A 57168-nucleotide genomic window follows, 5' to 3' on the forward strand; every position below is an offset into this window, starting at 1 on the left:
CTGCGCGTACAGCGCCTCGAGCGCCGGTGCCGCAGCGGACTGCAGCAGCGCCGGGTTCCAGGTCGGGCTGGAGCCGACGAACTGGCCCTCGAAGCCCTGCGCGGCGGTGCCGCCGACGATCGCGGCCATCTCGGCCGGACCGGTGGAGACGACGACGAGGTCGGGCTCCTCGCGCAGGATCGACGCGACCGTCTCGGCCTGCTGGTCCTGGCCCGGGGGCGCCTTGATCTCGACATACTCCAGGCCGTTGGCCTCGGCAGCGGCCTCGACGCCGGCCGCGGCGTCTCCGCCGTAGTCGTTGTCGTAGCCGACGGCGACGACCTTGTCGCCGACGCCGCGGTTCTCCACGGCCCAGTCGACGCCGTTCATGGCCTCGAAGCAGTAGTTGGCGCCGGCCTCGAGGATCTGGTCCTCGAACTCCCACGCCGAGTTCCACGACGCCGGGACGCCGATGACGTCGTCGGCCTTCATGTCCTCGAGGATCGCGAGGGTCTGCGACGACCCGAGCGTCTGGCCGAGGGCCAGGATGTCGTTGCGCATCTCCTGGTAGCGGCGGTTGTGCAGCTCGGGGTTGTACTCGGCGTCGGCGACGTTGTCCTCGATGTCGATGTCGTAGCCGCCGACGCCGCCGTTCTCGTTGACGCGCTGCCAGAAGGCCTTCTGCGCGTCGGTGATCGGGACGGCGAGCGGCGCGAACGGACCGCGCGTGAGGTCGGAGATCGCGCCCAGGTAGATGCAGCCGTTGTCCTCGTTGACGGCGTTGGGGCAGGGGTCGTCGCTGATGCCGGCAGCGGCTCCGTCGCCGCCACCGTCGCCGCCGCGGCAGCCGGTCAGCACGAGGGCCACGACGGCGGCACCCACGCCGGCTCGCAGCACGTGTCGGTTGATGGTCATGATGTTCCTCTCGGGTCCAGGCACGGGGTCGTGCCATGGGGGGATGGACGAAGGGACGTCCGGGGCAGCGGGGTCAATAGGAGAACGGCCACCCCTTCCAGTAGTTGCGTATCCGCATCCAGATGCCGAACAGGCCGCGCGGCTCGAAGATGAGGAAGCCGATGATGAGGGCGCCGTAGAGCACGCCCTCGAGCTGGAAGACCGTCAGCAGCCCGCCGCCCTGGGCGGACTCGCTGATGCCGGGCAGGACGTGCGCGATCTCGGCCGCGATGTTGGGCAGCGCGGTGATGAACAACGCGCCCATGATGGCGCCGGAGATGGTGGCGACGCCGCCGATGAGGATCATGGCGAGGTACTGGACGCTGAGCAGCAACCCGAACGCCGCCGGCTCGAAGACGCCGATGACGGCGTAGTAGAGCGCCCCGGTGACGCCGGCGAAGAAGGAGCTCATCGCGAACGCCATGACCTTGTACTTCGTCAGGTCGACGCCGATGACGGCGGCGGCGACGTCGCGGTCGCGGATGGCGGAGAAGGCCCGGCCGACGCCGGAGCGGGCGATGTTGCGTCCGATGATCGCGAAGATGATGAGGAAGACCAGGGCGAGGAAGAACTGCTTCTGGTTGCGGCTGAGCTCGACGCCGAGCCAGACGCCGCTGGTCGCGAAGTCGATGCCGAACAGCTCCAGCGCGGGGCCTCGGCGGCCGACGCCGGAGCCGCCGGTCCAGTCGCGGGCGTTGCGGAAGACGTGGTCGCCGAGGAAGACCAGGCCGAGGGTGACGATGGCCAGGTAGAGACCGCGCAGGCGTACCGCGACGGGCCCGACGATCAGGCCGGCGATCGCGGCGACGACGCCCGCGGCGGGCAGCCAGATCCACATCGGCAGCCCGTATCCGACGACGGGGCCGTCGGGGTTGCCGCCGAGGATCGCTCCGGTGTAGGCGCCGACGCCGATGAAGAACGCGTGCCCGAGGGAGACCTGCCCGGCGTAGCCGGTGACGAGGTTGAGCCCGATGGCGCCGACGGCCGCGATCATGCCGAGCGTGAGCACGAGCAGGATGTCGTCGGCGGCGGCGAAGGGGACCATCGCGGCGGCGAGGACCAGCGTGCCGACGGCGATCTTCTTGGCGTTGGTGTTGAGCAGCGCCATGTCCTGGGAGTAGGCGGTGCGGGCGAGGGGCCGGCGGCGCAGGGTCGCGGTCATGCGGTCACGTCCTCGTGAGCGGTGGGGAGGGGGCGGGGTCCGGTGGTGCTCATACGCGCTCCACCTCCCGTGTCCCGAAGATTCCGTACGGTCTGACCAGCAGCACCAGGAACATCAGCGCGTAGGGGACGACGAGGGAGAAGTTCGTGCCGAGCCACGGCGCGTACGACGGCTGGTAGACCGCGAAGATCGACTCGGTGATGCCGACGAGCAGACCGCCGACGACGGCGCCGGGGATGCTGTCGAGGCCGCCGATGATGATGGCGGGCAGCGCCTTGAGGGCGATGGTCCAGGTGTTCTGGTCCATGCCGGCCGCGCCGGAGGCGACGAACGTCCCGGCGATGGCGGCGAGCCCGCCGGCGATGGCCCAGGCGAGGGCGAAGATCGCGCCCACGCGGATGCCCTGGGCGAGGGCCGTCTCTTGGTCGATGGCGGTGGCCCGCATGGCCAGGCCGGCCCGCGAGTAGCGGAAGAACAGCGTCAGCGCGACGACGGTGACCACGGTGACGGCGATCAGCCCGAGGCGCTGCTGGGAGATGGAGACCCCGAACGCGGAGTAGCGGTCGCCGCCGTTGGGGTAGGCGACGATGCGCGACTGGGAGCCGATGTAGCGGTTGGCGAGGACGCGCAGCACGATGTCGACACCGATGGTGATGATCGCGAGGGTGAAGACCGGCTTGCCGATCATGGGCCGCAGCGCGACCCTCTCGACGAGCATGCCGACGACGGCACCGGCGACGATCGCGAAGGCGAGGCCGATCCAGAACGGCAGGCCGAACTCGCGCGTGAAGTGGTAGGTGAACAGTCCACCGACGGTCATCAACGCCGGCTGGGCGAAGCTGATCACCTTGGTGGCCTTGTAGATCATCACGTAGCCGAGGGCGAGCAGGGCGTAGATGGAGCCCTGGCCGAAGCCGTTGACGAGGGCTTGGACGAAGTCGGTCATCAGCGGGTTCCCGATCCCTGGGCGGCGGTGGGGGCGTACATCTGCTCGATGACGTCCTCGAACTGGGCGGTGACGGCCGAGCGGCGGACCTTCTGGGTCGCGGTCAGCTCGCCTTCGTCGTGGTCGAGCTCCTTGGGCAGCAGGGCGAAGTTCTTGATCGTCTCGACGGCGGCGAACTTGGTGTTCGTCTCTTCGACGACCTTCTGCACGAGCTCGCGCACCTCGGGCTTCTCGGCGAGGTCGCGGTAGGTCGTGAAGGCAAGCTTGCGCTTCTGGGCCCAGTTGCCGACGGTGTCGAGCTCGATGCCGATGAGGGCGGTGAGGAACTTGCGCCGGTCGCCGATGACGAGCGCCTCCTTGATGTACGGGGAGGCCTTGAGGCTGTTCTCGATCTCGCTGGGGGAGATGTTCTTGCCGCCGGCGGTGATGATGATGTCCTTGAGCCGGTCGGTGATGCGCACGTGCGTGCCGTCGACCCACTCGCCGACGTCGCCGGTGTGCAGCCAGCCGTCGGCGTCGATGGTCGAGGCGGTGGCCTCGGGGTTGCGCCAGTAGCCGGCGAAGGTGCCGGGGTGGCGGGTGAGGATCTCGCCGGTCTCCTCGTCGATGCGCAGCTCGATGCCGGGCTGCGGCTCCCCGACGGTGCCGACGCGCACCCGTCCGCTCATGTTGGCGGTGGCGATGGCGCTGTTCTCGGTCATGCCGTAGACCTCGTGCATCCGCAGGCCCAGTCCCATGAAGAACTCCAGCACCTCCGGCGCGATGGGCGCGGCGCCCGACGCGGCGTAGCGCACCCGCGAGAGTCCCATCCGCTCGCGCAGCGCGCGGTACAGGAAGACCCACCCGATGCCGTAGGCGACGCGGGTGCCGAGGGTGTGGTTGCCCTGGTTGGCCACCAGGGTCTTGCCGATCCAGGCGGCGACCTTCATCCAGAGCCCGAAGTTGGCCCGCTTGAGGCGGGACGCGCCGCTCATGCGGATGTGGACGCCGGCGACGATCTTCTCCCAGATGCGGGGGACGCCGAACAGCATCGTCGGCTGGATCTCGCGCAGCGCCTGCTGGACGGTGTCGATGGACTCGGCGAAGTTCACCTGCACGCCGCTGGCGGCGTTGAACCAGACGGTGAAGAGCCGTTCGGCGACGTGGCACAGCGGCAGGTAGCTGACGGCGAGGTCGTCGTCGCTGGGCTTGGGCGAGGCGAACGCCTCGTTGTTCTGCAGGAAGTCGACGACGTACTCGATGTTGCCCATCGAGAGCATCGCGCCCTTGGGCGGTCCGGTGGTGCCGGAGGTGTAGACGAGCGTGGCGAGGTCGTCGGGCTGGACGGACTCGAGCCGCTCGGTGACGGCGTCGGGGTTCTGCTCGCGGTGGCGGCGCCCGAGGTCGGTGAAGTCGTCCCACGACATGAGGCGGGGGTCGTCGTAGCGTCCGGTGATGCCGCGGGGGTCGATGTAGACGACGCGGGTCAGGTCGGGGAGGTCGTCGATGATCTCGAGGGCCTTGTCGACCTGCTCCTGGTCCTCGGCGATCAGCAGGCTGGAGCCGGAGTCCTTGAGGACGTGCAGCACCTCGGGGGCCGGGTTCGTGGGGTAGAGCCCGACGGTCGCGGCGCGGACGGCGGTGATGCCGATGTCGCAGAAGAGCCACTCGCGGCGGTTCTCGCTGTGGACGGCGACGCGGTCGCCGACCTCGATGCCGAGGGCGAGCAGACCGTGGGCGACGACGAGGGAGGCGTCCCAGTAGTCGGCCCAGGTGACCTCCTCCCACAGGCCGAGGTTCTTCTCGCGCATGGCGACGGTGGTGGGGGTGGTGCGGGCGCGTTCGCGGATGCGCAGCGGCAGGCTGCCGGCCGCGATGGGGCGGTCGTTCATGCGGAAATCTCCTCGTCACCGACGCCGAGGTAGGCGCGGATGACCTCGGGGTGGTCCTGCACCTCGGCGGGCAGGCCGGTGGTCAGGGGCTTGCCGAAGTCCATCGCCATGACGCGGTCGGCGAGGTCCATGACCAGGCCCATGTCGTGCTCGACGAGGATCATGGCGATGCCGAGCTCGCTGCGGACGTCGAGGATGAACCGGGCCATGTCCTCGGTCTCCTCGCCGTTCATGCCGGCGACGGGTTCGTCGAGCAGCAGCAGCTCGGGGTCCATGGCGAGGGCGCGGCCGAGCTCGATGCGCTTCTGGATGCCGTAGGGAAGCATGCCGACGGGCAGCATCCGGTAGGCCTCGATCTCGAGGAAGTCGATGATCTCCTCGACGCGGCGCCGGTTGCGGATCTCGGCCTTGGAGGCGCGTCCGAGGCGGGCGATCGCCGACGGCCACCCGTAGCCGAGGTGTCCGTGGCGTCCCAGCATGAGGTTGTCGACGACGTCGAGGTTCTCGAACAGCTCGATGTTCTGGAAGGTGCGCGCCATGCCGAGTCCGGCGATCTTGTGCGGGCGCATGCCGACGATGTCCTGGCCGTTGAACGTCACGCGCCCCTTCTGGGGGCGGTAGACGCCGGAGAGGACGTTGAAGATGGACGTCTTGCCGGCGCCGTTGGGGCCGATGACGGCGAACAGCTCACCGGCCTGGACCTCGAAGTCGACGCCCTGCAGGGCCTTGACCCCGGCGAAGCCGAGCTCGACGCCCTCGAGCGTCACGACGGTCTCGCTCATCGTGCTCCTCCTGAGGTTGGAGACGGGGTGGGGTGGGTGGTGCAGGGACGACATCTCACGCCCGCGTGCCGGTGGACCCGGTCACGTCCGTGGGGCGAAGAGTTCATGTGTCCGAGCTCGGCCGCTCCGCGCCCGATCACGACAGCCACCGCTTGCGTCGCTTGTAGTGCTTGACGTCGCGGTAGGACGTGGCGAGCTCGCCGCGGCCGAGGTAGAAGTCGCGGATGTCGTCGTCGTCGAGGAGCTCGGCGGCGGGCTTGTCCATGACGATCTTGCCGTGCTCCATGACGTAGCCGTGCGTGGCGATGGACAGGGCCATGGTGGCGTTCTGCTCGACGAGCAGGACGGTGGTCCCGCGCTGGTTGATCTCGACGATGATGTCCTTGATCTGCTGGACGATGCGCGGCGCGAGGCCGAGGCTGGGCTCGTCGAGGAGCAGGTAGTCGGGCTTGGCGACGAGGGCCCGGCCCATGGCGAGCATCTGCTGCTCGCCGCCGGAGAGGTAGCCGGCGGTCTTCTTGCGACGTTCGGCGAGGACGGGGAAGAGGTCGTAGACCTCCTCGATCGCCTCCCCGAGTCCGCCGGAGCGCGTGTGGCCGCCGACGCGCAGGTTCTCCTCGACGGTGAACTCGCCGAAGACGCGACGACCCTCGAGTACCTGGCCGAGGCCGGCGGCGACGATCTTGGGCGCGTCGAGCGTGTGCAGGGGCTTGTCGTCGAGAGTGACCTGGCCCTTGGTGATGGCGCCGTCGTGGACGTCCAGCAGTCCCGAGACGGCGCGCAGGAGCGTCGTCTTGCCGGCGCCGTTGGCGCCGAGGAGGGCCACGATGGAGCCCTTGGGAACCTGCAGGCTGACGCCCCGCAGCACGAGGATGACGTCGTTGTAGACGACCTCCACGTTCTTGACCGACAGCACGATGGTCCTCTCCGCCGATGAATGGGTTGCGACGGACCGTAGTGCATGATCTGGGTCACAAGCAATTGTCACCCCCAGTGCAGATACCGTGCCGACGTCATGGCATGGACGTGCCATGATGCTGCGGCGAGGAGGTCGTTCGATGCGTGGACCGACACCGGATCCGCCGGACCTGCGGCGTGCCCGGAGCGACGGTCGTGCCGAGCGTCGGCTGCGGACCCAGCGGGCTATCGTCGACGCCCACACCGAGCTCCTGCGCGCCGGCGAGATGCGGCCGACGGCGGCGCGGGTGGCGGAGCGGGCGGGTGTGTCGGTGCGGACGCTGTGGGCGGCCTTCGGCGACATGGAGGGGCTGCTGCGCGCGACGACCGAGTTCTGGTTGGCGGCCGACGACGAGCTGCGGGCCCACATCGACCCGACGCTCCCGCTGGTGGAGCGGATCGAGCGGTTCTGCGAGGAGCGGGCCCGCCGGTTGGAGAACATCTCCCCGGCGGCGCGGGCGGCGGCGCTCATGGAGGTCGACTCCGAGGCGCTGCGCGAGAGCCGACGCGGACACGTCGGTCGCGTCCTCCACGAGGTGGAGCGGACCTTCGGGCCGGAGCTCGACGCGTGCCCGGACCGCGAGGCCGCGTTCGACGCGCTCGTCGCGGCGACGAGCTGGAGCTCGTGGTCGATGCTGCGCGACGACCTCGGGCGCGACGCGTCGGCGTCGCGGGCCGCGATGGTGTGCGCTGTGGCCTCGATCCTGACGGCTAGGGTGGGTGGGTGATCGACGCCCGCCTGTTGAGAGATGATCCGGAGTTCCTGCGAGAGGCCCAGCGGCGACGGGGCGAGTCCACGGACGTCGTCGACGCGTTGATCGAGGCCGACCAGCGTCGTCGGTCCGCGATCGCCGCGTTCGAGCAGGCTCGCTCGCAGCAGAAGGAGCTCGGCAAGCAGATTCCGAGGGCCCAGGGCGAGGAGAAGCAGGAGCTGCTCGCGCGGACCAAGGAGCTCAGCGCGCAGGTCAAGGCCGCCGAGGCCGAGCAGGGCGAGGCGGGCGAGCGCTTCACCGAGCTGCTGAAGGCCCTGCCCAACCCGGCGTCGCCGCAGGCCCCGCCCGGTGGGGAGGACGACTTCGTCGTGCTCGAGACCGTCGGCACGCCGCGGGACTTCGCCGCGGAGGGCTTCGCGCCGCAGGACCACCTCGACATCGGCCGACGTCTCGGCGCGTTCGACATCGAGCGGGGCGTGAAGGTCAGCGGCTCGCGCTTCTACTTCCTGACCGGCGTGGGTGCGCAGCTGGAGCTCGCGCTGACGCAGCTGGCGATGAGCCGCGCCGCCGAGTGGGGCTTCACGCCGATGATCACCCCGGCCCTGGTGCGTCCGCAGGCCATGGAGGGCACCGGCTTCCTCGGCCAGGCGGCCGACGACGTCTACCACCTCGAGCGCGACGACCTCTACCTCGTCGGCACGTCGGAGGTCGCGCTGGCGGCGTTCCACTCCGACGAGATCCTCGAGGGTGACGTCCCCAAGCGCTACGCGGCGTTCAGCCCGTGCTTCCGGCGCGAGGCCGGCTCGCACGGCAAGGACACCCGCGGCATCTTCCGCGTCCACTGGTTCGACAAGGTCGAGATGTTCGTCTACACGACGCTCGAGGAGTCCGAGGCCGAGCACGAGCGCCTGCTGGGCTGGGAGAAGCAGTGGCTCGACGACCTCGAGGTCCCGTACCGCGTCATCGACGTCGCGGCCGGCGACCTCGGTCTGTCGGCGGTGCGCAAGTTCGACTGCGAGGCGTGGATCCCGTCGCAGGAGCGCTACCGGGAGGTCTCGTCGGCCTCGAACTGCACGCAGTTCCAGGCGCGGCGACTCGACTCCCGGCTGCGTACCGGGGACGGCACCGTTGCGGCCGCCACCCTCAACGGCACGCTGTGCGCCATGACGCGCACGATCATCGCGCTGCTGGAGAACGGGCAGCAGGCCGACGGATCGGTGCGGCTGCCCGCGGTGCTGCACCCGTTCCTCGGCGAGGTCCTGGAGCCGGTCGCGTGACCTCTTCCAGCTGGCGGCCGCGGCTGGCGGCGCTCGACGTCGACGGCACGCTGGTCGACTGGGACAACCGGATGACCGACGCGGTGCGTGAGACGGTGCGTGAGCTGGCCGACTCCGGCGTGGAGATCGTGATCTCCACGGGGCGGGCGATCCCCGGCGTCATGGACGCGGCGGCGAAGCTCGGCATCGAGTCGGGCATCGCGGTGGCGAGCAACGGCGCGGTGGTGCACACGTACTCGCCGGTCGACGTCGTCCACACGGTCACCTTCGACGCGTCGGAGGCGGTGCGGCGCGTGCTGGAGCACGTGCCGGAGGCGCTCGTGGCGGTGGAGGAGATCGGGGTCGGCTACCGGGTGAACGCCCCGTTCCCGGACTGGGAGATCGATGGCACCGTGACGATCGAGGACGTCGACGCGCTGGTGGCCGAGCCGGTCACCCGCGTCATCATCCGCGCGGTCGATCACGACCCCGAGGAGTTCGGCGACCTCGTGCACGGTCTCGGCCTGGCGGAGGTCAACTACAACATCGGCTACACCGCGTGGCTCGACATCGCGCCGCAGGGCGTGTCCAAGGCGTCGGGCCTGGAGGTCGTGTGCGGGCGGCTCGGCATCGAGCGGGCCGACGTCCTCGCGGTCGGCGACGGCATGAACGACTACGACATGCTGCAGTGGGCCGGGCGCGGCGTCGCGATGGGTCAGGGCTCGCAGGAGCTGAAGGCCGTCGCCGACGACGTCACGGGCACCGTCGACGACGACGGTCTCGTCACCGAGCTGCGCCGCTGGCTCTGAGGGCTCAGGCGACCTGACCGGCCTCGAGCGCGTCGAACGCGTCGAGGACCTCCTCGACCGACGGGATGCGCCGCTGCACGGGCTCGGCGAGCTGTGCCTCGTCGGCGGCCTCGCGGGCGCGGCGCAGGTGGCGCTTGACGGTGGAGGTGGAGCAGCCGAGCCGCTCGGCGAGCTGCTGGCAGGTGTCGTTCGGGTGTGCCTGGCGGGCCGCGACGACGGCCTCGTGGCTCACGGGCCCTCCGCCGAGCCGCGCGCTGCCGAACGGCGCGAGCGTCGACTGGGTGACCTCGATGCCGAGGCTCTCGCGGATGGCCGCGCGGTCCGCCTCGGTGGTGCAGGCCACGAAGCCGGAGACGTCGACCTCGACGACCGCGCGGTACAGGCAGTCGACGAGCATCGGGCAGCCGGCGCAGCTGCGGCGCGCCACGGCGATGAGCTCGCGGGCAGGGGCGAGGGCGGTGCTGGAGTCGGCCGCGACGGCGGCGACCTCCTCGAACAGCTCAGGCTGGTGGGCACACGGCGGCACGGCCGCCTCCATCGCGATCGTCATGGGCTCCCTTCCCGGTCCGGTCACGCGTGCGATCAGACTAGAGGTACATGCCCCCGCTCGACGGTGGTTCGCTCGAAGTAGTCGAATCGTCACCTTCTGCGTGGGCGCCGCTGGGGAGGGCGAGCCGCATGTTCTGGAACTGCGCCTGGGCCTGCACCTGCTGGGCGTAGAGCGCGGCCTGGATGCCGTGGAACAGACCCTCGAGCCAGCCGACGAGCTGGGCCTGGGCGATGCGCAGCTCGGCGTCGGTGGGCGAGGCGGCGTCGAACGGCAGGGAGAGGCGGCGCAGCTCCTCGACGAGCTCGGGCGCGAGACCGTCCTCGAGCTCGGTGATCGACTGCTCGTGGATCTCGCGCAGGCGGGCGCGGCTGGCGTCGTCGAGCGGCGCCGACTTCACCTCCTCGAGGAGCTGGCGGATCATGCCGCCGATGCGCATGACCTTGGCGGGCTGCTCGACGAGGTCGGACAGCGGGCTGCGGCCGCCGGGGCCGCCCGGACCGCCCGTGGACGGCATGGGGACGGGGTGGCCGTCGGGGCCGATGACGCCGGGGCCGGTGGCGGCCGGGTCGGGCCGGGACTCGGAGGTGCTCATGACGCCACCCTACGAGCCGGGCCGTGGGGTGCAGGGCAGACCTCAGACGGTCAGCAGGACCTTGCCGGTGTGGCTGGACTCCTCGAGGATGCGGTGCGCGTCGCGGACGTCGTCGAGGCCGAGCCGGGCGTGCACGACGGGCCGGACGCGACCGTCGGCGACCATCGGCCACACGTGCCGGGTGGCGGCGGCGACGATCTCGGCCTTCTCCTCGACGGGTCGGGCTCGCAGCGACGTCGCGGTGACGCTCGCCCGCTTGGCGAGCAGCGCGCCGAGGTTCAGCTCGCCCTTGATCCCGCCCTGCAGGCCGATGACGACGAGGCGGCCGCCGGTGGCGAGGGCGGCGACGTTGCGCTGGAGGTACTTCGCGCCGACGATGTCGAGGACGACGTCGGGACGCATCGCGTGCTCCTTCAGCACGTCCACGAAGTCCTCGTCGCGGTAGCGGATCGCGACGTCGGCGCCGAGGTCGCGGCAGAAGGCCGCCTTGTCCTCGCTGCCGACCGTCACGGCGACGCGCGCGCCGAGCGCCTTCGCGACCTGGATGGCGGTGGTGCCGATGCCGCTGGCACCGCCGTGGACGAGCAGCGTCTCGCCCTCGGTCAGGCCCGCGGTCATGACGACGTTCGACCACACGGTCGCGACGGTCTCGATGAGCCCGGCGGCGTCGACGAGGTCGACGCCCTCGGGCGCCGGTGCCACCTGCCCGGCGGGCACGACGACCTGCTCGGCGTAGCCGCCGCCACTGAGCAGGCAGACGACCTCGTCGCCGACGGCCACGGACGTGACGTCCTCGCCGAGCGCCGCCACCCGTCCGGAGCACTCCAGCCCGAGGACGTCGGTGGCGCCGGGCGGCGGGTCGTAGTGGCCCTGGCGCTGCAGCAGGTCGGCCCGGTTGACCCCGGCGGCGACGACGTCGACGAGGACCTCCCCGGGGCCGGGCTCGGGACTCGGGCGGTCGACGACCTCGAGGGCGTCGGCGTCTCCGGGCGTCGGGACGATCACGGCTCGCATGGCCTCGAGGCTAGTCGGCGCCGGTGGTCCGTGCAGCCAGGCCCTTCGGGCCGGCGCGGGGGCCGCCGAGGGTCAGCAGCGCGAGGCCGGCGCCGAGGACGACGAGCCCGACGACGGCGGCCGCGTCGAGGCGTTCGCCGAGCAGTCCCACGCCGAGCGCGGTGGCGCCGAGCGGCTCGGCGAGCGTGAGGGTGGCGACGACGGCGGCTGGCAGCCGGGCGAGACCCCAGCCGAACAGCAGGTAGGCGACGGTGGTGGTGACGACCCCGAGCCAGACGACGAGGGCGAGCGCGCGGGCGTCGAGGATCCAGCCGGCACCCGCGACGAGCAGGGCGGGGACGGCGACGGCCGCCGCGACGCCGAACATCGCGCCCATCGTGGCCGCCGACGACCACGACCGGTCGAGCAGCTCCTTGCCGGCGACGGTGTACAGCGCGTAGGACAGTCCCGCCCCGACCGACCACGCCAGTCCCCACGCGAGGGTGAGGCCCCCGGCCACGCCGGCGACGAGCGCGACGCCGACGACGGCGAGCGCGGTGGCCACGAACCAGCGGGCGTCGGGCCGGCGCCGGCGCACCACCGCGTCGAGCACGCCGGTGGCCACGGGCGCCGAGCCGAGGGCGACGACGGTGCCGACCGCGACGCCCGCCGATGCGGTGCCGGCGAAGAAGGAGACCTGGTAGCCGAGGACGCCGGCGGCGCCCACCGCCACCCACACGGGCGTCGGCACGGCCGCCGCGGGCGCGGTCGCGTCGGCTGCACCCCTCGTCGACGTGCGGCGGTGTGCCGCGACTCCTGCCCACGCGGCGAGCAGCGCCCCGCCGAGCAGGATGCGGGCGAGTCCGACTTCCGCGGGCGACGCGTCGACGTCGGCGATCTCCTGCGCGGTGCCGGTCGTAGCGAAGCACAGGGCGGCCAGGAGGACGGCCAGGGCGGGCAGGCGCGTGCGCACGGGTGGGCGGCGGGTCAGTCGGACGTCGGCGCGGACGGGTCCCACGGCGTGTACCCGCGGGAGTCGTTCATCCGCTCGCGGACCTCGGCGAGCAGCTCGCGACGACGTCGGCCCACGGCGGTCAGCGACAGGCGGCGCTCGCCGTCGTCGGTCTGCAGGACCAGCTGGCCGTCGGCGGTGCGGACGCCGGTGACGTCGGCCCACAGGACCTTGAGGCGGCGGCTGCGCAGCCCGTGATCGTCGAGGCGCGCGACGACGGGTGGGCGCACCGCCATCAGGGCGGCGAAGACGAGCAGCACGACGGTCATGGTGCCGAGCACGCGCGAGGCCAGCACGAACGCGAGGAGGGCGGTCACGCTGGAGACGATCAGGACGACGCCGGACAGGACGGCGACGTGCGCGCGGTCGACGCGGTAGGTGCTCACGCAGAGGGGGCGGGATTCGAACCCGCGGCTGACATCACTGCCAGCGACCGCTTTCAAGGCGGTTCCGATCGGCCACTCCGGCACCCCTCCTCGGCGTCGACCGGGGGCCGGCGCCAGGTGCCATCCTCTCACCTTCGTCGGCGCTGCTACTTCAGCGGGGCGAGGCGCCCGGGCTCCTCGCGGTGCTCCGGGACGAGCGCCCGGGAGCGGCGTGCGCGCTGGCGGATCACCTGGCGGCGCAGGACGAGGCCGAGGCCCAGGCCGAGCACGACGGAGTACAGCGTCGACAGGGCGATGTAGGAGGGGAAGGCGCCCGGGGAGACGAGCGACGTCGTCATGACGCCGGTGCCGAGCACGGCGAACACCAGCACCCACCAGCCCTCGCGTCGCTGCGAGCGCAGGGAGACCCCGATGACGAGGGCGGGGAACCCGATGAACACCTCGACCGGTCGCGGCACCCCGCCGAAGGTCTGCCGCAGCCAGATGACGAGGTTGGTGACGCCGTCGACGATGATCTGTGAGCCGTGGGTGCGCACGAAGCTGGAGTAGGCGAGCAGCAGCACGACGAGCACGGCGACACCGATGAGGATGAGCACGTTCTGGCGGCCGAGCCCGTGCAGGCCGGCGCCGAGGTTCCACACGATGGAGATGGCGAGCGCGAGTGCGGCGGTGAGGACGACGAGGTTGAACCGCTGGTAGCTGACCGGCGCGTTCCACGCGGCGACGGCGACGGTCCCGCTGATCGCGATCGTGATCGCGATCGCGTACTCCTTGAAGATCGCGGCGACGGACTCGGCCGGGGTGGTGATGACGACGGCCCACACGGCGGCGAGCACGGCGGTGGTGACGGCGGCCGCCGAGACGAGCAGGGCCGCCTCGGTGGCGACGGCTCCGGCGGCGAGGAGGGTGGCTGCGACCGTCCAGATGCGCATGTGGCCGCCGGCGCGGTGGGTCAGGCCGATGCTGTAGGTGACGAGGAGGGCGGCGGCCGACGGCCGCAGCAGCCAGTCGGGGGCGTCGACGGCGACGACGGCGGTCGCGGCGCCGATGGTCGCGACGATGCCGATCGTGATGACCGCGAGCATCGCGGCGCGCGCGGCGCGCGGCGACTCGAGCCGGGGCCGGCGGACGGCCTGCTCGTAGTCGGCGGGGACGCTCGTGTCGAGGCGTCGCCGTCCGGGAGCGGTGGAGCTCATGCGTCGCGTCCTCCCGCGGCGTCGCCCATCCGGCGGTTCTGCAGCGACGGGTTGACGTCGCGGGCGCGCGTCAGGTCGTCGGCATCCAGTCGGGTCGTCACCAGGTCATCCTCTCCGGCTCCCCCCTCGGCCACGATAGAGCCGAGGGCGTCGACGACCAAGGAATGACCGGTGTAGCGGTCGCCACCCTGGGCCGCGGCGGCGACGGGGACGACGTTCTCGATGGCGCGCGCGGCGAGCAGCGTGCGCCAGTGGTGGAGCTTGCCGTCGCCGGCGACCCAGGCGGCGGGCGCGAGCAGCAGCTCGGCCCCACGGTCCACGAGGGCGCGGGCCAGCTCGGGGAAGCGCAGGTCGTAGCAGGTCATGAGGCCGACGGTCGTCGTCGCGCCGCCGCCGTGGGGGACGTCGACGGTGACGGGCTCGATGCTGCCGGCACGCAGCCGGTCGGACTCGCGGTAGCCGAAGGAGTCGTACAGGTGGATCTTGCGGTAGGTGGCACGCAGGTCGCCGCCCGGGCCCAGCACGACGAGCGTGTTCAGGGGCAGGTCGTCGGTGGTCTCGAACATCCCGGCGACGATCGTGGCGCGCAGCCGTCGTGCCTGCTCCGCGAGCAGCTGGACGAACGGGCCGTCGAGCGGCTCGGCGTGCGAGGCGAGGTCGTGCTCGGGCGACCCGAAGTCGTGCATCGACGCCTCCGGCAGCACGACGAGGTCGTGCGCGCCGGGCTCCAACGCCTCCAGCCGCTCGGTGACGAGCTCCCGGTTGGCCGCGGAGTCGACCGAAGCGGCGAGCTGGACGAGGGCGACACGCATCCGGCCATTGTGTCAGCCGGCGGCTGAGATTCCCCTGGGCCGTGGGGTGAGAACCCTCGCACGGGCTCAGGTGGTCCTCCCGGACACCTACGAGAAGGCCGGCCCCTGATCTGCGGCGACCCGGGGGACGTGCTCGGCAGGGCTGGATGGAACGGTGCGGCCGGTGGGCAGGATCCATCGAAGGACGTCATGTCCCTTCATGGAGTGATGGCGTCGGCATAGTGCCCACATGTTCGATCCGTTGGTCGCCCCGGTGGGCCACGGTTCTCGGTGGTCGAGATCGCATCTCTCCGCTGGCACCCGACACCCTGGGGCTCGGCAGACCCCGTCCCTGAATCTGATCGCCTTCGCCAGTGTCTCGGGGGCGAATCTGCCGACGTAGTCGTGAGCCAGGACGTCGCTCGTCATGGGATCGGTGATGAGGCGGTGCCAGAAGGTGTCGTCTGGGTCGAGGTCGGCCAAGATCCACGACGCCGGCACCGACCACTCGCCGTCGGAGGATTCAGCGTGGCCGTCGACGAGTCCGGTGAGGACGTCGGCCTCGATCGTGACCGCCACGTCGCCGGTGATGGTGGGGTGGTCGGTGGTCTCGCCGTGGGTGAGCCAGGAGACGTACAGGTCGGCGGTGCGCTGCGGGAGAGTCCGGTCGTCGTCTTCGCCCAAAGGAACGCGCGCTGCCCGGTCGAGGCGCTTCATGACGGCAGAGGCTTGGTGGGAGGGGAGGTAGGTCGAGAGCCAGGACATGCCGTCCTCGAGGTGGTGCAGCGAGACGTGCCGCTGCTCGCGGGCCTTCTCGGCCCGGTCGAGGGCCTCTTCGGGCTCGACGCGGGTGACGAACCGCTTGATCCAGGCCCGCAGCTCGGCGGTGGTGTGGGTGGTCGCGTAGGCGAGGGCTTTCTCGTCGAGCAGAGCCCACGACGACTCCCGCTCCAGCCGGTCCAATCCCGTGGAGATCTCGCGAACGCGGGCGGCATCGATGAGCCCCTCGGTGAACGCGGCCCAGCAGGTGGGCGCGTGGGCGACCATCCGGTCGGCGGTCGCAAGGCGGGACCAGACCTGGTTCTCCGAGAGGCCCATCGCCTGCCCGATCGTCATCGGGATCGCCGAGCGCTCCACGAGCTGTCGCATCGAGCCGTCGAGCCGACTGATGCGGGCCTCCTCGGCGTCGCGGAACGCGAGCATCGCGGAGTACTGGGCCGCCTCGGCCCGCGCCACGGCACGAGTCGCGGAGGTCATGGCCTCCTCGGAGGTAGCGGTCTCGATGTCCATGAATCAAACATACGCTCGACCGCCGACAGTCCATTTTCGCGGTGTGGCCAGTAAAAAGGGACATCCGATGGGCGTCGAGCTCTGGCCCTACCGGGGCGGCGTCCTGGATCGAGCGCTCGCTGGTGGCACCCGGGCGGAGCGAGCTCCGCCCGGGTTGTCCGAGTCTTCGCCAGCTGACTCTCTACCCGGGCGGCTTCTTGGCCCGCGCGATCGCGGGCCGAATGTGGCGGAGCGAGCTCCGCCCGGGTCGAGGCAGCTTTCACCAGCTGACTCTCTACCCGGGCGGCTTCCTCGCTTGCGTGATCGCGGGCCGAACGTGGCGGAGCGAGCTCCGCCCGGGTCGAGGCAGCTTTCACCAGCTGACTCTCTACCCGGGCGGCTCTCTCTTGCTTCTCCTGCAGAGGGCGGAGATGGAGGGATTTGAACCCTCGAGAGGTTTGAACCTCAACCCGCTTAGCAGGCGGGCGCACTAGGCCACTATGCGACATCTCCTTGCCACCGCCGCAGCGGCAACCGGTTCAGGATAGCGATCGACCCCGGCCCGCGTCGAAGCGGGCACGTCGCCGCACCACCCACACCGCGAGCGCCGCACCGATCGCCGCACCGACCGTGTTCGCGACGACGTCGCTGACCGTCCCGAACCGCTCCGGACGCAGCACCGTCTGCAACGTCTCGATCACCACCGACGTCCCGAACGCCACCACCACCTGCCCCAGGCGCGCACCGAACAACGTCACCGCGAACCACCCCAGCGGTGCGAACCCGGCGACGTTCGCGCCCACCTCGACGATCGCGTAGCTCGTGGGCGCCGAGATGCCGAGCGCCGCGGCAACCGTGCGGACGGGCCACCAGGCGGCGACGTCGAGACCGGAGTCGACGGTCGTCGGCCAGCCGACGATCAGCAGAAGCACCACCACGTAGCCCGCGGCGAGCAGGCGCTGGGCGGACGGCGGCATCGTTCGAGCCTGGACATTCCGGGCCACTCGGGACGCACGAACGGGCCAGAAGCGGACCGATCCCACGGCAGGATCGCGGCAGATGCGCCACGATGTGGGCCATGCGCGTCGACCATCTGCGGGCCGCCCACATGAGACCGCCGGGCTTCCCGGCCCTGCCTGCGCACGTGTTCGTGTGCCACACCGACGACGGGCTGGTCCTGGTCGACACGGGGTTCGGCACGGCCGACGTGCGCGAGCCGGACCGGCGGCTTGGGCCGATGCGGCGCCTGCTGCGGCCGGTCCTCGACGAGGGGTACACGGTGGTGCGCCAGCTGGAGGCCCGCGGGCTCGACCCGGCCGACGTGCGGCACATCGTGCTGACCCACCTCGACCTCGACCACGCGGGTGGTCTGAGCGACTTCCCCGACGCGGTCGTTCACACCACGGCGGACGAGCACGCGGCGGCGGTGACCGACCCGGACTTCCTGGACAAGCAGCGGTACCGGCCGGTGCAGTGGGAGCACGGGCCGAGGTTCCAGACGCACGCCGGACGGGGCGACGAGTGGCGGTTCGGGCTGACGGCCCACGAGGTGGTGCCGGGCATCGCACTCATCCCAATGCCGGGTCACTCGCGCGGGCACGCGGCAGTGGGGGTCGACGGTGACGGGACGACGATCGTCCACGCCGGCGACGCGGTCTTCGACGCCAGCCACGTCAGCGACACCGCCCCGGACGGGCAGCATCTGCGGCCGCTGCGACCGGTCCGGGTGTTCGAGCAGGTGGTGGGCCGCGACCGCCGCCGCATCGTCGCGAACCATCGCGAGCTGCGCCGCCTGGCGACGTTGCCCGACGTCCTGGTGGTGCCTGCGCACGACGCCCGGGTGACGGGCGCGCTCGTCGGCTGAGCAGGGTCGCGCGGAGTAGGCACCATCGATCCCACATCCGAGCCGCGAGAGCCGACGACACCCATCTTGTTGTGGGCGCCGGCAGCGAACAGCGTCAGGGAATAGATGGTGTTCCTACAGCGTTGCCGACTGCAACCACTTGATGGGCGCTCCCTGACTCGAGTCTCGCGCCCCGAGCCCAGCAGTCGATCGGAAGGACGCCTCGGTGACGTCGTCGCGCGCCCGGCAACGGATGACGTTCGCCGTCCTGACCCTCGCCGTCACGTCGTTCACGCTCCTGCAGTCGCTCATCATCCCGGTCCTGCCCCTCGTGCAGGAGCACTACGGCGTCAACCAGAACACCGTCACCTGGGTGGTCACCGCCTACCTGCTGTCGGCCTCCATCTGCACCCCGCTGCTCGGACGCTTCGGTGACGCGCTCGGCAAGAAGCGCATGCTCGTGCTCGTCCTCATCGCCCTCGCCGCCGGCTCCCTCATGGCCGCCCTCGCGCCCACCATCGGCTGGCTCATCGTCGCCCGCGTCATCCAGGGCATGGGCGGCGGCGTCCTGCCCCTGTCGTTCGGGATCATCCGCGACGAGTTCGAGGACCCCCGCCGAGGCAACGCGCTCAGCATCATCGCGTCGCTGGCCGCCGTCGGATTCGGTGTCGGCATCGTCGCCGGCGGCGCCATCGTCGACCTCCTCGGCTACGAGTGGCTCTTCTGGCTGCCCATGATCGTCACCGCCATCGCCGCCGCCGGTGCCGTGCTCGGCGTCCCCGAATCACCCGTCCGCACCCCCGGACGCATCCCCGCCCTGCCCGCCGTGCTCCTCGCCGGCTGGCTCACCAGCCTCCTGCTGCCCATCAGCCAAGGCACCGTGTGGGGATGGTCGTCGCCATGGGTCATCGGCCTGCTCGTCGCCGCCGTCGTCCTGTTCGCCACCTGGATCCGCGTCGAGCTGCGCGTCCCCGTTCCCCTCATCGACATGCGCATGATGCGACGCCGCGGCGTCTGGACCACCAACCTCGTCGCCGCCGGCGTCGGCTTCGGCATGTTCGCCGCCTTCGCCTTCCTGCCCCAGCTCCTGCAGACCCCCGCCAGCGCCGGCTACGGATTCGACGCCACCATCAGCGAGTCCGGCCGCCTCCTCGCACCCTCGGCCATCGCCTCCTTCCTCGTCGGGTTCGCCACCGCCGCCCTCATGCGACGCTTCGGCGCCCGCCTCGTCATCGTCACCGGCGCCCTGCTCAACGCCGCCGCCTTCGCCTCCATCGCCCTGTTCCACGACGCCACCTGGCAGCTCTACGCCGCCATCACCGTCCAGGGCGTCGGCGGCGGGCTCGTCTTCGCCAGCCTCGCCAACGTCGTCATCGCCTCCGTCCCCGCCCACCAGACCGGCGTCGCCAGCGGAATGAACGCCAACCTGCGCACCATCGGCGGATCCATCGGCTCCGCCGTCATGGCCGGCATCGTCACCGCCCAGCTCGGACCCACCGGCCTGCCCGTCGAACGCGGCTACACCATCGGGTTCCTCGTCCTCGCCCTCGCGATGTTCCTCGCCGCCATCGCCGCCACCCGCATTCCCGAGATCCGCCCCGACCGGCTCCTCGACGCGTCGCCCGACGACGAGCACGCCGACGTCGACAGCGCGGTGGACGGTGCAGTCGACGGGGCGGTCGACGCCGGGCTGGCCACTACTCCCGCCGGTCGCTGAGCTCCCTACGGCCAGCCGGGCCCGCGACCGCGGACCAGGCGCCGCCGTCTGCCGAACGGGGAGGGCTGCGTCCCTACATCGCAGGGGGACGTCTCCTGCTGCGGTGTGGTTGTGCACAGACTCTTGTCAATCGCATACACATTCGGTAATCTCGGGCCATGGAAATCGGGGTGGTCGTCGCGCAGCTGGACGAAGCACGCGCCGTGCTGGCCCAGCACCCCACCGACGCCGACGCTCTTCGTCAGCTGCAGCGCACCATCGACGTCCTCGAGACCGCCAAGGCCGAGATGGCGCACGCCATGGCCACCGCCGAGACGTTCAAGGACGACGGCTCCTCCTCCATGAAGACGTGGCTGCGCACGGAGCTGCGGCTCGACTCCGTCGACGCCCACCGCCTCCTCGCCGCCGGCCGCACCCTGCGCCAGGTGCCCGAGACCGTTCGCGACGCCGCCCGCACCGGCACGATCCGCCCCGGGCACGTCGCCTGGTTCGGCTACGCCCTCACCCACGTCGGACCCGACGTTGTCGGCGAACCCGTCATCACCCGGCTCCTCGCCGACACCGCCCGCGCCGCCGAACCCGCCCAGCTCAAGGCCGTCGTGCGCGAGCTGCGCGACCAGATCTTCCCCGAGGCGCTCGACGAGGCCTGGATCCGCGGCATGGACAAGCAAGACCTCCAGCTGTCGCCCGTCGGCGACCACGGCTGGGCCGTCACCGGCTTCCTGCCCATCGGACTCGGCGCCCAGCTGCACGCCGTCCTGCGCTCCCTCTCCGCACCCCGCGACGCCGACGACACCCGCACCGCCTCCCAGCGACGCCTCGACGGGCTCGAGACCCTCCTCACCGGTGTGCTCGAGCACGGCCTCCCCCAGGACCGCGGCGTCCGGCCCCACCTCGACGTCCTCGTCGACCACGACGAGCTCCGCAAGGTCGCCACCGACGACGCCTCCCTCACCGCCCCCGCCCAGCTCGCCGGCTTCGGGAGCGTCGGCCGACAGTTCCTCTCCGAGCTGCTCTGCGGCGCCGACCTCACCCCCATCCTCACCGGCGGCAAGGACGGAGTCCTCGACGTCGGCCGCACCCACCGCCTCGCCACACCACGCCAACGCCGCGCCGTCACCGCCCGGCAAGGCGGACAGTGCGCCGCCCCCGGATGCACCAACCCCGTCGTTCACCTCCACCACGTCGTCTGGTTCTCCCACGGCGGGCCGAGCGACCTCTCCAACTACATCGGCCTGTGCCCCGGGTGCCACCGCCTCGTCCACGCCGACCGGCTCCACATCGACCCCCGCACCCACGCCTTCACCCGGCCCTACCGGGCACCCCTGCGCAGCAACCCGTCCAGCTCCTGGCTCAGCAGACGACGAGCCCGCGACCGGCTCCGCCGCGCCCTGCCCCACCTCGTCAGACCACCGCGCTCGCCCGTGCCCGCCTGGCTCGAGGCGCTGCCCGCAGGGTGAACAGCGTCGGACGCTCGGAGCGACCTCGATACGAGAAGACCTGCTCCTGCGTATCGACACCCGGCCGCCCGCACCGTCGCCCGACCGTCAGCGCACGCACTAGCGTCAGAGCATGAGCGAGACCCCCGGATACCGGCACATCGTGCTGTTCCGCGTCCATGACGACGTCCCGGGCGCGACCGTCGACCACGCCCTCGACGTCCTCACCCGGCTGTGCACCCTGCCCGGTGCCACCCACGCCGACGTCACCCTCTCCGAGGACCGCCGCAAGGGCCGCGTCATCGTGCAGAACGTGCGCTTCGCCGACCGCGACGCGCTCGAGACCTTCCGCGCCCACCCGCGCCATGGTGAGGCCGGCGCCCTCATGCGCACCATCGCCGACTGGTGGGTCGGGGACTACCCCGAGCCGTCCGGTACCGTCACCGCACCCGACCTGACAAAGTGACTCTTTTCACTCAGCACATGAAAAATTCTTCAAGTCCGGTACGGTCGGTCCACCACTGCAGGTAACGAGAGGATTCCATCCCCATGGCAGATGTCGCCGCCGCGCTGGATGCAGCAGGGCTGACCAACACCCACGTCCGCGAGTACGTCGAGCACTGGGCCGCCATCACCGGCGCCTCGCGGGTCGAGGTCATCAACGCCTCCGACGACGACCGTCTCGTCCAGGAGTCCCTCGACGCCGGTGAGCTCCTGCCGGTCGGCAAGGGCCGTTACTACTCCCGCTCCTACTTCAAGGACACCGCCCGCGCCGAGGAGCGGACCATCGTCGCCACGAGCAACGAGTCCGACAAGGGCATCTACAACAACTGGCGGCCCGCCGAGGAGATGAAGCCGAAGCTCGTCGAGCTCATGACCGGCGCCTCCGAGGGCAAGACGATGTACGTCATCCCCTACCTCATGGCACCGAAGGGCTCCCCCCTCGAGAAGTTCGCCGCCGGCGTCGAGCTCACCGACAACCGCAACGTCGTCCTCCAGATGATCCGCATGGCCCGCGTGGGCGTCGACTTCGTCAACGACCTCGGCGACTCCTTCGTCAAGGCCGTCCACGTCACCGGCGACCTCGAGAACCTCGGCCAGGGCACCCCCGACGACAAGCGCTACTTCGTCACCGTCGCCGACGAGCGCACCATCCTCCACTTCGGTTCCTCCTACGGCGGCAACGCGCTCCTGGGCAAGATCGCCCACGGCCTGCGCCAGGGCTCCTACGACGGCTGGAAGAACGGCTTCCTCGTCGAGCAGTTCATGCTCCTCGGCATCGTCGACAAGCAGACCGGCAAGAAGTGGAACATCTGCGGCGGGTTCCCGTCCGCGTCCGGCAAGACCAACCTCGCCATGACGCTCGCCCCCGACGCCCTCGGCGACCGGTACCACGTCGAGTTCTACGGCGACGACATCGCGTGGCTGTGGGTCGGCGACGACGGCAAGCTCTACGGCATGAACCCCGAGTACGGGGTCTTCGGCGTCGCGAAGGACACCAACGAGAAGACCAACCCCACCGCCGTCGACGCCATCGTCGAGGGCACCGGCGCCATCTTCACGAACGTCGCCTACAACGAGAAGACCCAGCAGGTCTGGTGGGAGGGCCACACCGACCCCAAGCCCACCGACCTCGACGGCTGGACCGACTGGAAGGGCGAGTCGATCGCCGAGCGGTCCGAGGAGGACAAGGACGCCCCCTGGGCCCACCCCAACTCCCGGTTCACCACGACGCTCGAGCACGTCCCCAACGTCGCCGACGACTTCGAGGACCCGGCCGGCGTCGAGATCCACGGCATCATCTTCGGCGGCCGCACCCGCGACCGCGAGCCGCTGATCCGCGCCATCACCGACGTCGCCGAGGGCGTCTACGACGGCCTCACCCTGGGCGCGGAGGCCACCGCGGCCGCCGACGGCCTCGAGGGCGTCCTGCGCTACGACCCCATGTCGATGCGTCCGTTCATGTCCTACCCCGAGGCCGACTACGCCGCCCACTGGCTCGAGGTCATCGGCCGCGCCGACAAGAAGCCGATCTTCGCGCACGTCAACTGGTTCCAGCGTGGCGACGACGGCCGCTTCCTGTGGCCCGGCTACCGCGAGAACCTGCGTCCACTCGTGTGGCTCATGCAGCTGCTCGAGGGCGAGGTCAAGGGCGTCGAGACGCCCGTCGGCACCCTGCCGCTGCGCGAGGAGCTGCTCCTCGACGGACTGGACGAGCAGGCCCTCGCCGACCTCGACACCGTGCTCACCCTCGACGGCGAGCGCTGGCGTCAGGAGATGAGCTTCCGCGAGGGTCACCTGCGCGAGTTCGCCGGCCTGCCCGAGGAGATCTGGGAGGCGCACCGCCGCGTCGCGGCGGACGTCGAGAGCCTCTGAGCGTGGCCTCGGTCCAGGTACCGCAGTACCAGGCCAAGGCCGAGCTGTTCCGCACGCTCGGGCACCCGGTCCGCATCCGGGTGCTCGAGCTGCTGCAGGCCGGTCCGTGCGTCGTGCGTGACCTGCTCGCCGAGATCGACATCGAGGCCTCCAACCTGTCGCAGCAGCTCGCCGTGCTGCGACGCGTCGGCCTGGTCACCTCCAGCCGGCACGACGGCGTCGTCGAGTACACCCTGGCCACCACCGAGGTGGCCGACCTCCTCGACGCCGGCGACCACATGATGCGCACCCTCCCGCGGCCCGGTCGCGAGGACCGCGCCGCCGGCTGACGGTCACCACCACTCGCGCCGTCGACACCGCACGAACGACGAGGGGCACCAGGATCACCTGGTGCCCCTCGTCGCGTCGCGGGCGCTCAGCCCGCTCGGTCCGTCAGCGACGGAACCGGATCGCGTACCGCGTCTCGCCCTCCACGATCGACGGCAGCTGCAGCGTCGACTTCGTGTTCACCAGGCGGCCGGTGTTGCGACCCCGGTGCGCCAGGACGCTGACGACCTGGTCCTGACGCTGGATGCCCCGCATCAGCTTCAGCTGGGCGTCGAGGGTGCGCGGCGCCGACGGGTAGATGCGGAACGGGTCCTCGTCGTCCTCGTCGTCGTGCATCTCGTCGAAGTCCTCGTACTCGTCGTGGTCGCGCCAGCCGTACGCCCCGCCCTCGAGGTAGAGACGGCCCGAGCCGGCGGCGTACTTCGACGTCGTGAACGAGACGATGCGCGTCGTCGTCTTGACCTTCGCGTGACGATTCAACGGCGTCAGCGTCAGGCGCAGGCGCAGACGGCTGCCGGCCTTCACGTCGAGAGGACGCGACGGCTTGACGACCGACCACGTGCCCTTGACCTGACGCTCGACCTTGCCGAGCTTGTAGGCGCGGTAGGAGGCGTCGAGCGTGTTCGTCACGGAGATCGAGGTGATCGTGATGTCCTCGAACTCGTTCTCCAGCAGCTCGTACACGTCGGAGGCGACGTCGCTGACGACCTCCTCGGCGAGCCAGGCGCGGCTGGAGTAGCGCTGTGAGCGGGCGAAGCTCTGCCCCTTGCCGTTGGCGCGCTTGAAGCCGATCTTCCAGCCGATCTCGGAGTCGCCGCCCACGTCGAAGGCGTTGAACGCCGTGTCGACGTCGGAGTACGTCTGCAGCGCGGTGATGAACGGCAGGACGTCGGTCTCGGTGATCGTCGTGGAGCCGGGGATCGTGCGGCCGCGGAACGTCGTGCTCGTCCTCAGGTCGACCGAGACGGGCAGGTCGCCGAGGCGACCGAAGATCCCCTCGAGGCGGTCCTCCACGAGGCGACCGACCGGCGCGCCGACGTTCGACAGCTTGTAGCTGCCGAAGGTGCCGGCGGAGATGCTCACCGCGGCGGCACCGTGCAGGCTCTGGTCGCTCTCGCCGTCCCACACGTCGGGGTGGCCGAACGCGAACACGTCGGTCCCGCCGTCGGCCTGACAGACGGCCGTGACGGAACCGACCGACGCCGTCGTGATGTCGCCGAAGGACCACGTGACGCCGACGCTTCCACCGGCGACGATCGGGTAGGTCCGCGCGTCCTTCGACGTCGCGGAGCCGTTGACGAACGTGCCGCTCGTGCCGGCACGCGACGCGATGCGGCGCACGGACGGCAGCTGACCGGCGACGACGCCGGAGACCTGCCGGACCGTGCCGATGCGCTTGAGGCTCGCCGACGGCGCGACGCGCACGTCCTGGCGGGCCAGCGCGGTGCGCGCCGGGGCGAGGGAGACCTGCTCCGGCGTGACCGTCGTGGGCTTGACGCCGTAGACGTACTCGGCGGGCGTGACGCCGGCGAGCGTCTCGTTGCCGTCGTTGAAGCCGTAGGAGACCGACCCGACGAGCTCGCCGTTCTCGGCGTAGACCGGCGAGCCGGAGATGCCCGACCAGATGCCGGCGTCCGGCGTGCCGTCGGCCTTCGTGATGCGCGAGCCCTCGAGACGGAAGACCAGCATGTCGCGGCCGCGGCCGATGCCACCGACGATCGTGTCGACGTAGGTGCCGGAGAAGGGGTCGAGCGTGGTGCCGCGCGTGTTGGTCACCCCGGTGACCTCCTGACCCTCCTGCAGCTCGGTGTGCGGGAAGGGGTCGGGGCACTGCGACGCGGCCGGCGCATCGACCGGCTCGGCCGCGGCCTGGGACGTGGTGGCGGCCAGCAGACCACCGCTCAGGGCCGCAGCGGCCCCGAGAGCGGTGAACGCCCGCAGGCGTCCGGTACGCGACGAGATCATGAGTGTGGGTTCCCTCCCCGATGGGGCGTCGCACGCTGCTGCACGACGCTGGAGTCGCCTCACTGTAGGGAGCGTGGTACGCGACCGGTGCCGTTTTCGACAAACTCGTGGTCCGGCGCTGCGGCACCGCCGCCACACGCCCGAAACACGGGCCGGGCAGACTGGACCCATGGCCTCGCGACAGCGCACCCCCGAGCAGATCCTCGCCTCCGACCGCCGCGACCGCGACGCGTCGCTGTTCGGCCAGGGCGTCGCCTCCGACGAGCAGCACACCGCCCTGCGCGGGTCCGTGCGGCTGCTGGGTCGACTGCTCGGCGAGGCGCTCGAGCGGCACGAGGGCGCCGCGCTGCTCGAGCTCGTCGAGACCGTGCGTCGTCTCGCCCGCCAGGACTCCGGCGGCGACGAGCTCACCACCGTGCTCGACGACGTCGACCCCGAGACGGCGGTCGTGCTGGCCCGTGCCTTCACCGCCTACTTCCAGCTGGCCAACATCGCCGAGCAGCTGCACCGCTGGCGCGAGCTCACGACCGGGGTCGACGGCCCGCTCGCCCAGACCATCGGCCGCGTCGCCGAGGCGCTCGAGGCCGGTGACCTCGACCCCGAGACGCTCACCTCGGTGCTGTCGCGCCTGGAGTACCGCCCGGTCTTCACCGCCCATCCCACCGAGTCCAGCCGGCGCAGCGTCATGCGGTTGCTGCGCAAGGTCGCCGAGACCCTCGCCGCCACCCTCGACGACGAGCGCGTCGCCGCGGCCCGCCGCAGCGACGACCGTCGCCTCGCCGAGCTCGTCGACCTGCTGTGGCAGACCGACGAGCTGCGCATCGTCAAGCCCGAGCCGCAGGACGAGGCCCGCACCGCTGTCTACTACCTGCGGTCCATCTCCTCCGAGGTCGTGCCCGAGCTGCTCGAGGAGCTCGACCAGCAGCTGCGCGGCATCGGCGTCGAGCTGCCCGCCACCGCCCGGCCCCTGCGCTTCGGCACGTGGGCCGGCGGCGACCGCGACGGCAACCCGAACGTCACGCCCGCTGTCACCGAGCAGATCCAGCACCTGCAGCACCTCGCCGGGCTCGACGAGCTCATCGGCGCCGTCGACGAGCTGCTCACCGAGATGACCGCCACCACCCGCGTCGTCACCGCCAGCGACGCCCTCCTGGCGAGCCTCGAGGCCGACGCCGAGGCGCTGCCCATCACGTGGAGCACCATCCGCCGCCTCAACGCCGAGGAGCCGTACCGGCTGAAGCTCAGCTTCGTGCGGGTGCGCCTGCAGCGCACCCGCGACCGGCTCGTCAACGGCACCGCCCACGAGCCAGGCCGCGACTACGCCGCCATGTCCGAGCTCGTCGACGACCTCGTGCTCGTGCGCGACTCGATGCTCGCCGCGGGAGACCACCTGACCGCCGACGGCGCCATCTTGCGCGTCATCCGCACCGCCGTGACGTTCGGTGCCGCGCTCGCCACGATGGACGTCCGTGAGCACAGCGCCAAGCACCACGACGCGCTCGCCGAGCTGTTCGGTCGCCTCGGGGAGCTCGAGACCCCCTACGAGGAGCTCGACCGTCCCGACCGCATCGCCCTGCTGCGCCAAGAGATGACGTCGCGGCGCCCCCTCACCGGTGCCGGCGTGGCCGCCGCAGCCGACGGTGACCTCGGCGACGCTGCCCGCGCCAGTCTCGCGCTGCTCACCACCATCCGCGACGCGCTCGACGCCTACGGACCCGACGTCATCGAGACCTACATCGTCTCCATGACGCACGACGTCGACGACCTCTTCGCCGTCGTCGTGCTGGCCCGCGAGGTCGGCCTCGTCGACCCCGGCACCGAGGAGTCGGGCGCGCGGGCGCGCATCGGGTTCGCTCCGCTGTTCGAGACCGTCGCCGAGCTGGAGGCCGCCGGGCCGCTGCTGGAGTCGCTGCTGTCGGACCCGTCGTACCGGCGTATCGTCGCAGCCCGCGGCGACGTGCAGGAGATCATGCTCGGCTACTCCGACTCCTCCAAGGACGCCGGCATCGCCGCCTCGCAGTGGCAGATCCACCGCGCCCAGCGCTCGTTGCGCGACATCGCCCGCGAGCACGGCGTGACCCTTCGGCTGTTCCACGGCCGCGGCGGGTCGGTCGGCCGCGGCGGCGGTCCGACGGCCGAGGCGATCAAGAGCCAGCCGCACGGCAGCCTCGACGGCCCGATCAAGATCACCGAGCAGGGCGAGGTCATCTCCGACAAGTACGCCCTCCCCGGGCTCGGCCGGCACAACCTGGAGAGCGCGCTCGCCGCCGTGCTCGAGGCGTCGGCCCTGCAGCGACGCTCCCAGCTGCCGCAGGACCTGCTCGACGGCTGGAACGCCACGATGGACCTCGTCGCCGCGAACGGCCAGGACACCTACCGGGCGCTGGTGCGTGACGACGCGCTCGTGCCGTTTTTCGTCTCCGCGACGCCGGTCGACGAGCTCGGCAAGATGAACATCGGCTCGCGCCCGGCCAAGCGTCCCGGCGGCGCCGGCGGCCTGGAGGACCTGCGTGCCATCCCGTGGGTCTTCGGCTGGACGCAGTCGCGCATCATCCTGCCCGGCTGGTTCGGCGTCGGCTCCGGTCTCGCGGCCGCGTTCGACGACGGCCGCGCCGACACGCTGCGCCAGATGTACGAGTCGTGGGCGTTCTTCCGCACCTTCCTCTCCAACGTCGAGATGACGCTCGCCAAGACCGACCTCGACATCGCCGCCACGTACGTCGACGCGCTCGTGCCCGAGGACGCCCGCTGGTTGTTCGAGCGGATCCGCGACGAGCACGCGCGAACGGTCGAGCAGGTGCTGCGGGTGACGGGGGAGAAGTCGCTGCTGGAGTCCGCGCCGGTGCTGCGCCGCACCCTGGAGCTGCGCGACTCCTACCTGACGCCGCTGCACGCCCTGCAGGTCTCCCTGCTGCGCCGCACCCGCGACACCGATGCCGACGACCCCGCCCTGCAGCGCGCCCTGCTGCTCACCATCAACGGCATCGCCGCCGGTCTGCGCAACACCGGCTGAGCGCAACGGGGCTCCGCCCCGATCGGTGCCTGCGCAACCGCATCGCGAGGAAGGGGGCGGATCGGTGGCGGGGCAACCTTCTGCGGCCTGTTCCGGTTGCTCAGGCACCGATCAGGAGCCCACCCGGCCGACTCAGCTCAGACGTCGAGCGCCCACCACTGCTGGTGCCTGTCGCACCGGCTGCCGGCACGCGAGATCGCCGAGCTCGGCGGCGGGAGCCGCGAGCAGGCCATGCGGCGCGTGTGCGAGCGCGAGCACCCGCCGGGCGTCGTCACGTACGCAGACGGCGTGCCGGTCGGCTGGTGCAGCATCGGCCCGCGACGAGAGATCCCCAGGCTCGTCGCCGGCAAGAAGATCCGCCCCCTCGACGACGTCGACGTCTGGAGCATCATCTGCGTCGTCGTGCGCGGCGGGCACCGGCGCCGCGGCGTCACCACCGCCATGCTCACCGGCGCCCTCGAGCACGCGCGCCGTCACGGTGCGCCGACCGTCGAGGCCCACCCCGTCGACCCCGACGGCCGCATGGACCTCATGATGGCCTTCGTCGGCTCCCGGGCGATGTTCGAGAAGGTCGACTTCGAGGTGGTCGGCCAGACCGACGCCGTCGCCTCGACGATGCCGCGCCTCGTCAAGCGCGCGGTGCTCTGATCACCCCGATTTCCCCGTCGCCAGGACTGCGGGTTAGACTCGTCCCTGCCCTTCGGGGCGTGCGCCCGTAGCTCAACGGATAGAGCATCTGACTACGGATCAGAAGGTTTGGGGTTCGAATCCCTACGGGCGCGCAGCACGAACGGCCCCCGCGACAACACGTCGCGGGGGCCGTTGCCGTTCGCCGCCCGCGCGGACCTCTCCGGAGGAGTGACGCCCGGGTCGATGCGCTCGCGCGGATGGGCGAGGACCTGCGACGAGGTGTCGACGACTCCGGTGCCACCGACCCGGTCGGCCCCGCACGCGCGTCCGACCGGGCCTGAGCCGCCGCCGGGGCCGACCGCACGGCGTCGACGGTGTTTGTCCAGGTCGGGGCCGGGTACGCCTGTGGTCGCCGACGGCCGGAGCGCCCGAGGCCGACCCCCCGATCGACCGAAGGAGTCATCATGACGAACCAGCCCGATCGCCCCAGCGACCACACCCCCGGCGACCACGCCGCCGCCGGCCACCCGCCGGCCGACCCGGCCCCCGCGGACAGAGCCCGCCGCGACCCAGCCCACGACGACCGCGCCGTCGCCGACCGCGACGCGGCGCGCGAGCGGTTCGGCGGTCAGAACATCGGCGCCGCGTTCTTCGGCTGGATCGTCGCGATGGGCGTGGCCATCCTCCTGGCCGGCATCATCGGGGCCGTCCTCACCGCGGTCGGCTCCGACATCGGCGTGACGCAGTCCGAGGCCGAGCGCGAGGCCGGCACGATCGCCGTGGCCACCGCCGTCGTCGCCCTGCTGGTCCTCGGGCTCGCCTACCTGGCCGGCGGGTACGTCGCCGGACGCATGTCGCGCTTCGACGGCGCACGTCAGGGCCTGGGCGTCTGGGGCATCGGTCTGCTCGTCACGATCGTCTCCGTCGGCCTCGGCGCGATCTTCGGTGCCACCTACGACGTGCTGGCCCGCGTGGACCTGCCCCGGCTGCCGCTCTCGGGCGAACAGCTGACCGGTGGCAGCATCGTCGCCGCGCTCGTCGTGCTGGCGGTCACGCTCCTCGGTGCGCTCGCCGGTGGCGTCCTCGGCCAGCGCTACCACCGCCGCGTGGACCGCGCCGTCCGCCGCTGACCGCCGCTCGTCAGGAACGGTCGATCGGTGCCCGAGCAACCTGGTGGTGGTCGAGAGGGTTGCTCAGGCACCGATCGGCGCTCCCGCCCCTCCGCCTCGACGACGCGCCTGAGACGCTGGGCCCGTGCTGGACATCGGGGTCGTCGCGTTCACTGTCATCGCCGTGGCGGTGCTGGCCGGCACGCTCGTCCAGTCGGTGATCGGCCTCGGCCTCGGGCTCACGGCAGCACCGATCATCACGCTGCTGGCGCCGGAGCTGATGCCGGGCACGATGCTCGTGCTCGCATCGGTCTTCCCGGTCATGACGCTCGCCCGCGAGCGCAGCGAGATCGACTGGCACGGTCTGGCGTGGTCCATGCCGGCGCGTGTCGTCGGCACGGTCGTGGGGGTCGTGCTGGTGGCGATGGTCGGGGCGCGTGGGCTCGGCATCGGCGTCTCGGTCATCGTCCTCGCGGCGGTCCTGCTCACCATCCGTACCGTGGTCATCCCGATCACCCGGGGGACGTTGAGCGGCGCGGGGTTCGTCGGCGGCATCACCGGCACGGCGAGCTCCATCGGTGGGCCGCCGTTCGCGCTGCTCTACCAGCACCGACCGCCGCTGCAGATCCGCACGACCATGGCGGTCTACTTCCTGATCGGGGCGCTGCTGAGCCTCGGCGGCCTGGCCCTGGCCGGCGAGCTGACCCGTGCCCAGATGGTCACCGCCGCCGCGCTCCTGCCGGTGCTGCTGGCGGGGGCACTGATCAGCGGCCCGCTCAAGCGCCACCTGCGACCCGAGACGGTGCGCCCGGCGGTGCTGGTCGTGTGCGCAGCCTCGGCCGTCGTGCTGCTGGTCCGCTCCCTGCTCGGCTGAGGGATGCCTCACGTGGGGCGAGGGACGCTGGCACCCGGCCACATACCGGCGGTACGTTGACCCGATGACGCGACGCTCACGCTCTCGACGCTTCGACGACCAGGTCCTGCTCATCACCGGAGCCGCCCGGGGAATCGGCGCGGGCGTCGCTCGCGGGTACGTCGCGCGCGGCGGCCGGGTGGCGCTGCTCGGCCTGGAGCCGGACCTGCTGCAGGCCTTGTCCGAGGAGCTGGGCGACGCCGCCCACTGGTGGACCGCCGACGTCCGCGACGCCGCCGAGCTGACCGCCGCCGTCGACGCCGCCGCGAGCCACTTCGGTCGCATCGACCACGTCCTCGCGAATGCCGGCATCGCCTCCTACGGCACGGTCCGCCAGATCGACGACCCCGCCTTCACGCGCGTCGTCGACATCAACGTCAACGGCGTCTACCGCACCCTGCACGCCGCGATCCCGCACCTGGAGGTGACGGGCGGCTATGCGCTCGTCGTCGCGTCGCTGGCCTCGTTCACCACGTTGGCCGGGCTCGCGTCCTACAACGCCAGCAAGGCCGGGGCGGAGTCGCTGGCCCTCGCCACCCGCCAGGAGGTCGCCCACCTCGGGATCGGGGTCGGGGTCTGCCACCCCTCCTGGATCGACACGGACATCGTCCGTGGCGCCGAGGCCGACCTGCCGACCTTCGCCACGATCCGCGGGATGCTGCCCTACCCGGCGAACAGCACCACGACCATCGACGACTGCGTCGAGGCGATCCTCGCCGGCATCGCCCGTCGCCGCCCCCGCGTCTACGTCCCCCGCGGCGTGGTGCTGGCCAACGTCATGAAGGCCGTGGTGAACGGACCGGTCGGCTGGCTTGTCATGCGCCGGCACCTGCGCCGCCACGTCCCCGAGCTCGAGCAGGAGGTGCAGGCGCTCGGCCGCTTCCAGCACGCGCACGTCCCGCTCACCGACGCCAAGCCGATGCCCGATCCCAAGGTCTGAGTCGCCCCCCCGGGGAAGAGGAGTCGGGCCGGTCAGGACTGGACCGACGCCGCCAGGTGGGTGAGGTGTCCGAGTCGCGCCAGCTCCGAGGCGAGGAACTCCGGCCCGCCATGGCGCGCCACCACGACGACGAACGCCTCGCCGTCGCCGCTCTTGGCCGGGGTGCCGGCCAGGACGGTCTGCTCCCAGCCCGGGACCGGATCGAGCGAGCAGGCCGTCTCGATCCCGAGCCACGACGCGGCGTCGTCGGGCAGGGCGGGTGCGGCGTCGGTGGCGTGGACCGCCACCGGCTCGCCCGCCTGCAGGCGCACGCTCATCGCCCAGTCGACGCGGAAGGTGTCGGGCAGGACCGTCACGAGACGCTCGAGCGCGCGCGCCGGCTCCGCCGCGAACGCCTCGACGGCCTCGAGGTCCAGACGCAGGTTCGCGCCGGCGTTGTACCGCGAGATCCAGTGCACCCGCACGCCCTCGACCTCGTGACAGGCGGTGATCAACGCGTCGGGCATGAGGTGCGGAGGAAGCTCCAGCAGGACGTCGTCGACCGCGACGCCGTCGGCTCGGTGCTCCACGATCTCGATCGCCTCGATGTCCGCGCCGGCCGAGCCGAGGGCCGTCGCCAACGTCCCGAGCGACCCCGGGACGTCCGGTAGTTCGACACGCAGCAGGAAGGCCATGGGGCCAGTCCACCACACCGGTGTTTCGCGCAGGTGTCCTCGGCCCGTGACGAACTCCTCCCGGGGACCGCGTCGCGACGGTTGAGCGGCGCGGCTACGGTGACGTCGTGAAGACCGCCTTCCGCACCGTCGCGCGCCTCGAGGCGCTCACGTGGGCCGCCCTGCTGGTGGCGATGTTCTTCAAGTGGGTGGTCCAGGACGACCCCCACGCCGGCATCGAGGGGGGCGTGCCCGTCGCCGGCCTGCTGCACGGCATCGCCTTCATGGTCTACGTCGCGGTCACGCTCGTGGCCTGGCGGGTCCTCCGCTGGTCGCCGAAGGTCGCCCTCGTCGCGCTCGCGTGCGCCGTCCCCCCGTTCCTGACGCTCGTCTTCGAGGTGCAGGCCGAGCGCCGTGGACTCCTCGACGAGTCCCGACTCGGCGCGGTGTGACGACGGTGGAGCCCACCACGTCGAGCCTGGCGCAGGCACGCCGGAGCCTCGCCCTCGTCGTCATCGCACTGATCAGCGTGGGGACGCTGCTCTCGACCCGCATCGACTCCTCCGTCCTGATGCACGTCGTCCTGTTCGGGTGCCCCCTCGCGGTCGGTCTGCTCGCCGCCGCCCGCCGCCCGAGCGAGGGGCCCAGCGGTCGCCTGGTCCTGGGCGTGGTCGCCGGCATCGCCTTCGGCCAGCTGCTCTCGCTGGTGCTCGGACCACGTGTCGTCGACGTCCCGACGTTCGACGCGCTGTCCTTCTTCTTCCTCACCTTCGGGGTGCCGGTGATCGTCGTGCTGTGCCTCGCGGCGATCGTCCTCGGCCCGGTGGAGGAGCACGACGACGAGCACGACGACGAGCACGTCGACGGGGACCCGACGCAGGACCCGACCCACGACTGACCCCACGTCCGCGCCAGGGTGCGACGTGGACCCACATGGGTAGGGTCGAAGGGACGAGACCGCCGCTACCCCCAGGGAGCCCCCATGCCGCTGAAGAAGAAGAACACCCGCGACCAGCTCGAGGACCGGCTCCAGGACCTGCTGTCCCAGGCCGAGGACCTCCGCCACTCCGTCGCCGACCGTGCCCCCGAGGTGCGCGACTCCCTGCTCTCGCGCCTCGAGAGCGGCCTGAACGAGGCCAAGGACCGCTGGCCCGACGTCCGCGACGACCTCCTCGAGCGCGTCCCCGAGCTGAGCCCGGAGTCCTACGACAAGCTGCCCTCCTCGGTGCAGGAGCGGCTGCCCGAGCAGGTCAAGCCCAAGCGTCGCCGCCTGCGCAAGCTGGTCGGGCTCGCGCTCGTCGGTGGCGCGGTGGCGGCGGTCGTCGCCGCCACGCGCGACAAGAACAGCGGCCCGCAGGCCCCGGGCGACTACTCCTCGTCCTTCGGCGGCGGTGGCGGGTCGATGCCGAGCGCCACGCAGGTCAAGAACGACGTCAAGAGTGCCGCGCAGGATGCCAAGCATGCCGCGCAGGAGACCGCGGGCGACCTCAAGGACAAGGCCAAGGACGCCGCCGACGAGGCGAGGACCAAGGTCGACGGCGACAAGCTCGAGGACGCCGCCAAGGATGCCAAGGACGCCACGCACAAGGCCGCCGACGGCGCCAAGGACGTGGCCAAGGACGCCGGCAAGAGCTGAGCCGTCCCCGACCGGGCCACCGGTCCCCCGCTCAGGACCCGACGCGATCCCCCGAACGCGTCGGGTCCGTGGCGTTCCAGGGGTGCCTCGGGCGCGGTGTCGTCGTGATGGCGAACCGCCCGCGCGTGCGCCAGGATGAGGCATGCGATCCATCTGGAAGGGTTCGATCAGCTTCGGGCTGGTCAACGTCCCGGTGCGGGTCTACAGCGCCACCAAGAGCCACGACGTCTCCCTGCACCAGGTCCACGCCGAGGACGGCGGGCGCATCCGCTACCAGCGGCGCTGCGAGGTCTGCGGCGAGGTGGTCGCCTACGAGGACATCACGAAGGCTTTCGACGACGGTGAGAACACCGTCGTGCTGACCGCCGAGGAGCTCGCGTCGCTGCCGGCCGAGCACAGCCGCGAGATCGAGGTGCTCGAGTTCGTACCGGCCAAGCAGATCGACCCCATCCGCCTCGACAAGGCCTACTACCTCGAGCCGGACGAGCAGTCGCTCAAGCCGTACACGCTGCTGCGCCGCGCGCTGGAGGACACCGACCGCAGTGCCGTGGTGCGCTTCGCGCTGCGCCAGAGGACCCGCCTGGCCGTTCTGCGGGTGCGGGACAAGACGCTGCTGCTGCAGACGATGCTGTGGGACGACGAGATCCGGGAGGCGGAGTTCGACGTGCTGGAGACGGTGCCCCGCATCAGTGCCAAGGAGCGTGACATGGCCTCCCAGCTGGTCAGCTCGTTGGCGGCGGACTTCGACCCGGCGGAGTTCAGCGACGACTACCAGGAACAGCTGCGCACCCTCGTCGAGGCCAAGCTCGAGCAGGGCGAGACCCTGGACACGTCGGCCACGTTCGGCGAGAGCGAGGACGGTGGCGACGCGGAGGTCGTCGACCTCATGGAGGCGTTGCAGCGCAGCGTCGAGCGGAGCAAGAAGCGACGGGCGGCGACCAAGGGCGGCAAGGGTGGTTCTGACGGGGGTGCCGGGCCGCGGGCGGCGAAGGGCACCGCCCGCAAGAAGGCCTGACCCGTGCCGCGCAGCACCGGCGAGACCGTCACCATCGACGGCCACCGCCTGCGGCTGACCAACCTCGACAAGGTGATGTATCCGGCGACGAGCACGACGAAGGCCGAGGTGATCTCCTACTACGTCGCCGTCGCGTCGGTCATGCTGCCGCACGTGCGCGACCGTGCCGCGACGCGCAAGCGGTGGGTCGATGGCGTGGGTGGCGAGGTCTTCTTCGAGAAGAACCTGCCGGACTCGGCGCCGTCGTGGTTGCGGCGGGTCTCGCTGCAGCACTCGAGCCGGCGCACGAGCTACGTCGTCGTCGACTCCGTCGCGACCCTCGCGTGGCTGGGCCAGGTGGCGGCCCTGGAGATCCACGTGCCCCAGTGGCGGGTCGGCTCGCGGGGCGAGCACCTCGATCCCGACCGCTTCGTCCTCGACCTCGACCCGGGTCCGGGTGCGGGCCTCGTCGAGTGCGTCGAGGTCGCCCACGTCGCACGGGACCTGCTCGACGACCTCGGACTGGACGCGGTCCCGGTGACCAGCGGCAGCAAGGGGCTGCACCTGTATGCCGGTCTGCGCGGTGGCTCTACCCGTCGCCGCCCAGGGCCCGGCACCCCTGCCGGGATGGACGCCGACTACGTCAACGCCTTCGCCAAGCAGTTCGCCCAGGCGCTGGAGGGCGAGCTGCCGGACCTCGTGGTCAGCACGCAGCGCACGTCCGAGCGCCGGGGCAAGGTGCTCGCCGACTGGAGCCAGAACAACCGCAACAAGACGACGATCGCCCCGTACTCGCTGCGCGGTCGCGACGAGCCGACGGTCGCCGTGCCGCGCACGTGGGCCGAGCTGGACGACCCCGACCTGCGCCAGCTGACGATGGCGGAGGTGCTGGAGCGGGTCGCGGACGGTGACGACCCCATGGCCGCTCTCGGCTCCGACGCCTCCGCGACCCCGGCCCCGGCGGTCGACCGGCTCACCCTCTACCGCTCCAAGCGCGATGCGGGCCGGACGCCCGAGCCGGTGCCGGACGCTGCCCCCGAGACGACCTCTGGTGAGCCTTCGTTCGTCATCCAGGAGCACCACGCGAGCCGGCTGCACTGGGACTTCCGGCTCGAGCACGACGGGGTGCTCGTCTCGTGGGCGCTGCCCAAGGGACCGCCGACGGACCCGTCGACGAACCACCTCGCCGTGCCGACGGAGGACCATCCGCTCGACTACGCGACGTTCGAGGGGACGATCCCGAAGGGTGAGTACGGCGCCGGGGAGGTCACGATCTGGGACAGCGGCACGTACGAGGCCGAGAAGTGGCGCGACGCGGAGGTCATCGCCACGCTGACCGGTCGAGACGGCGGCGGACTGAGCCGAGGAGGAGGCAGCCGTCGGGCCAAGTTCGCGCTCATCAGGACCGGGACCAACTGGCTCATCCACCGCATGGAGCTGCCGGGCGAGCCGTTGCCGTCCGAGCCGGTGCGCCCGCGACCGGCAGCGGAGCCTTCGCAGGAGCCTGCACGCACCGTCGTCACCGACGAGTCGCCCATGCTCGCGACGGCTGGTACCGCCCTGGACCTCGCCGACGAGTCGTCGTGGGCGTTCGAGATGAAGTGGGACGGCGTGCGGGTCATCGCCTACTGCGACGACGACGCCGTCGCCCTGCGCGGACGCAGCGGCCGCGACACCACGGCGACCTACCCGGAGGTCGTCGAGGCCTTGGCCGAGCTGGCGCTGGAGGACACGGTCCTGGACGGGGAGATCGTCACGCTGGACTCCTCGGGCGCGCCGTCCTTCGGGCGTCTGCAGCAGCGGATGGGCCTCACGGGCCCGCGGGAGGTCGCGGCGGCGCGCCGCTCCGCGCCGGTGCAGATGTACGCCTTCGACGTGCTGCGCATCGGTGGGCAGGGCACGAAGAACCTCACGTACGAGCAGCGACGCGAGGCACTGCGCTCCCTCGAGATCGATGACGGCGACCACGCCGCCGGGCAGGCGGTGGTGCGTGTCCCGGAGGCGTTCGACGGATCGCTGGAGGAGGCGATGGCGCACAGCCGCGACCTCGGGCTGGAGGGTGTCGTCGCCAAGCGACGCACGAGCCGCTACCGCAGCGGGACGCGCAGTGCCCAGTGGCTCAAGCTCAAGCACCAGCGGATGCAGGAGGTCGTGGTCGTCGGTTGGCGACCGGGCCGAGGTGGACGCTCCGGCGGCATCGGCTCGCTGCTCGTCGCCGTGCCCGACGGTGAGGACGGCCTCGTCTACGCCGGCCGGGTCGGCACCGGGTTCACCGACCGTGCCCTCGCCGACCTGCAGAAGACGCTGGCGCGGATCGAGCGCACCACCGCGCCGGTGGTGACACCTCGCGACGTCGCCCGGGAGGCGCACTGGGTGACGCCGAAGGTCGTCGGCGAGGTGGCGTTCGGCGAGTGGACCGACGACGGCCACCTGCGCCACCCCGTCTGGCGTGGCCTGCGCCCGGACAAGACGGTCGAGGACGTCGAGGGTCCGGACTGAGCATGCTTCGCCGGCCACCGCCTCTCGACCTCCCGAGGTTCCGTTCGAACAGCCCGTCCCGGACGCGCTGCCGTCCGAGACCGAGGAGTTCGTCGCGAACCGGGACCCTCACTCGCGAGATCGCCCAGTCCCGACGATGTGACCGTCTCCACCGACGGTGACGGACCCCTCGCCGAGCTGACGATCGGGACGAACCGCATCGGCCTGTCCCTGCCCGGGGGTCAGAGGCACGACCGTCTCGATGATGGCCGTCCAGCGGCCGACGTCCTTCCGAGAGAGCTGGCACGGCTGCTACGGTCGTCGCATTCCACACGGGAGCCCGAGGCATCGGGCTGAGATGGGGCTGGAGCCGCTCCGACCGTCGAACCTGATCCGGGTCATGCCGGCGAAGGAAGTGAGGAGCGACGTGCTACCCCGTGTTCACGGCATCACTGACTCACCGGTGGCGACCCTGATGACGACCGGAGCCGCGCACGTCCTCGAGCAGGCCGGCGTACCGACCCCCCAACGAGCACGGCACCGGCTGGGTCGCGGTCGCGGTCTCGTCGTCCACACGCTCGTCCCATCCACCCAGGAGGTCTGATGCACATCCACCCCAGCCACAGCACTGTCCACCGCACCGGATCGCGCGCCGACATCCGCGTCCCCTTCACCCGGGTCGCGCTCACCAACGGCGAGACGTTCGACCGGTACGCCACGGCCGGACCCGGCAGCGACCCCGAGGTCGGCCTGCCGTCCCTGCGCGCCGACTGGATCGCCGAGCGCGGCGACACCGAGGAGTACGCCGGCCGGGAGACCCAGCTGCTCGACAACGGCAAGGCCGCGATCCGCCGCGGCGAGGCGCGCGACCAGTGGCGCGGTACGCGGCCCCGACCGCGCCGTGGCACCGGCACGGTCACGCAGATGCACTACGCCCGGCAGGGCGTGGTGACCCCGGAGATGGAGTACGTCGCGATCCGCGAGAACTGCGACGTCGAGCTGGTCCGCGCAGAGGTCGCGGCCGGGCGCGCGATCATCCCCGCCAACCTCAACCACCCCGAGGCCGAGCCGATGATCATCGGAAGGCGGTTCCTGGTCAAGGTGAATGCGAACATCGGCAACAGCGCCGTCACCTCCAGCATCGCCGAGGAGGTCGACAAGCTCACCTGGGCGGTCACCTGGGGCGCCGACACCGTGATGGACCTGTCCACCGGCGACGACATCCACACGACCCGCGAGTGGATCATCCGCAACTCGCCGGTCCCGATCGGCACCGTGCCGATCTACCAGGCGCTGGAGAAGGTCGACGGTGACGCGAGCAAGCTCACCTGGGAGGTCTTCCGTGACACCGTCATCGAGCAGTGCGAGCAGGGCGTCGACTACATGACCATCCACGCCGGCGTGCTGCTGCGCTACGTGCCGCTCACCGCGCAGCGCATCACCGGGATCGTCTCCCGCGGCGGGTCGATCATGGCCGGTTGGTGCCTGGCCCACCACGAGGAGAACTTCCTCTACACCCACTTCGACGAGCTGTGCGAGATCTTCGCCAGGTACGACGTGTCCTTCTCACTCGGCGACGGGCTGCGCCCCGGCTGCACGGCTGACGCCAACGACGAGGCGCAGCTCTCCGAGCTGCGCACCCTCGCGGAGCTGACCCAGCGTGCCTGGGGGCACGACGTCCAGGTGATGGTCGAGGGGCCTGGCCACGTGCCGCTCAACCTCGTCGAGGAGAACGTGGCGCTGCAGCAGGACTGGTGTCACGGCGCGCCGTTCTACACCCTCGGCCCGCTTGCCACCGACGTCGCGCCGGGCTACGACCACATCACCTCCGCGATCGGCGCGGCGACGATTGCCATGCACGGCACCGCGATGCTCTGCTACGTCACTCCCAAGGAGCACCTCGGGCTGCCCAACCGCGACGACGTGAAGACCGGTGTCATCACCTACAAGCTCTCCGCGCACGCCGCCGACGTCGCCAAGGGCCACCCCGGCGCCCGCGACTGGGACGACGCCCTGTCCAAGGCCCGCTTCGAGTTCCGCTGGCGCGATCAGTTCGCCCTTGCCCTCGACCCGCACACCGCCGAGTCGTTCCACGACGAGACGCTCCCGGCCGAGGCCAGCAAGACCGCTCACTTCTGCTCGATGTGCGGCCCGAAGTTCTGCTCGATGCGGATCAGCCAGGACGTCCGCGACTATGTCGCGACGGGCATGGCCGAGAAGTCGGCGCAGTTCGTGGAGATGGGCGCATCGGTCTATGTCGAGGATGATGCCTCCACCGCGGCACCGTGACCTGACGACGACCGGTGCCTGGGGGGCAGCTCGGTCCAGTTGCGGTCGATCCGGGCGTCGTCGGGCTGCTCGCTCACGGGTCCGTGTCCGCCGGGTCCGGCGGCCCGTCCTGGCCGGCGGCCTCGTCGCGGTCGGCCCACTCCAGCAGCGGCGCGACGTCGAAGACGGCGTCGTCGATGCCGGCGTGCAGGTCGCCCAGCTGCTCGAGCCGCGCGGGCACCGTCGCGAGGGTGAGGTCGTGCGGGTCGACGTCGGGCACCTCGTCCCACCGGATCGGGGCCGAGGCCCTGCCGTCGGGGACGCCGCGCAGCGAGTAGGCCGCGGCCATCGTGTGGTCGCGGGCGTTCTGGTTGTAGTCCACGAACAGCTGGGCGGGGTCGCGGTCCTTGCGCCACCACGCGGTGGTGACGTCCTGCGGTGCCCGACGCTCCACCTCGCGGGCGAAGGCCAGGGCGGCACGTCGCACGTCGGTGAAGGAGTGCTCGGGCGGGATCCGCACGTAGACGTGCAGCCCGCGTCCGCCCGACGTCTTGGGGTACCCCGTCGCGCCGAGCTCGTCGAGCACCTCCTGCACCACGCCGGCGACGCGGCGGACCGTGGCGAGGTCGCACTCGGGGCCGGGGTCGAGGTCGATGCGCCACTCGTCGGGCCGCTCCACGTCCGCCCGACGGCTGTTCCACGGGTGGAACTCGACGGTCGACATCTGGACCGCCCAGATCACGTGCGCCACCTGGGTGACGCAGAGCTCGTCGGCGGAGCGGTCGAACCGCGGGAAGTGCACGCGCACGGTCTCGACCCAGACCGGTGCGCCGCTCGGCACGCGCTTGGTGTGCACCTTGTCGCCGTCGAGCCCCCGCGGGAAGCGGTGCAGCATGCACGGCCGCTCCCGCAGCGCACCCACGAGGGCCGGACCCACGGCGAGGTAGTACTCGACGACGTCGAGCTTGGTCCATCCCCGCTCGGGGAAGTAGACGCGGTCGGGGTTCGTCACCCGGACGACGCGCGGCGGTCCCGACCCCCACGCGGGGTCGTCGACCTCGACCTCCACGGCCGGCGCCACGGGCGGTCCCTACTCCGCGGCGCGGTTGCGCTTCTCGTTCTTGGCGAGGGAGCGGCGCAGCTGCAGGATCCGGACCGACCCGGGCACCGCGACGATGAGGATCCCCGTGACGGCGGCGAGCAGCATCGCCACCCCGATCGGGAACGCGCCCTCGAAGCCGAGGAAGCGGATCGTGGCGCTGTCGGAGTTCTGCAGGATGAACACGAGCACGAGGATCGTGAGCAGTGCCGCGACGACCAGCCCGAAGTACAGCGCGCCGCTGCGGCTGCCCTTGACGTGGCCGTCCGCGTCGAAGCCCGACGCGCGGCGTGGCGCGGTGGTGCGCTCCGGCGTCGCGTCGCCCCCGGTGGCGGCCGGTGGGACGTCGGCGGGGCGGGGGTCTTCGGGGCGGGGGTGTTCGGGGCGGGGACCGTCGGTGCTCACACGGTCATCATGCCGCGACGACGAGGTGCGCGCGAGCGCTCAGCCGATCACAACCAGGACTCGTAGACCGCGCAGTCGGCCTGGTGCCACTCGCGCAGGACGAGCTGGCCGCCGGCGTCGGTGACCGCCTCGTGGCGCCAGTCGGCGCAGTGCTCGCACGGTTGCGGCTCGTCGCCGAACTCGAAGTCGATGGGCTTCGACGCAGGCGTCCCGGTCGGCGTCGGCGTGCTGATGATGCTGTCGTGCAGACGCAGGGCGTTCGGGTCCGCCGCGCGCACCTGGCGCAGAACGTCGTCGATGATCTTGGGGTCGGCGTCCACCTCGACGGTGAGGACGGACTGGTCGTCGTCGGGCACGCTGGCCACGACGACCTTGGGGATGCGTTCGAGCACGGACGGCAGGCGGTCGGCGACCACGCTGGCGACGGAAAAGACGAGCAGCCATCGAGCTGACATGCCGGGCCTCCCTCCGGTTGTGGGGCCCTGGACTCCGTCCACGGTAACGGCCACGCGGCGTGTGAACAAGATTCGCGCAGATTCATTCACCTGCTGATCACCGCAGTCGGTGTCCGCACCGGGAGGTGACGGGGTGCGGGCGCTCGCGTCGCTGCCTACGTTGGAGGCAGCACCGGAACCCGGGCCCGACGCCCGCGAGCCGGTCCGAGCGGCCACCCCCCGTGCGTCGTCGCCTCCCCTGAACCCAGCACCAGGAGCGCCATGAGCCACGACCCCGAGACCCCTCCGCCGCACGTGTTCGTGCTGTTCGGGGCCACCGGCGACCTCGCCCGGCGCAAGCTGTTCCCGGGCCTGTACCACCTCGGCCTCACCGGTCGGCTGCCCGCGGACTACCGGGTCATCGGCTCGGGTCGGCACTCGCCCGGCTCGGACGAGGAGTTCGCGCAGACCATCCGCGAGGGGCTCGAGGAGTTCGTCGACGACCTCGACGACGCGGCGGCGACGGACCTGCTGGACCGGCTCAGCTTCGTCGTCTCGGACGCCGACGACGGCGAGGACCTCGCCGAGGCCGTTCGTCGCGCCGAGGAGGAGCTCGGCGACGACGCACGCCGCCTGCTCTACCTGTCGGTGCCGCCGGGCGCCATGGAGCCGATGATCGGGATGCTCGGTCGCACCGGCATGGCCGAGGACGCCCGCATCGTCGTGGAGAAGCCGTTCGGCAGCGACCTGGAGTCCTCCCGGTCCCTCGACGCGGCCCTGAAGGACGTCACCGACGAGGAGCACGTCTTCCGCATCGACCACTTCCTCGGCAAGGAGGCGGTGCAGAACATCATCGCCCTGCGGTTCGCGAACCGGCTGATCGAGCCGGCCTGGAACCGCGAGCACGTCGTGCAGGTGCAGATCGACGTCCCCGAGGAGCTCGACGTCGCCGGGCGGGGCAGCTTCTACGAGTCCACCGGCTGCCTGCGCGACATGGTCTCGACCCACCTGAGCCAGGTGCTCGGCTTCGTGGCGATGGAGCCGCCGGTGCGCCTCGACGCCACCAGCCTGCGCAACGAGAAGGCCAAGGTCTTCACCGCCATGCGCCCGCTCGACCCCGAGCGGGTGGTCTTCGGCCAGTACGAGGGGTACACCGACGACGAGGACGTCGCCGACGACTCCGACGTCGAGACCTTCGTCGCCGCGGAGGTCTTCGTCGACACCGAGCGGTGGCAGGGCGTGCCGTTCCTGCTGCGGACCGGCAAGGCGATGGGCGACACCCGGCGCAGCGTCACCTTGACCTTCCGGACCCCGCCCGCCGGCCGGTTCGGCGAGGAGTCCCTCGCCCCCGACCAGCTCACCCTCGACCTGACCGACACTCCGCGCATGCAGATCGACCTGCAGGCCAAGCGACCCGGCCCGACGATGGACCTCACCACGGCCTGCGTCGACCTCCACCTGCCCGAGGAGGGTGCGGACGGGGAGGGGCTCGAGGCCTACGAGCGCCTGCTGCTCGACGTGATGCGCGGCGACCAGACGCTGTTCACCCGCGGCGACGAGGTCGACCGGCTCTGGCAGGTGGTCCAGCCGATCCTCGAGGACCGGCCGACGGTGCGGTCCTACGAGCGCGGCTCGTGGGGGCCGCAGGAGGCCGTCGACCTCGCGGGCGACGTCGGCTGGCGGCTGCCGGACGGTCGTACGCATGGCTGAGGACGCCGTGCGGACCGAGGAGCGGCAGGGCACGGACGAGGAGTTCGTGCCCATCGCCCACCACGGCATGATCGGCGACCTGCGCACCGCGGCGCTCGTGGCCACCGACGGCACGATCGACTGGTACTGCCCCGGCCGGTTCGACGAGCCCAGCGTCTTCGCGGCGGTCCTCGATCCGGACGTCGGTGGAGCGTGGCGGATCGAGGTCGAGGGACTGGTGCGGACGCAGCAGTTCTACCTTCCTGAGACCGCGGTGCTCGCCACCCGCTTCCTCACCGCGACCGGCGTCGTCGAGGTCCACGACGTCATGCCGGTCCTGCGGCCGGCCGATCCCGACCATCGCTCGCGACTGGTGCGCCGCATCGGCGTCGTGCGCGGCACGGCGACGGTGCGCACGCGCATCGCCGTGCGTCCGGACTACGGGCGCGGACGGGCCGAGGTCGAGCTCGGCGACGACGGCGCACTGCTCACCGCCGAGGGACTGCGGCTCGGTCTGTCCGCCACGGTCGACCTCGAGGTCGAGGAGTCCGGCGAGCACGGTCCGGAGCTGACGTCGACGTTCACCCTGGAGTCCGGCCAGGACGAGACGTTCGTGCTGGAGACCCTTCCCGCCGACGGCTCTGTCTCCCCGTGCGACGCCGACACCCAGACCCTCGTCGAGGACACGTCGCGGTTCTGGCACGACTGGCTGGCGCAGTCCACCTACCGGGGCCGCTGGCGCGAGAGCGTCAACCGCTCGGCGATCACGCTCAAGATGCTCACCCACGAGCCGAGCGGTGCGGTCGTCGCGGCACCGACGACGAGCCTGCCCGAGGAGGTGGGCGGCGAGCGCAACTGGGACTACCGGTACGTGTGGATCCGCGACGCCGCCTTCACCCTCTACGCCCTGCTGCGTCTCGGGTTCACCGAGGAGGCCAACTCCTTCGTGCGCTGGCTCTCCGAGCGCCTGGGCGAGGACCACGACGGGGGCCGGCTCGGTCCCCTGCGCGTCCTCTACGACATCGACGGCACGCTGCCGACCGAGGAGGTCGAGCTCGACCACCTGCGCGGACACCTGGACTCGCGTCCGGTCCGGGCGGGCAACGCGGCCGTCGACCAGCTGCAGCTGGACATCTACGGCGAGCTGATCGACTCCGTCTACCTGTTCAACAAGTACGGCGAGGGCATCAGTCACGACGCGTGGAGCGACCTGTGCCGTGTCCTCGACTGGGTCCTGGAGCACTGGGACGACGAGGACGCCGGCATGTGGGAGATCCGCAGCGGCACCCGGGCGCACACGACGTCGCGGCTCATGGTGTGGGTGGCGATCGAGCGGATGATCCGCATGGCTCGCCAGCGCGGGCTGCCCGGCGACGTCGGAGCGTGGTCCCGCGTGCGCGACGCCGTCTACGAGCGGATCCACGAACGCTCCTGGAACGAGGAGATCGGCGCCTTCACCCAGTCCGAGGGCGGGTCGGCGCTCGACGCGGGGGTGCTGCTGATGCCGATGGTCAAGTTCTGCTCGCCGGTGGACCCGCGGTTCCTGTCGACCCTCGAGGCCGTCGAGGAGCGTCTCGTGGCCGACAGCCTGGTCTTCCGCTACGACCTGGAGAGCGCGGACGCCGACGACGGGCTCGACGGTGAGGAGGGCACGTTCTCGCTGTGCTCGTTCTGGTACGTCGAGGCGCTCACGCGCGTCGGTCGACTGCACGACGCACAGGTGGCGCTGGAGAAGATGTTCACCTATGCCAACCACGTCGGGTTGTACGCCGAGGAGGTCGGGCTGACCGGGGAGCAGCTCGGCAACTTCCCCCAGGCGTTCACGCACCTGGCGCTCATCAGCGCCGCGATCAACCTCGACCTCCGCCTGGGGTGACCGCAGGCCGGAGCAGCCATGGCCAAGCGCAGCAAGATCGTCGCCAACGAGCGACGCAAGGAGATCGTGGCCCGCTACGCCGAGCAGCGCGATGCCCTGAGGGCGGCGTCCAAGGACGTGTCCCTCCCGCTCGAGGAGCCGATGGCGGCCTCGCGCGCCCTCGCGAGGCTCCCGCGTGACTCCTCGCCCAGCCGGGTGCGGCGCCGTGACCAGGTCGACGGCCGCCCGCGCGGGCACGTCGGCAAGGCGGGGCTGTCCCGCATCCGGTTCCGCGACGCCGCCCACCGCGGCGAGCTCCCGGGCATCACCACGTCCAGCTGGTGAGAACCCCGGCCCGGCCCCCGCTCTCGACGTGCAGGCTCCGGGACCGGCCCGTTGACTGGTCGGCGCGGGCCGATCGGTCCGCGCCGACCGACACGAGCCCTGCACGACAGGGTCGGAGGGAGTTCCTGATGACCGACGACACCGCCACCGACGACACCCTGAAGTTCACCGCGCTGATGGACGACCTGCACGTCGCCATGTTCACCACGCGCCAGGGTGACGGCACGCTGCGCAGCGTGCCCATGGCGCGCCAGCAGGTCGACGCCGGGTCCACGCTGTGGTTCATCACCGCGCGCGACACCGAGCACGTCCGCGACGTCCGCACCGACCCGAAGGTCGCGCTGACCTTCCACGGGTCCGGCACGTGGGTCGCGCTCACCGGCACGGCCGAGGTCGTCGACGACCTCGACAAGCTCAAGGAGCTGTGGTCCACGTTCGCCGAGGCGTGGCTGCCCGAGGGGCCGGAGGGCGAGAACTCCTCGCTCATCCGCGTCGACGTCGCGTCCGTCGAGTACTGGGACTCACCGGGTGGCCGGACGGCGTCGGTGCTGAGCCTCGTCAAGTCGAAGCTGACCGGCGAGACCTACGACACCGACCACGACGTCATCAAGCCCTGACGTCGAGGCCCCTCGCCGTCGGGTGCGGCCTCACGTGAGGAGGCCGTACCCGATGCGCAGGGCGAGGGCGGCGACGACGACGAGGAACACGACCCGGATGAACCGGCTGCCACGCGCCACCGCCGTGCGGGCGCCGACGTAGCCGCCGAGCACGTTGAACGTCGCCAGCACGAGGCCGACCGTCCACAGGACAGCACCCTGCGGGACGAACACGACCAGTGCCGCGAGGTTGGTCATCAGGTTGGCCACCTTGGCGCGTGCGCTGCCGTCGAGGAAGCCGTAGCCGAGCAGGCCCACGAGGGCCACGACGAAGAACGAGCCCGTGCCCGGGCCGAGTGCACCGTCGTACACGCCGACGACGAACCCGATGGCGGCGGCCGTCGCGACGTGCCTGCCCCCCGAGAGCCGCAGCGACGTGATGCTGCCGAGGTCCGGGCGGGCCACGGTGTAGGCGCCGACGAGGACCAGCACGACCAGGATGATCGGGTCGAACGCCGAGCGGGGGATCGCCGAGGCGATGAAGGCGCCGACGACCGAGCCCGCGAACGCCGACGCCGCGAGCGGCAGCACCGTGCGTCGGTCGAGCCGGATGCGGCGGGCGTAGGTGATGCTCGACGTCGTGGTCCCCGCGATCGAGCCGACCTTGTTCGTCGCGAGCAGCTGCACGGGGGCGGCCTGCGGGAAGGCGATCAGCAGGGCGGGCAGCTGGATGAGACCTCCGCCACCGACGACCGCGTCGGTCCAGCCCGCGGCGAACGCGGCGAGGGCGAGCGCTGCGAGGACGCCGACGGTCACGTCGTCCACGGCTGACCCCCGATCATGAGGGGCAGCCTACGACCGGCCGGCGCGACCGCACTCAGGCGGTGACGTCGGCGTGCCGGCCCGAGGCGGCGAGCCGCGACGGCCACCAGAACCGGTCCCCCAGCAGGGCGACCAGGGCGGGGACGAGGATGCTGCGCACGACGGTCGTGTCCAGCAGCACGCCGAACCCGACGATCACGCCCACCTGGGTCAGGACGAGCAGTGGCAGCACCCCCAGCACCGCGAAGACCGCCGCGAGCAGGATGCCGGCGCTCGTGATGACCCCGCCCGTCACCGCCAGGGCGTGGACGATCCCGGCGCGGGTGTCGCCGTGCTCGAGCACGTGCTCGCGGGCGCGGGTGGTCAAGAAGATGTTGTAGTCCACCCCGAGCGCGACGAGGAAGATGAACGTCAGCAGCGGGACGCTGAGGTCGGCGGCGGGGAAGTCCAGCCAGGTGCGGAACACCAGCCAGCCGACGCCGAGGGCGGACAGGTAGGACAGGACGGTCGTGCCCGCCAGCACGATCGCTGCCACGACGGAGCGCAGCAGGACGAGCAGCACGGCCAGGACGATCGCGAGCACCACGGGGATGAGCACCAGGCGGTCCCGCTCGGCCGTGGCGCGCGAGTCGAGGTCCTGCGCCACCTCGCCACCCACCAGTGCGCCGGTGTCGATCGCGTCGAGGTCGGCGCGCAGCTGCTCGACGACGTCGAGGCTCTCCGCGCTGCCCGTCTCCGCGTCCAGGACCACCTGGACCTCGCTGACGCCGTTCTCCTCGTCGACGCCGGCGACCTCGGCGGTGCCGAGGTCCTCGTCCTCGACGAGGGAGACGACGGCGTCGGCGGAGGCGGAGTCCACGGCGACCCGGGTGGGGGAGGAGAAGCCGGCCGGGAAGGACTCGGCGAGGCGCTCCTGCGCGAGAACCGACTCCGGGGCGTCGCGGAACTGCTCGGTCTGCGACAGGCCGGTCTGCAGCCCGGTGGCGGCCAGGGCCATCGCCGCCAGGACCCCGGCGCTCACGACGGCGACGATCGCCGGTCGGGCCACGACCCGGCGCCCGAGCCGGGCCCAGGCGCCGTTGCGGCTGGGGTCGTCCTGGCCCGGTCGCGGGACGAACGGCCAGAACAGCCACCGGCCTGGCAGCACCATCGCCGAGGGGAGGACGAGCAGCGCGAAGGCGACCGCGACGGCCAGCCCGATCGCGCCCACGTAGCCGATGCCCTGCACGAACGGAGCGTCCGCCAGACCGAGGGCCGCGAGGGCGGCGATGACGGTGCCGGAGGAGGCGAGGATGGCCGGACCTGCCGAGCCCACGGCGCGGCGCATCGCGTCGTGGCGGCTGTCGTGGCGGCGCAGCTCCTCGCGGAAGCGGGCGATGAGCAGCAGGGCGTAATTGGTCCCGGCGCCGAAGACCAGCACCGACGTGATGCCGGTGATCGCGCCGTCGACGCCGATCCCGGTGACCGACGAGAACAGGTTCGCCGCGGCGAGCGCGGTCCGGTCGGCCACGCCGATGACGGTGAGCGGGACGAGCCACAGCCACGGGCTGCGGTAGGTGATGAGCAGCAGCACGGCGACGACGGAGGCGGTGACGATCAGCAGCCTGGTGTCCGCGCCGTCGAACACCGCTCCCAGGTCGGCCTGGAAGGCCGGGGGCCCGGTCACGTCCGCGCGCAGTCCCTCCGGCAGGTCGTCAGCGGCTGCGGCGCGTACGGCGTCGACGAGCTCGGCGTTCTCGGCGTCGGTCGTGTCGGTGGGCAGGGGCACCACGAGCAGGGCGGCCGATCCGTCCTCGGCGGGGATCGGGCCGGCGACGTCGCCGGTCGCGACGTCGCCCAGCGCTGCAGCACGGTCCGCGGCGGCCTCGAGGTCGGCGGGCTCCAGCGGCCCGCCGTCGCGGCTGAGCACGACGATCGCCGGAGCGTCCTGCGCGGCGGCGATGCCCGCCAGCGCGTCGTCGGCGCGCGCGGACTCGGCGCTCGCCGGGAGGTTCGACGCGGTGTCGTCGCTCGTCGCCGGCTCCGGCGCCAGAGTCAAGGACAGTCCGGCCACGACGACGGCCAGCAGCACGGCCAGCCAGGACCGGCGGGGGCCGACGAGTGCGACGGCCGGCCGCAGGAGAGCCGGAGCCCGATACCGATTGGTTCCATCGTCGAACGATTCCATGATCGAAATGTATACTCGTCATCGTGACGCGGCAACACGACCCCCTGATCCACCTGCTGCGCGAGCTCACTACCCGCACGGACCAGTGGGTGGAGTCGCGGGGCCGCCGCGAGGGAGTGCATCGCACCCACCTGCACGCGCTCGCCCACCTCATGGACGCCGAGGAGCAGGGCCACGCCATGAGCCCGGGCGAGCTCGCCACGGCCGTCGGCCTCAGCGCGCCGGCCACGACGGCCCTGCTCGACCGGCTCGTCGCGGCCGGCCACGTCGAGCGCTCCACGCACCCGGTCGACCGCCGTCGCACCGTGCTCACCGTCACCGATGCGGCGCGTGCCACGGGTTTCGCGATCTTCGGGCCGCTCGCGCTGCGGATGGCGCCCATCATGGGGCGGCTCGACGAGCACGAGCGCGAGACCATCACCCGCTTCCTGTCCGAGATCGTCGCCGTGATGGACCCCGACGCCGACGACTGACGCTGCACGACCCCTGGCCGCACCCGCTGGCCGGACCCCCTGGCCGGACCCCCTGCGAAGACTCCCTGCGAAGACGGGGGATCTCCGTAGAATCGAGGCATGTTCGCTCAGGGCTGCTCCATCGTGGCCCCGGTGCCACGACCGTGGGCCTGGGCCGCGCTGCTCGACGCCCGCAGCCTCGCGGCGTGGAACGCGGTCGACGGCTGCGACGTCCGCGACCTCACCACGCTGAGTGCCGGGGACGAGGTCAGCAGCATGGTGCGCATGCTCGGGCGGCCGATCGGTGCCACGCTGTGCATCACCGAGCTCGAGCACGAGCGCGTGTTCGGCCTGCGCACCGAGTCCCTCGCGGCCTCGATCTTCGAGACCCTCACCCTGTCGCCGGAGTCGGCCACCGAGACCCGCATCGACTACGCGGTCGACGTCCTGACACCCGTGCCCGGACCCGCCGTCGAGCGTGCGGTCTCCGAGCACGCGCAGGCCACCTGCCGCGGGCTCGGGGAGTTCCTGCAGCCGGGACGCGTCGGCGATCCCGGCTCGCTCAGCTGGCGCTGACCGGTCCGGCCGGCCGGACCGGACGCGCCGACGTGGCGCACCTCACTCCGTCGAGAGCGACGAATCCGCCGTAGCCACTGGCGTACCCGCGCACCTGTTGTTAGCGTGGGTGTCACAACCCCGCATGGTTCACCCCCCGAGACCATGCGGGGTTGTTCCATGTCCGCGGGTGCGCGGCGTGGCGCGGCTCAGAGGCGCTCGAGCGCCTGGGTGAGCAGCCGGGCCAGGGCCTCGACCTGCACGTCGGTCTGCGTCTGCGGATCCTCCTCGGCGCCGTCGAGAGCGCGCGCGGCCAGCCCCGCCTTGGAGTCGATCAGCTCGACGATCGTGGTGTCGATCGTCTGGGCCGCGATGATGCGCCAGGCAGTGACGGGATCGGTCTGGCCGATGCGGTGCACGCGGTCGATGGCCTGCATCTGCTCGGCGTCGGTCCACGACAGCTCGGCGAGCACGACGTTCGAGGCCACCTGCAGGTTGAGCCCGACGCCGGCGGCCGTGAGGGAACACACCACGACCTCGACCTCGGGATCGTTGACGAACGCGTCGATGGCCTTCTTGCGTGCCGCCGGGGTCTGGTCGCCGCGGATCGAGACCGAGCGCAGGCCCCGCTTGGCGAACGTCTCCTCGGCGGCGTCCATCACGTCGACGTGCTTGGCGAAGAACACGACCTTGCCGACGCTGCGCGCCAGCTGGGCGGTGTAGTCCGCCGCGAGGCCGGCCTTGGCGCGGCCGATGCGACGCACCATCGAGAAGACGTTCTCGCCGGTCTTCTCGGCGGTCTCCTCGCTCTCCCACTGGGCCACCTTGCGCACGAGGTCGTGGTCGATGCCCTCGACCGCGTAGCCCGCCTCCTGGCGAGCGACGAGCGCACGCTGGTAGCGCGCGAGCAGACGGTTGGCGAGGTCGCGCTCGGACGCGCGGATGGAGCGCCCCTCGTCGTCGTCGAGCTCGACCGGCAGGTCGGCGATGCGTCGCGCCGGGATGTCGGCCGCGACGTCGACCTTGCGCCGGCGCACGATGCCGAGGTCGATCACGCTCTGGCGTGCCGCTGGGTAGAAGCCGGCGTCGAGGGGGGTGAGCCCGGTCTCCTCCAGCGCGGCCATCAGCACCGGCTCCGGTGCCTTCTCCCCGATCCAGCCGAGGAAGCGCCAGATGGCGCGGAAGTCCTCGATGTCGTTGATGAGCGGCGTCCCGGTGAGTGCCATGAGCAGCGGACGCGGGTGGCGCGCGCGGATGCGCTCGGACAGCGTGAGCACGTGCCGCGAGCGCTGCGAGCCGGTGTTCTTGATGAAGTGCGCCTCGTCGAGCACCATGCCGCGGAAGCCGAACTGACCGAGCCAGCCGACGTGGCGGTCGAGGATCTCGTAGTTGACGACGACGATGTCGGCGAACCCGTCGATGTCGTCGCCGTCGCCCTGGATCACGGTGACCGGGCGGTGCGGGGTCCACAGCTCGACCTCGCGCGCCCAGTTCGTCTTGACCACGTTCGGGACGACGACGAGCAGCGGGAACGCGTCGGCCGCCTCGGCCGCCAGCAGCGACTGGGCGGTCTTGCCGAGCCCGGGCTCGTCAGCGAGCAGGAAGGTGCGGTGGCCGGACCCGGCGGCCTCGACGACCTGCGCCTGGTGCTTCATGAGCTCGGGCCCCTTGCCGAACTGCAGGGTCGTGGGCTCGGGCAGCGCCATGCAGGCGCTCGCTCCCTCGGCGACGCGCTCGAAGGCCGACAGCAGCGGACCGATGAGCTCCCACGTCGAGAGGCGGTTGGTCGTGGGCCGCTTGAGGTCGGCGACGGCCGAGAAGTCGGGGGCCAGGAACGGGTTGGCCAGCTGCCGGGAGACGACCGCCTGGGGGATGACGCGACGGTCGGTGGTCGGCGCCGGCGTCTCGCCCTCGGCGTCGGGCTCGACCGGGGCCTCGACGGGCATGCCGGCGGCAGTGAGCATCTCGCGCTTGAGGAGGTGCGTGTCGTCGCTGACGACGGCGTCGGGCTCGAGCAGGGTGAAGAGCGTGGAGTCGCGGGCCGCCGACTGGGCCAGGATCGTCGCGATGCCGTCGAGGCGCTTGAGCTGCTCGCCACGCTGCTGCTCGCTGATCTCGGGGTCGACCTTCAGGCGCTGACGCTCCTCGCGGACCAGCAGGCCGATCGCCTGGAAGCGCGAGCGGATGGTGATCGGCACCGGACCGGGTCGGCGCACGGCGTTCTCGACCTCGCGGACCGCCTTGGCGAGCACGGGCAGCAGACCGACGTTGTCGGTGTGCTTGGTCGATCGACGGCCCCGCGATCCGTTGCGGTTCGAGGTCGGGCGGGTACCGGACTGGCGCTGGCCTCGTGTGGCCACAGGCTCCTCCTTCGGGATGCACGCATGCCCTGGACGTGGTCGACGGGCGGATGCCCGAGCCGGTCCGGCCGCCGGTGGGGAGGGGGCGAGGACCGGCAGGTCCCCCCTCGACCGGACCGCTTCGCCGGGTCCGGAGGTGACCGCCATGCGTGCCGGCTGACGAGCACGGGTCCGAGCCCACCGAGTCACCCGGTGCGGATTCCAGCGCTGTCAGCGCAGGGCAAGCGTACCTCGCCGTGACGACGACGTCACCCTGAACGTCGACGAAGGCCCCGTACGATCCAGGAGTGGATCAACAGACCCTGCTGAACTTCGCGCTCGTGCTGTCGTTCGTCCTCGTCGGCGGGGTGTTCGCCGCGACCGAGCTGGCGCTGGTCTCGCTACGTGAGTCCCAGATCGATCGGATGGCGCAGCAGAGCCAGCGCGGCGCCCGCGTCGCAGCGGTGGCCCGCAACCCCAACCGTTTCCTGGCGGCGGTCCAGATCGGCGTCACCGTGGCCGGCTTCCTGTCCGCGGCCTACGGCGCGTCGACGCTGGCCCCGGACTTCGTCCCGACGCTCGTCGACCTCGGGTTGGGCCAGGGGTTGGCCGAGAACGTCGCCCTCGTCGGTCTGACGCTGTTCATCGCCTACCTGTCGTTGATCCTGGGCGAGCTCGTCCCCAAGCGCTTCGCGCTGCAGAAGTCGGCCCAGGTGGCGATCGTCGTGGGGCCGCCGCTGGACCGCTTCGCCACGCTGATGCGCCCCGTGATCTGGTTGCTGTCGGTTTCGACGAACGCCGTCGTGCGGCTGCTCGGCGGCGACCCCTCGGCGAAGAACGAGGAGATGAGCGACGAGGAGTTCCGCGACCTCGTGACGGGTCACGAGGGCCTCGGTGAGGACGAGCGGCGTTTCGTCACCGGGATGTTCGTGGCTGCTCAGCGGACCGTCAAGGAGGTCATGAGGCACCGGGCCGAGGTGGTCTTCCTCGACGCCGACCTCCGCGTCTCCGAGGCCCTGGCGACGGTCCGGGACCAGCCGTACTCGCGCTACCCCGTCGCGGAGGGCCAGGTGGACCGCATCATCGGCTTCGTCCACCTGCGCGACCTCCACGGGGTGGCGCGGCCCGACGGCCGGACGGTCGGTGACCTGGTCCGCCCGATCGCCCTGCTGCCGTCGACGAACCAGATCTTCCCGGCCATCACGACGATGCGTCGCGAGGGCACCCACATCGCCGTGGTCGTCGACGAGTACGGCGGCACCGACGGGATCGTCACGCTGGAGGACCTCGTGGAGGAGCTGGTCGGCGAGATCCGCGACGAGTACGACACGGACGTCGACCGCGGCGACCCGACGGGCGTCGAACGACGCGTGGACGGCAGGCTCAACATCGAGGACTTCGCCGAGGCGACCGGCGTGGTCGTGCCGGACGGGCCGTACGAGACGGTCGCGGGATACATCGTGGCCCAGCTGGCTCGGATGCCCCGCCCGGGCGACGAGGTCGACACCGGCGACGCGGTCCTCGTGGTCGAGGAGGTCGACGGTCGCCGCGTGGCGGTCGTCGGGGTGCTGCCTGCGGGGTCGGCGTCGCGCCGAGACCCCGAGACGGTGGGAGACGATCCCGCGTCGCAGGAGTAGGCGCTGGAGGCGCGACGGAGCCCGGCGACACATGGTGAGACACGCGTCTCACACAGTGGCGGCCCCCGAACCCGGCCGATACTGTTCGCGAGCATGAGTACCGAGTCCATCGCAGCCCCGGACAGCTTGCCGGGAGCAGGAGCGGATGAGGCCCCGGTCACCGGGTCCACCATCGGTGTCGTCGACGAGACGCACCCCGGCGAGGCGCGCGTCGCCGCCACGCCCGCCACCGTCACCAAGATCGTCGCCCTCGGCTACCGGGTGCTCGTGCAGTCCGGTGCCGGCTCGCGGGCGAGCTTCCCCGACGAGGCCTACACCGACGCCGGCGCCCAGGTCGTCGACCGCGACACCGCCTGGGCCGCCGACGTCGTGCTGAAGGTCAACGCCCCGAGCACCGAGGAGATCGGGCTGCTCGCCGACGGCGCCACGCTCGTCAGCCTGCTCAACCCCGGGCTCAACCCCGACCTCGTCGAGCAGCTCGCCACCCGACCGGTCACCGTGCTCGCGATGGACGCCGTCCCGCGCATCTCGCGCGCGCAGTCGATGGACGTCCTGTCCTCGATGGCGAACATCGCCGGCTACCGGGCCGTCGTCGAGGCCGCCCACGTCTTCGGGCGCTTCTTCACCGGCCAGGTCACCGCGGCCGGCAAGGTGCCGCCGGCCACCGTGCTCGTCGCCGGTGCCGGGGTCGCCGGCCTCGCCGCGATCGGCGCGGCCTCCAGCCTCGGCGCGGTCGTGCGCGCCATGGACCCGCGCCCCGAGGTCGCGGACCAGGTGGCCTCCATCGGCGGCGAGTACCTGCCGGTCGACGTCGTCTCGGAGATGGGCTCCGACGGCTACGCCAAGGAGACGTCCGCCGACTACGACCGGCGCGCCGCGGAGATCTACTCCGAGCAGGCGCGCGAGGTCGACATCATCATCACCACCGCGCTCATCCCGGGCCGCCAGGCGCCGCGCCTGGTCACCGCAGCCGACGTCGCCTCGATGAAGCCCGGCAGCGTCATCGTCGACATGGCCGCCGCCCACGGCGGCAACGTCGAGGGATCGGTGCCCGGCGAGGCGGTCGTGACCGACAACGGCGTGACCATCATCGGCTACACCGACCTCGCGAGCCGGTTGCCCGCGCAGGCCTCCCAGCTGTACGGCACGAACCTCGTCAACCTGCTCAAGCTGCTGACCCCGGAGAAGGACGGGCACGTCGTCCTCGACTTCGACGACGTCGTGCAGCGCTCCATCACCGTCGTCCGCGACGGCGAGACCACGTGGCCGCCCCCGCCGGTGAGCGTCTCGGCCGCGCCGGGTCCGGCCGCCCAGGCCGAGCCCGCGGCCGCCCCGGTGACCAAGGCGCCGACCTCGCCGCGTCGGCGGTTCGGCATCATCGGCGCCGCGATCGCCCTGCTGTTCCTCATCACGTTCGTCGCACCGGACCCGTTGCCGGAACGATTCTTCGTGCTGATGCTCTCGATCGTCATCGGCTACTACGTCATCGGCAAGGTCCACCACGCGCTGCACACGCCGCTCATGAGCGTCACGAACGCCATCTCCGGGATCATCGTGGTCGGAGCGCTGCTGCAGGTGGGCACCGAGACCACGTCGGTCCAGATCATCGCCTTCGTGGCGATCCTCGTGGCCAGCATCAACGTCTTCGGCGGGTTCGCCGTGACGCGACGGATGCTCGCCATGTTCGCCCCCGACCCGTCTGCGAAGGGCTGAGCCGATGACCATCGAAGCCGCCACGAACGCGGCGTACCTCGTCGCCGCGCTGCTGTTCGTCATGAGCCTCGCCGGGCTCTCGAAGCACACCTCCGCGCGCGCCGGCGTCGTGTACGGCATCGCCGGCATGACCCTCGCGCTCGGTGCCACCGTGGTCCGCGCGGTCGACGGTGCCCCGCCGCGCGGTGTGCTGCTGCTCGTCGTCGCCGTCGTGCTGGGTGCCTCCATCGGTCTGTGGCGTGCGCGCATCGTGGAGATGACCGGCATCCCCGAGCTCATCGCCCTGCTGCACTCCTTCGTCGGCCTCGCCGCGGTGCTCGTCGGATGGAACGGCTACCTCGAGCACGGCGCCTTCGAGACCCGGGCGCTGGAGAACATCCACAACGGCGAGGTGTTCGTCGGCGTGTTCATCGGCGGCGTGACCTTCACCGGCTCGATCGTCGCCTTCCTCAAGCTCAGCGCGCGCATGAAGTCGTCGCCGCTGATGCTCCCGGGCAAGAACGTGCTCAACCTCGGCGCGCTCGTCGGCTTCCTCGTCCTG

General features: G+C 71.5%; 52 protein-coding genes, 3 tRNA genes and 1 riboswitch (2 of these 56 only partly in view). Of the genes, 30 read left to right on the forward strand and 25 right to left on the reverse strand.

Annotated features, from left to right (window positions below; translation table 11 throughout):
- The 6 genes from ABD213_RS10610 to ABD213_RS10635 all read right to left on the reverse strand — a co-directional run.
- A protein-coding gene (locus tag ABD213_RS10610) for an ABC transporter substrate-binding protein (RefSeq protein ID WP_344327941.1) crosses the window boundary here: on the reverse strand, positions 1 to 894 show its 5' portion. 396 nt of this gene lie to the left of the window's left edge; 894 of the gene's 1290 nt are visible here — the first part of the coding sequence; the start codon lies at positions 892 to 894; its stop codon lies off the left edge, out of view.
- 73 nt (positions 895 to 967) lie between these two features.
- Positions 968 to 2095 carry a branched-chain amino acid ABC transporter permease gene (locus ABD213_RS10615; RefSeq protein WP_344327943.1) on the reverse strand — a complete coding sequence of 376 codons (1128 nt, stop codon included), beginning with the start codon at positions 2093 to 2095 and terminating at the stop codon, positions 968 to 970.
- 49 nt (positions 2096 to 2144) lie between these two features.
- Positions 2145 to 3041, reverse strand: coding sequence for a branched-chain amino acid ABC transporter permease (locus tag ABD213_RS10620; protein WP_344327948.1), 897 nt, complete (start codon positions 3039 to 3041; stop codon positions 2145 to 2147).
- Positions 3041 to 4912 carry an AMP-dependent synthetase/ligase gene (locus ABD213_RS10625; RefSeq protein ID WP_344327952.1) on the reverse strand — a complete coding sequence of 624 codons (1872 nt, stop codon included), beginning with the start codon at positions 4910 to 4912 and terminating at the stop codon, positions 3041 to 3043. The genes ABD213_RS10620 and ABD213_RS10625 overlap by 1 nt, the downstream gene beginning before the upstream one ends.
- The gene (locus ABD213_RS10630) at positions 4909 to 5694 is read right to left on the reverse strand and encodes an ABC transporter ATP-binding protein (RefSeq protein WP_344327955.1); all 786 of its coding nucleotides are present in this window, start codon (positions 5692 to 5694) and stop codon (positions 4909 to 4911) included. Before ABD213_RS10630 ends, ABD213_RS10625 begins: the two co-directional genes overlap by 4 nt.
- A gap of 136 nt (positions 5695 to 5830) precedes the next feature.
- Positions 5831 to 6610 (reverse strand): ABC transporter ATP-binding protein, encoded by a 780-nt coding sequence (locus ABD213_RS10635; RefSeq protein WP_344327958.1) that lies wholly within the window; start codon positions 6608 to 6610, stop codon positions 5831 to 5833.
- A 142-nt stretch (positions 6611 to 6752) separates the two neighbouring features.
- Here ABD213_RS10635 and ABD213_RS10640 point away from each other — a divergent pair, with 142 nt between their 5' ends.
- Genes ABD213_RS10640 through ABD213_RS10650 form a run of 3 tightly spaced genes read left to right on the forward strand, consistent with a single transcriptional unit; the run spans position 6753 to position 9429 of the window.
- A complete protein-coding gene (locus ABD213_RS10640; protein ID WP_344327963.1) occupies positions 6753 to 7379 on the forward strand; it encodes a TetR/AcrR family transcriptional regulator in 627 nt (208 codons plus the stop codon).
- Positions 7376 to 8641: a serine--tRNA ligase gene (gene serS, locus ABD213_RS10645; RefSeq protein ID WP_344327965.1), complete on the forward strand. Its 1266-nt coding sequence runs from the start codon at positions 7376 to 7378 to the stop codon at positions 8639 to 8641. Before ABD213_RS10640 ends, serS begins: the two co-directional genes overlap by 4 nt.
- The gene (locus ABD213_RS10650) at positions 8638 to 9429 is read left to right on the forward strand and encodes an HAD family hydrolase (protein WP_344327970.1); all 792 of its coding nucleotides are present in this window, start codon (positions 8638 to 8640) and stop codon (positions 9427 to 9429) included. Before serS ends, ABD213_RS10650 begins: the two co-directional genes overlap by 4 nt.
- Before the next feature lie 4 nt (positions 9430 to 9433).
- Here ABD213_RS10650 and ABD213_RS10655 read toward each other — a convergent pair whose 3' ends face one another.
- The 11 genes from ABD213_RS10655 to ABD213_RS10705 all read right to left on the reverse strand — a co-directional run bounded on the left by ABD213_RS10655 (position 9434) and on the right by ABD213_RS10705 (position 17195).
- Positions 9434 to 9979 carry an HTH domain-containing protein gene (locus ABD213_RS10655; protein WP_344327974.1) on the reverse strand — a complete coding sequence of 182 codons (546 nt, stop codon included), beginning with the start codon at positions 9977 to 9979 and terminating at the stop codon, positions 9434 to 9436.
- Between the two features lie 37 nt (positions 9980 to 10016).
- Complete coding sequence (locus tag ABD213_RS10660) at positions 10017 to 10571, reverse strand: bacterial proteasome activator family protein (RefSeq protein WP_425546054.1); 555 nt, start codon at positions 10569 to 10571, stop codon at positions 10017 to 10019.
- A 42-nt stretch (positions 10572 to 10613) separates the two neighbouring features.
- Positions 10614 to 11585: an NAD(P)H-quinone oxidoreductase gene (locus ABD213_RS10665; RefSeq protein WP_344327979.1), complete on the reverse strand. Its 972-nt coding sequence runs from the start codon at positions 11583 to 11585 to the stop codon at positions 10614 to 10616.
- Positions 11586 to 11595: 10 nt separating this feature from the next.
- Complete coding sequence (locus ABD213_RS10670; protein ID WP_344327983.1) at positions 11596 to 12582, reverse strand: DMT family transporter; 987 nt, start codon at positions 12580 to 12582, stop codon at positions 11596 to 11598.
- Positions 12552 to 12962: a hypothetical protein gene (locus ABD213_RS10675; protein ID WP_344327988.1), complete on the reverse strand. Its 411-nt coding sequence runs from the start codon at positions 12960 to 12962 to the stop codon at positions 12552 to 12554. The genes ABD213_RS10670 and ABD213_RS10675 overlap by 31 nt, the downstream gene beginning before the upstream one ends.
- 1 nt (position 12963) lies before the next feature.
- Positions 12964 to 13052, reverse strand: a tRNA-Ser gene (locus ABD213_RS10680).
- Between the two features lie 56 nt (positions 13053 to 13108).
- On the reverse strand, positions 13109 to 14158 hold the full coding sequence (locus tag ABD213_RS10685) for a hypothetical protein (RefSeq protein WP_344327992.1): 1050 nt from the start codon (positions 14156 to 14158) through the stop codon (positions 13109 to 13111).
- Complete coding sequence (locus ABD213_RS10690) at positions 14155 to 14970, reverse strand: carbon-nitrogen hydrolase family protein (protein ID WP_344327998.1); 816 nt, start codon at positions 14968 to 14970, stop codon at positions 14155 to 14157. The genes ABD213_RS10685 and ABD213_RS10690 overlap by 4 nt, the downstream gene beginning before the upstream one ends.
- 87 nt (positions 14971 to 15057) lie before the next feature.
- Positions 15058 to 16239 (reverse strand): HNH endonuclease signature motif containing protein, encoded by a 1182-nt coding sequence (locus tag ABD213_RS10695; RefSeq protein ID WP_344328001.1) that lies wholly within the window; start codon positions 16237 to 16239, stop codon positions 15058 to 15060.
- A gap of 405 nt (positions 16240 to 16644) precedes the next feature.
- Positions 16645 to 16731, reverse strand: a tRNA-Ser gene (locus ABD213_RS10700).
- 26 nt (positions 16732 to 16757) lie between these two features.
- A complete protein-coding gene (locus ABD213_RS10705) occupies positions 16758 to 17195 on the reverse strand; it encodes a VanZ family protein (protein WP_344328003.1) in 438 nt (145 codons plus the stop codon).
- Positions 17196 to 17296: 101 nt separating this feature from the next.
- On the opposite strand from ABD213_RS10705, the gene ABD213_RS10710 reads away from it, so the two are divergent.
- The 6 genes from ABD213_RS10710 (at position 17297) to ABD213_RS10735 (ending at position 23922) form a co-directional block, all read left to right on the forward strand.
- Positions 17297 to 18082 carry an MBL fold metallo-hydrolase gene (locus tag ABD213_RS10710; RefSeq protein ID WP_344328006.1) on the forward strand — a complete coding sequence of 262 codons (786 nt, stop codon included), beginning with the start codon at positions 17297 to 17299 and terminating at the stop codon, positions 18080 to 18082.
- A gap of 205 nt (positions 18083 to 18287) precedes the next feature.
- Complete coding sequence (locus ABD213_RS10715) at positions 18288 to 19778, forward strand: MFS transporter (protein WP_344328010.1); 1491 nt, start codon at positions 18288 to 18290, stop codon at positions 19776 to 19778.
- A gap of 158 nt (positions 19779 to 19936) precedes the next feature.
- A complete protein-coding gene (locus tag ABD213_RS10720) occupies positions 19937 to 21238 on the forward strand; it encodes an HNH endonuclease (protein ID WP_344328016.1) in 1302 nt (433 codons plus the stop codon).
- Between the two features lie 112 nt (positions 21239 to 21350).
- Positions 21351 to 21683 (forward strand): Dabb family protein, encoded by a 333-nt coding sequence (locus ABD213_RS10725; RefSeq protein ID WP_344328019.1) that lies wholly within the window; start codon positions 21351 to 21353, stop codon positions 21681 to 21683.
- 83 nt (positions 21684 to 21766) lie between these two features.
- Positions 21767 to 23593 carry a phosphoenolpyruvate carboxykinase (GTP) gene (locus tag ABD213_RS10730; protein ID WP_344328023.1) on the forward strand — a complete coding sequence of 609 codons (1827 nt, stop codon included), beginning with the start codon at positions 21767 to 21769 and terminating at the stop codon, positions 23591 to 23593.
- Between the two features lie 2 nt (positions 23594 to 23595).
- Positions 23596 to 23922: an ArsR/SmtB family transcription factor gene (locus tag ABD213_RS10735; protein ID WP_344328025.1), complete on the forward strand. Its 327-nt coding sequence runs from the start codon at positions 23596 to 23598 to the stop codon at positions 23920 to 23922.
- A gap of 103 nt (positions 23923 to 24025) precedes the next feature.
- On the opposite strand, the gene ABD213_RS10740 is transcribed toward ABD213_RS10735, so the two are convergent.
- Positions 24026 to 25885, reverse strand: a complete 1860-nt coding sequence (locus ABD213_RS10740) for a hypothetical protein (RefSeq protein WP_344328028.1) — start codon at positions 25883 to 25885, stop codon at positions 24026 to 24028.
- Between the two features lie 169 nt (positions 25886 to 26054).
- Here ABD213_RS10740 and ppc point away from each other — a divergent pair, with 169 nt between their 5' ends.
- The 6 genes from ppc (at position 26055) to ABD213_RS10770 (ending at position 32490) form a co-directional block, all read left to right on the forward strand.
- The gene (ppc, locus tag ABD213_RS10745; RefSeq protein ID WP_344328032.1) at positions 26055 to 28898 is read left to right on the forward strand and encodes a phosphoenolpyruvate carboxylase; all 2844 of its coding nucleotides are present in this window, start codon (positions 26055 to 26057) and stop codon (positions 28896 to 28898) included.
- A 96-nt stretch (positions 28899 to 28994) separates the two neighbouring features.
- Positions 28995 to 29546, forward strand: coding sequence for a GNAT family N-acetyltransferase (locus tag ABD213_RS10750; protein ID WP_344328038.1), 552 nt, complete (start codon positions 28995 to 28997; stop codon positions 29544 to 29546).
- A gap of 61 nt (positions 29547 to 29607) precedes the next feature.
- Positions 29608 to 29680, forward strand: a tRNA-Arg gene (locus tag ABD213_RS10755).
- 312 nt (positions 29681 to 29992) lie between these two features.
- Positions 29993 to 30658, forward strand: coding sequence for a hypothetical protein (locus tag ABD213_RS10760; RefSeq protein WP_344328040.1), 666 nt, complete (start codon positions 29993 to 29995; stop codon positions 30656 to 30658).
- A 124-nt stretch (positions 30659 to 30782) separates the two neighbouring features.
- Positions 30783 to 31511 carry a TSUP family transporter gene (locus tag ABD213_RS10765; RefSeq protein ID WP_344328044.1) on the forward strand — a complete coding sequence of 243 codons (729 nt, stop codon included), beginning with the start codon at positions 30783 to 30785 and terminating at the stop codon, positions 31509 to 31511.
- Between the two features lie 64 nt (positions 31512 to 31575).
- Entirely contained in the window at positions 31576 to 32490 is a 915-nt protein-coding gene (locus ABD213_RS10770; protein WP_344328046.1) for an SDR family oxidoreductase, read from the forward strand.
- 32 nt (positions 32491 to 32522) lie between these two features.
- On the opposite strand, the gene ABD213_RS10775 is transcribed toward ABD213_RS10770, so the two are convergent.
- Entirely contained in the window at positions 32523 to 33164 is a 642-nt protein-coding gene (locus ABD213_RS10775) for an ACT domain-containing protein (protein ID WP_344328048.1), read from the reverse strand.
- Positions 33165 to 33271: 107 nt separating this feature from the next.
- On the opposite strand from ABD213_RS10775, the gene ABD213_RS10780 reads away from it, so the two are divergent.
- The 6 genes from ABD213_RS10780 to thiC all read left to right on the forward strand — a co-directional run bounded on the left by ABD213_RS10780 (position 33272) and on the right by thiC (position 40540).
- The gene (locus tag ABD213_RS10780) at positions 33272 to 33595 is read left to right on the forward strand and encodes a DUF3817 domain-containing protein (RefSeq protein WP_344328052.1); all 324 of its coding nucleotides are present in this window, start codon (positions 33272 to 33274) and stop codon (positions 33593 to 33595) included.
- Complete coding sequence (locus tag ABD213_RS10785; RefSeq protein ID WP_344328055.1) at positions 33592 to 34041, forward strand: hypothetical protein; 450 nt, start codon at positions 33592 to 33594, stop codon at positions 34039 to 34041. Before ABD213_RS10780 ends, ABD213_RS10785 begins: the two co-directional genes overlap by 4 nt.
- A gap of 84 nt (positions 34042 to 34125) precedes the next feature.
- Positions 34126 to 34779: a hypothetical protein gene (locus tag ABD213_RS10790; protein ID WP_344328057.1), complete on the forward strand. Its 654-nt coding sequence runs from the start codon at positions 34126 to 34128 to the stop codon at positions 34777 to 34779.
- A gap of 142 nt (positions 34780 to 34921) precedes the next feature.
- Positions 34922 to 35794, forward strand: a complete 873-nt coding sequence (ku, locus tag ABD213_RS10795) for a non-homologous end joining protein Ku (RefSeq protein ID WP_344328061.1) — start codon at positions 34922 to 34924, stop codon at positions 35792 to 35794.
- Positions 35795 to 35797: 3 nt separating this feature from the next.
- Entirely contained in the window at positions 35798 to 38272 is a 2475-nt protein-coding gene (locus ABD213_RS10800) for an ATP-dependent DNA ligase (protein ID WP_344328066.1), read from the forward strand.
- 301 nt (positions 38273 to 38573) lie between these two features.
- A riboswitch (TPP riboswitch) is annotated at positions 38574 to 38683 on the forward strand.
- Positions 38684 to 38854: 171 nt separating this feature from the next.
- Positions 38855 to 40540 carry a phosphomethylpyrimidine synthase ThiC gene (gene thiC, locus ABD213_RS10805; RefSeq protein WP_344328072.1) on the forward strand — a complete coding sequence of 562 codons (1686 nt, stop codon included), beginning with the start codon at positions 38855 to 38857 and terminating at the stop codon, positions 40538 to 40540.
- 73 nt (positions 40541 to 40613) lie between these two features.
- Here the strand turns inward: thiC and ligD are convergent, their stop codons facing one another.
- The 3 genes from ligD to ABD213_RS10820 are packed head-to-tail and all read right to left on the reverse strand — an operon-like array spanning position 40614 to position 42478.
- Entirely contained in the window at positions 40614 to 41600 is a 987-nt protein-coding gene (gene ligD / locus ABD213_RS10810) for a non-homologous end-joining DNA ligase (protein ID WP_344328076.1), read from the reverse strand.
- A 9-nt stretch (positions 41601 to 41609) separates the two neighbouring features.
- A complete protein-coding gene (locus tag ABD213_RS10815; RefSeq protein WP_344328081.1) occupies positions 41610 to 42023 on the reverse strand; it encodes a LapA family protein in 414 nt (137 codons plus the stop codon).
- 47 nt (positions 42024 to 42070) lie between these two features.
- Complete coding sequence (locus ABD213_RS10820) at positions 42071 to 42478, reverse strand: hypothetical protein (RefSeq protein ID WP_344328086.1); 408 nt, start codon at positions 42476 to 42478, stop codon at positions 42071 to 42073.
- Positions 42479 to 42739: 261 nt separating this feature from the next.
- On the opposite strand from ABD213_RS10820, the gene zwf reads away from it, so the two are divergent.
- The 4 genes from zwf (at position 42740) to ABD213_RS10840 (ending at position 46963) form a co-directional block, all read left to right on the forward strand.
- Entirely contained in the window at positions 42740 to 44167 is a 1428-nt protein-coding gene (gene zwf, locus ABD213_RS10825; protein WP_344328091.1) for a glucose-6-phosphate dehydrogenase, read from the forward strand.
- Positions 44160 to 46022, forward strand: a complete 1863-nt coding sequence (locus tag ABD213_RS10830; RefSeq protein ID WP_344328095.1) for a glycoside hydrolase family 15 protein — start codon at positions 44160 to 44162, stop codon at positions 46020 to 46022. The genes zwf and ABD213_RS10830 overlap by 8 nt, the downstream gene beginning before the upstream one ends.
- 18 nt (positions 46023 to 46040) lie before the next feature.
- On the forward strand, positions 46041 to 46346 hold the full coding sequence (gene rpsN, locus ABD213_RS10835) for a 30S ribosomal protein S14 (protein WP_344328099.1): 306 nt from the start codon (positions 46041 to 46043) through the stop codon (positions 46344 to 46346).
- Positions 46347 to 46474: 128 nt separating this feature from the next.
- Positions 46475 to 46963: a pyridoxamine 5'-phosphate oxidase family protein gene (locus ABD213_RS10840; protein ID WP_344328102.1), complete on the forward strand. Its 489-nt coding sequence runs from the start codon at positions 46475 to 46477 to the stop codon at positions 46961 to 46963.
- A gap of 30 nt (positions 46964 to 46993) precedes the next feature.
- Here the strand turns inward: ABD213_RS10840 and ABD213_RS10845 are convergent, their stop codons facing one another.
- A complete protein-coding gene (locus ABD213_RS10845) occupies positions 46994 to 47767 on the reverse strand; it encodes a TSUP family transporter (protein ID WP_344328106.1) in 774 nt (257 codons plus the stop codon).
- A gap of 52 nt (positions 47768 to 47819) precedes the next feature.
- Positions 47820 to 49931, reverse strand: a complete 2112-nt coding sequence (locus tag ABD213_RS10850) for an MMPL family transporter (RefSeq protein ID WP_344328111.1) — start codon at positions 49929 to 49931, stop codon at positions 47820 to 47822.
- Positions 49932 to 49954: 23 nt separating this feature from the next.
- Between ABD213_RS10850 and ABD213_RS10855 the strand changes: the two genes are divergently transcribed.
- Together ABD213_RS10855 and ABD213_RS10860 are read left to right on the forward strand one after the other, a co-directional pair.
- Positions 49955 to 50404 carry a MarR family winged helix-turn-helix transcriptional regulator gene (locus ABD213_RS10855; RefSeq protein ID WP_344328114.1) on the forward strand — a complete coding sequence of 150 codons (450 nt, stop codon included), beginning with the start codon at positions 49955 to 49957 and terminating at the stop codon, positions 50402 to 50404.
- 99 nt (positions 50405 to 50503) lie between these two features.
- Positions 50504 to 50959 carry an SRPBCC family protein gene (locus ABD213_RS10860; RefSeq protein ID WP_344328117.1) on the forward strand — a complete coding sequence of 152 codons (456 nt, stop codon included), beginning with the start codon at positions 50504 to 50506 and terminating at the stop codon, positions 50957 to 50959.
- A gap of 188 nt (positions 50960 to 51147) precedes the next feature.
- Here ABD213_RS10860 and ABD213_RS10865 read toward each other — a convergent pair whose 3' ends face one another.
- A complete protein-coding gene (locus ABD213_RS10865) occupies positions 51148 to 53298 on the reverse strand; it encodes a DEAD/DEAH box helicase (protein ID WP_344328122.1) in 2151 nt (716 codons plus the stop codon).
- Positions 53299 to 53585: 287 nt separating this feature from the next.
- Between ABD213_RS10865 and ABD213_RS10870 the strand changes: the two genes are divergently transcribed.
- From ABD213_RS10870 to pntB, 3 genes are all read left to right on the forward strand, one after another.
- The gene (locus ABD213_RS10870) at positions 53586 to 54914 is read left to right on the forward strand and encodes a hemolysin family protein (RefSeq protein WP_344328125.1); all 1329 of its coding nucleotides are present in this window, start codon (positions 53586 to 53588) and stop codon (positions 54912 to 54914) included.
- 93 nt (positions 54915 to 55007) lie between these two features.
- Positions 55008 to 56627 carry a Re/Si-specific NAD(P)(+) transhydrogenase subunit alpha gene (locus ABD213_RS10875; protein ID WP_344328128.1) on the forward strand — a complete coding sequence of 540 codons (1620 nt, stop codon included), beginning with the start codon at positions 55008 to 55010 and terminating at the stop codon, positions 56625 to 56627.
- 4 nt (positions 56628 to 56631) lie between these two features.
- On the forward strand, positions 56632 to 57168 hold the 5' end (the start) of the coding sequence (gene pntB, locus ABD213_RS10880) for a Re/Si-specific NAD(P)(+) transhydrogenase subunit beta (RefSeq protein WP_344328132.1). 867 nt of this gene lie beyond the right edge of the window; only the first 537 of its 1404 coding nucleotides appear in the window; the start codon lies at positions 56632 to 56634; the stop codon falls past the right edge of the window.

Source organism: Aeromicrobium halocynthiae (assembly GCF_039531385.1).
Classification (GTDB): Bacteria; Actinomycetota; Actinomycetes; order Propionibacteriales; family Nocardioidaceae; genus Aeromicrobium; species Aeromicrobium halocynthiae.

Bases quoted from the DNA above. Each gene is read 5' to 3' on its own strand.
- ABD213_RS10615 (WP_344327943.1), bottom strand. From the start codon at position 2,095: ATGACCGCGACCCTGCGCCGCCGGCCCCTCGCCCGCACCGCCTACTCC.
- ABD213_RS10620 (WP_344327948.1), bottom strand. From the start codon at position 3,041: ATGACCGACTTCGTCCAAGCCCTCGTCAACGGCTTCGGCCAGGGCTCC.
- ABD213_RS10625 (WP_344327952.1), bottom strand. From the start codon at position 4,912: ATGAACGACCGCCCCATCGCGGCCGGCAGCCTGCCGCTGCGCATCCGC.
- ABD213_RS10630 (WP_344327955.1), bottom strand. From the start codon at position 5,694: ATGAGCGAGACCGTCGTGACGCTCGAGGGCGTCGAGCTCGGCTTCGCC.
- ABD213_RS10640 (WP_344327963.1), top strand. From the start codon at position 6,753: ATGCGTGGACCGACACCGGATCCGCCGGACCTGCGGCGTGCCCGGAGC.
- ABD213_RS10655 (WP_344327974.1), bottom strand. From the start codon at position 9,979: ATGACGATCGCGATGGAGGCGGCCGTGCCGCCGTGTGCCCACCAGCCT.
- ABD213_RS10660 (WP_425546054.1), bottom strand. From the start codon at position 10,571: ATGAGCACCTCCGAGTCCCGGCCCGACCCGGCCGCCACCGGCCCCGGC.
- ABD213_RS10665 (WP_344327979.1), bottom strand. From the start codon at position 11,585: ATGCGAGCCGTGATCGTCCCGACGCCCGGAGACGCCGACGCCCTCGAG.
- ABD213_RS10685 (WP_344327992.1), bottom strand. From the start codon at position 14,158: ATGAGCTCCACCGCTCCCGGACGGCGACGCCTCGACACGAGCGTCCCC.
- ABD213_RS10690 (WP_344327998.1), bottom strand. From the start codon at position 14,970: ATGCGTGTCGCCCTCGTCCAGCTCGCCGCTTCGGTCGACTCCGCGGCC.
- ABD213_RS10695 (WP_344328001.1), bottom strand. From the start codon at position 16,239: ATGGACATCGAGACCGCTACCTCCGAGGAGGCCATGACCTCCGCGACT.
- ABD213_RS10705 (WP_344328003.1), bottom strand. From the start codon at position 17,195: ATGCCGCCGTCCGCCCAGCGCCTGCTCGCCGCGGGCTACGTGGTGGTG.
- ABD213_RS10710 (WP_344328006.1), top strand. From the start codon at position 17,297: ATGCGCGTCGACCATCTGCGGGCCGCCCACATGAGACCGCCGGGCTTC.
- ABD213_RS10720 (WP_344328016.1), top strand. From the start codon at position 19,937: ATGGAAATCGGGGTGGTCGTCGCGCAGCTGGACGAAGCACGCGCCGTG.
- ABD213_RS10725 (WP_344328019.1), top strand. From the start codon at position 21,351: ATGAGCGAGACCCCCGGATACCGGCACATCGTGCTGTTCCGCGTCCAT.
- ABD213_RS10730 (WP_344328023.1), top strand. From the start codon at position 21,767: ATGGCAGATGTCGCCGCCGCGCTGGATGCAGCAGGGCTGACCAACACC.
- ABD213_RS10740 (WP_344328028.1), bottom strand. From the start codon at position 25,885: ATGATCTCGTCGCGTACCGGACGCCTGCGGGCGTTCACCGCTCTCGGG.
- ppc (WP_344328032.1), top strand. From the start codon at position 26,055: ATGGCCTCGCGACAGCGCACCCCCGAGCAGATCCTCGCCTCCGACCGC.
- ABD213_RS10760 (WP_344328040.1), top strand. From the start codon at position 29,993: ATGACGAACCAGCCCGATCGCCCCAGCGACCACACCCCCGGCGACCAC.
- ABD213_RS10770 (WP_344328046.1), top strand. From the start codon at position 31,576: ATGACGCGACGCTCACGCTCTCGACGCTTCGACGACCAGGTCCTGCTC.
- ABD213_RS10775 (WP_344328048.1), bottom strand. From the start codon at position 33,164: ATGGCCTTCCTGCTGCGTGTCGAACTACCGGACGTCCCGGGGTCGCTC.
- ABD213_RS10790 (WP_344328057.1), top strand. From the start codon at position 34,126: ATGCCGCTGAAGAAGAAGAACACCCGCGACCAGCTCGAGGACCGGCTC.
- ku (WP_344328061.1), top strand. From the start codon at position 34,922: ATGCGATCCATCTGGAAGGGTTCGATCAGCTTCGGGCTGGTCAACGTC.
- thiC (WP_344328072.1), top strand. From the start codon at position 38,855: ATGCACATCCACCCCAGCCACAGCACTGTCCACCGCACCGGATCGCGC.
- ABD213_RS10820 (WP_344328086.1), bottom strand. From the start codon at position 42,478: ATGTCAGCTCGATGGCTGCTCGTCTTTTCCGTCGCCAGCGTGGTCGCC.
- zwf (WP_344328091.1), top strand. From the start codon at position 42,740: ATGAGCCACGACCCCGAGACCCCTCCGCCGCACGTGTTCGTGCTGTTC.
- ABD213_RS10830 (WP_344328095.1), top strand. From the start codon at position 44,160: ATGGCTGAGGACGCCGTGCGGACCGAGGAGCGGCAGGGCACGGACGAG.
- rpsN (WP_344328099.1), top strand. From the start codon at position 46,041: ATGGCCAAGCGCAGCAAGATCGTCGCCAACGAGCGACGCAAGGAGATC.
- ABD213_RS10840 (WP_344328102.1), top strand. From the start codon at position 46,475: ATGACCGACGACACCGCCACCGACGACACCCTGAAGTTCACCGCGCTG.
- ABD213_RS10850 (WP_344328111.1), bottom strand. From the start codon at position 49,931: ATGGAATCGTTCGACGATGGAACCAATCGGTATCGGGCTCCGGCTCTC.
- ABD213_RS10860 (WP_344328117.1), top strand. From the start codon at position 50,504: ATGTTCGCTCAGGGCTGCTCCATCGTGGCCCCGGTGCCACGACCGTGG.
- ABD213_RS10875 (WP_344328128.1), top strand. From the start codon at position 55,008: ATGAGTACCGAGTCCATCGCAGCCCCGGACAGCTTGCCGGGAGCAGGA.